Origin of the sequence: Embleya sp. NPDC050493, from assembly GCF_044458105.1 — a bacterium.
Classification (GTDB): Bacteria; Actinomycetota; Actinomycetes; order Streptomycetales; family Streptomycetaceae; genus Embleya.
The window spans coordinates 115,343-173,013 of sequence record NZ_JBITHP010000017.1 but is presented as its reverse complement, the minus strand read 5'-3'; the positions used below and the strand labels follow the sequence as shown (position 1 = coordinate 173,013).

Annotated in this window: 41 protein-coding genes (2 of these 41 running past the window's edge); 24 read left to right on the top strand and 17 right to left on the bottom strand. The window is 71.6% G+C overall.

The window, feature by feature from the left end; all coding sequences use genetic code 11:
• Window positions 1-977, bottom strand: partial view of an acyl-CoA dehydrogenase family protein gene (locus tag ACIBM5_RS29195; protein ID WP_396009500.1) — the 5' portion only. The gene continues 202 nt to the left of window position 1, outside the view; the window shows 977 of its 1,179 coding nt (coding positions 1-977); it begins with the start codon at window positions 975-977; its stop codon lies off the left edge, out of view.
• 698 nt (window positions 978-1,675) lie between these two features.
• Here ACIBM5_RS29195 and ACIBM5_RS29190 point away from each other — a divergent pair.
• Window positions 1,676-2,542, top strand: a complete 867-nt coding sequence (locus ACIBM5_RS29190) for a class I SAM-dependent methyltransferase (RefSeq protein ID WP_396009499.1) — start codon at window positions 1,676-1,678, stop codon at window positions 2,540-2,542.
• Window positions 2,543-2,755: 213 nt separating this feature from the next.
• Here the strand turns inward: ACIBM5_RS29190 and ACIBM5_RS29185 are convergent, their stop codons facing one another.
• Complete coding sequence (locus ACIBM5_RS29185; RefSeq protein ID WP_396009498.1) at window positions 2,756-3,823, bottom strand: EamA family transporter; 1,068 nt, start codon at window positions 3,821-3,823, stop codon at window positions 2,756-2,758.
• Window positions 3,824-4,045: 222 nt separating this feature from the next.
• On the opposite strand from ACIBM5_RS29185, the gene ACIBM5_RS29180 reads away from it, so the two are divergent.
• A complete protein-coding gene (locus tag ACIBM5_RS29180) occupies window positions 4,046-4,363 on the top strand; it encodes a hypothetical protein (RefSeq protein WP_391584699.1) in 318 nt (105 codons plus the stop codon).
• 158 nt (window positions 4,364-4,521) lie between these two features.
• On the opposite strand, the gene ACIBM5_RS29175 is transcribed toward ACIBM5_RS29180, so the two are convergent.
• The gene (locus ACIBM5_RS29175; RefSeq protein WP_396009497.1) at window positions 4,522-5,175 is read right to left on the bottom strand and encodes an endonuclease; all 654 of its coding nucleotides are present in this window, start codon (window positions 5,173-5,175) and stop codon (window positions 4,522-4,524) included.
• A gap of 270 nt (window positions 5,176-5,445) precedes the next feature.
• On the opposite strand from ACIBM5_RS29175, the gene ACIBM5_RS29170 reads away from it, so the two are divergent.
• Window positions 5,446-6,588 carry an RNA polymerase sigma-70 factor gene (locus tag ACIBM5_RS29170; RefSeq protein ID WP_396009496.1) on the top strand — a complete coding sequence of 381 codons (1,143 nt, stop codon included), beginning with the start codon at window positions 5,446-5,448 and terminating at the stop codon, window positions 6,586-6,588.
• Between the two features lie 171 nt (window positions 6,589-6,759).
• A complete protein-coding gene (locus ACIBM5_RS29165; protein ID WP_396009495.1) occupies window positions 6,760-7,629 on the top strand; it encodes a hypothetical protein in 870 nt (289 codons plus the stop codon).
• 115 nt (window positions 7,630-7,744) lie between these two features.
• Here the strand turns inward: ACIBM5_RS29165 and ACIBM5_RS29160 are convergent, their stop codons facing one another.
• The 3 genes from ACIBM5_RS29160 to ACIBM5_RS29150 form a co-directional block, all read right to left on the bottom strand.
• Window positions 7,745-8,041, bottom strand: a complete 297-nt coding sequence (locus tag ACIBM5_RS29160) for a hypothetical protein (protein ID WP_391584697.1) — start codon at window positions 8,039-8,041, stop codon at window positions 7,745-7,747.
• A 108-nt stretch (window positions 8,042-8,149) separates the two neighbouring features.
• Window positions 8,150-9,103 (bottom strand): slipin family protein, encoded by a 954-nt coding sequence (locus tag ACIBM5_RS29155; RefSeq protein WP_396009494.1) that lies wholly within the window; start codon window positions 9,101-9,103, stop codon window positions 8,150-8,152.
• 855 nt (window positions 9,104-9,958) lie between these two features.
• Window positions 9,959-10,390 carry a hypothetical protein gene (locus ACIBM5_RS29150; protein WP_396009493.1) on the bottom strand — a complete coding sequence of 144 codons (432 nt, stop codon included), beginning with the start codon at window positions 10,388-10,390 and terminating at the stop codon, window positions 9,959-9,961.
• A gap of 639 nt (window positions 10,391-11,029) precedes the next feature.
• Here ACIBM5_RS29150 and ACIBM5_RS29145 point away from each other — a divergent pair.
• The gene (locus ACIBM5_RS29145) at window positions 11,030-12,493 is read left to right on the top strand and encodes a hypothetical protein (protein ID WP_396009492.1); all 1,464 of its coding nucleotides are present in this window, start codon (window positions 11,030-11,032) and stop codon (window positions 12,491-12,493) included.
• A 132-nt stretch (window positions 12,494-12,625) separates the two neighbouring features.
• Here the strand turns inward: ACIBM5_RS29145 and ACIBM5_RS29140 are convergent, their stop codons facing one another.
• The 4 genes from ACIBM5_RS29140 to ACIBM5_RS29125 all read right to left on the bottom strand — a co-directional run bounded on the left by ACIBM5_RS29140 (window position 12,626) and on the right by ACIBM5_RS29125 (window position 17,619).
• Window positions 12,626-13,894, bottom strand: coding sequence for an alpha/beta fold hydrolase (locus ACIBM5_RS29140; RefSeq protein WP_396009490.1), 1,269 nt, complete (start codon window positions 13,892-13,894; stop codon window positions 12,626-12,628).
• Between the two features lie 275 nt (window positions 13,895-14,169).
• Window positions 14,170-14,961, bottom strand: coding sequence for a GntR family transcriptional regulator (locus ACIBM5_RS29135; RefSeq protein WP_396009489.1), 792 nt, complete (start codon window positions 14,959-14,961; stop codon window positions 14,170-14,172).
• 161 nt (window positions 14,962-15,122) lie between these two features.
• On the bottom strand, window positions 15,123-16,532 hold the full coding sequence (locus tag ACIBM5_RS29130) for an aldehyde dehydrogenase family protein (protein WP_396009488.1): 1,410 nt from the start codon (window positions 16,530-16,532) through the stop codon (window positions 15,123-15,125).
• Window positions 16,533-16,707: 175 nt separating this feature from the next.
• The gene (locus ACIBM5_RS29125; RefSeq protein WP_391584690.1) at window positions 16,708-17,619 is read right to left on the bottom strand and encodes a dihydrodipicolinate synthase family protein; all 912 of its coding nucleotides are present in this window, start codon (window positions 17,617-17,619) and stop codon (window positions 16,708-16,710) included.
• Between the two features lie 362 nt (window positions 17,620-17,981).
• Here ACIBM5_RS29125 and ACIBM5_RS29120 point away from each other — a divergent pair, with 362 nt between their 5' ends.
• From ACIBM5_RS29120 to ACIBM5_RS29095, 6 genes are all read left to right on the top strand, one after another.
• Entirely contained in the window at window positions 17,982-18,986 is a 1,005-nt protein-coding gene (locus ACIBM5_RS29120; protein WP_396009487.1) for an ABC transporter permease, read from the top strand.
• Window positions 18,987-19,045: 59 nt separating this feature from the next.
• Window positions 19,046-20,812 (top strand): ABC transporter substrate-binding protein, encoded by a 1,767-nt coding sequence (locus ACIBM5_RS29115; RefSeq protein WP_391584688.1) that lies wholly within the window; start codon window positions 19,046-19,048, stop codon window positions 20,810-20,812.
• Between the two features lie 119 nt (window positions 20,813-20,931).
• Window positions 20,932-21,906 carry an ABC transporter permease gene (locus ACIBM5_RS29110; protein WP_396009486.1) on the top strand — a complete coding sequence of 325 codons (975 nt, stop codon included), beginning with the start codon at window positions 20,932-20,934 and terminating at the stop codon, window positions 21,904-21,906.
• On the top strand, window positions 21,906-22,943 hold the full coding sequence (locus ACIBM5_RS29105; RefSeq protein WP_396009485.1) for an ABC transporter ATP-binding protein: 1,038 nt from the start codon (window positions 21,906-21,908) through the stop codon (window positions 22,941-22,943). The genes ACIBM5_RS29110 and ACIBM5_RS29105 overlap by 1 nt, the downstream gene beginning before the upstream one ends.
• Window positions 22,940-24,010 (top strand): ABC transporter ATP-binding protein, encoded by a 1,071-nt coding sequence (locus ACIBM5_RS29100; RefSeq protein WP_396009484.1) that lies wholly within the window; start codon window positions 22,940-22,942, stop codon window positions 24,008-24,010. Before ACIBM5_RS29105 ends, ACIBM5_RS29100 begins: the two co-directional genes overlap by 4 nt.
• Before the next feature lie 61 nt (window positions 24,011-24,071).
• Complete coding sequence (locus ACIBM5_RS29095; RefSeq protein WP_391584684.1) at window positions 24,072-25,514, top strand: aminopeptidase P family protein; 1,443 nt, start codon at window positions 24,072-24,074, stop codon at window positions 25,512-25,514.
• 100 nt (window positions 25,515-25,614) lie between these two features.
• Here the strand turns inward: ACIBM5_RS29095 and ACIBM5_RS29090 are convergent, their stop codons facing one another.
• On the bottom strand, window positions 25,615-27,045 hold the full coding sequence (locus ACIBM5_RS29090; RefSeq protein ID WP_396009483.1) for an APC family permease: 1,431 nt from the start codon (window positions 27,043-27,045) through the stop codon (window positions 25,615-25,617).
• A 101-nt stretch (window positions 27,046-27,146) separates the two neighbouring features.
• Between ACIBM5_RS29090 and ACIBM5_RS29085 the strand changes: the two genes are divergently transcribed.
• On the top strand, window positions 27,147-27,845 hold the full coding sequence (locus ACIBM5_RS29085) for a TetR/AcrR family transcriptional regulator (RefSeq protein WP_396009482.1): 699 nt from the start codon (window positions 27,147-27,149) through the stop codon (window positions 27,843-27,845).
• A complete protein-coding gene (locus ACIBM5_RS29080) occupies window positions 27,842-28,990 on the top strand; it encodes a P1 family peptidase (RefSeq protein WP_396009481.1) in 1,149 nt (382 codons plus the stop codon). The genes ACIBM5_RS29085 and ACIBM5_RS29080 overlap by 4 nt, the downstream gene beginning before the upstream one ends.
• A gap of 235 nt (window positions 28,991-29,225) precedes the next feature.
• On the opposite strand, the gene ACIBM5_RS29075 is transcribed toward ACIBM5_RS29080, so the two are convergent.
• From ACIBM5_RS29075 to ACIBM5_RS29055, 5 genes are all read right to left on the bottom strand, one after another.
• Entirely contained in the window at window positions 29,226-30,284 is a 1,059-nt protein-coding gene (locus ACIBM5_RS29075; protein WP_396009480.1) for a DUF917 domain-containing protein, read from the bottom strand.
• A complete protein-coding gene (locus tag ACIBM5_RS29070; RefSeq protein ID WP_396009479.1) occupies window positions 30,277-31,890 on the bottom strand; it encodes a hydantoinase/oxoprolinase N-terminal domain-containing protein in 1,614 nt (537 codons plus the stop codon). The genes ACIBM5_RS29075 and ACIBM5_RS29070 overlap by 8 nt, the downstream gene beginning before the upstream one ends.
• A gap of 47 nt (window positions 31,891-31,937) precedes the next feature.
• Window positions 31,938-33,425, bottom strand: coding sequence for a purine-cytosine permease family protein (locus ACIBM5_RS29065; RefSeq protein ID WP_396009478.1), 1,488 nt, complete (start codon window positions 33,423-33,425; stop codon window positions 31,938-31,940).
• 138 nt (window positions 33,426-33,563) lie between these two features.
• On the bottom strand, window positions 33,564-34,916 hold the full coding sequence (locus ACIBM5_RS29060; protein WP_396009477.1) for a hydantoinase/oxoprolinase N-terminal domain-containing protein: 1,353 nt from the start codon (window positions 34,914-34,916) through the stop codon (window positions 33,564-33,566).
• Window positions 34,913-35,950, bottom strand: a complete 1,038-nt coding sequence (locus ACIBM5_RS29055) for a DUF917 domain-containing protein (RefSeq protein ID WP_396009476.1) — start codon at window positions 35,948-35,950, stop codon at window positions 34,913-34,915. The genes ACIBM5_RS29060 and ACIBM5_RS29055 overlap by 4 nt, the downstream gene beginning before the upstream one ends.
• 88 nt (window positions 35,951-36,038) lie before the next feature.
• Here ACIBM5_RS29055 and ACIBM5_RS29050 point away from each other — a divergent pair, with 88 nt between their 5' ends.
• The 7 genes from ACIBM5_RS29050 (at window position 36,039) to ACIBM5_RS29020 (ending at window position 46,865) form a co-directional block, all read left to right on the top strand.
• The gene (locus ACIBM5_RS29050) at window positions 36,039-37,469 is read left to right on the top strand and encodes a PucR family transcriptional regulator (RefSeq protein ID WP_396009475.1); all 1,431 of its coding nucleotides are present in this window, start codon (window positions 36,039-36,041) and stop codon (window positions 37,467-37,469) included.
• Between the two features lie 278 nt (window positions 37,470-37,747).
• Entirely contained in the window at window positions 37,748-38,911 is a 1,164-nt protein-coding gene (locus ACIBM5_RS29045; RefSeq protein WP_396009474.1) for a cytochrome P450, read from the top strand.
• 447 nt (window positions 38,912-39,358) lie between these two features.
• Window positions 39,359-41,008, top strand: coding sequence for a M14 family metallopeptidase (locus ACIBM5_RS29040; protein WP_396009473.1), 1,650 nt, complete (start codon window positions 39,359-39,361; stop codon window positions 41,006-41,008).
• 305 nt (window positions 41,009-41,313) lie between these two features.
• On the top strand, window positions 41,314-42,651 hold the full coding sequence (locus ACIBM5_RS29035; protein ID WP_396009472.1) for a hypothetical protein: 1,338 nt from the start codon (window positions 41,314-41,316) through the stop codon (window positions 42,649-42,651).
• A gap of 88 nt (window positions 42,652-42,739) precedes the next feature.
• Entirely contained in the window at window positions 42,740-44,188 is a 1,449-nt protein-coding gene (locus ACIBM5_RS29030) for a hypothetical protein (RefSeq protein ID WP_396009471.1), read from the top strand.
• A complete protein-coding gene (locus ACIBM5_RS29025; protein ID WP_396009470.1) occupies window positions 44,188-45,465 on the top strand; it encodes a CHAT domain-containing protein in 1,278 nt (425 codons plus the stop codon). Before ACIBM5_RS29030 ends, ACIBM5_RS29025 begins: the two co-directional genes overlap by 1 nt.
• On the top strand, window positions 45,462-46,865 hold the full coding sequence (locus ACIBM5_RS29020; protein WP_396009469.1) for a hypothetical protein: 1,404 nt from the start codon (window positions 45,462-45,464) through the stop codon (window positions 46,863-46,865). Before ACIBM5_RS29025 ends, ACIBM5_RS29020 begins: the two co-directional genes overlap by 4 nt.
• A gap of 50 nt (window positions 46,866-46,915) precedes the next feature.
• Here ACIBM5_RS29020 and ACIBM5_RS29015 read toward each other — a convergent pair whose 3' ends face one another.
• Window positions 46,916-48,109: a hypothetical protein gene (locus ACIBM5_RS29015; RefSeq protein ID WP_396009468.1), complete on the bottom strand. Its 1,194-nt coding sequence runs from the start codon at window positions 48,107-48,109 to the stop codon at window positions 46,916-46,918.
• A 300-nt stretch (window positions 48,110-48,409) separates the two neighbouring features.
• On the opposite strand from ACIBM5_RS29015, the gene ACIBM5_RS29010 reads away from it, so the two are divergent.
• From ACIBM5_RS29010 to ACIBM5_RS28995, 4 genes are all read left to right on the top strand, one after another.
• Complete coding sequence (locus tag ACIBM5_RS29010) at window positions 48,410-49,414, top strand: DUF2278 family protein (protein ID WP_396009467.1); 1,005 nt, start codon at window positions 48,410-48,412, stop codon at window positions 49,412-49,414.
• Window positions 49,415-49,648: 234 nt separating this feature from the next.
• Window positions 49,649-52,462, top strand: coding sequence for a hypothetical protein (locus ACIBM5_RS29005; RefSeq protein ID WP_396009466.1), 2,814 nt, complete (start codon window positions 49,649-49,651; stop codon window positions 52,460-52,462).
• Window positions 52,463-52,545: 83 nt separating this feature from the next.
• On the top strand, window positions 52,546-56,460 hold the full coding sequence (locus ACIBM5_RS29000; RefSeq protein WP_396009465.1) for a hypothetical protein: 3,915 nt from the start codon (window positions 52,546-52,548) through the stop codon (window positions 56,458-56,460).
• 104 nt (window positions 56,461-56,564) lie between these two features.
• A protein-coding gene (locus ACIBM5_RS28995) for a S28 family serine protease (protein WP_396009464.1) crosses the window boundary here: on the top strand, window positions 56,565-57,671 show its 5' portion. The gene runs 327 nt beyond the window's last position; the window shows 1,107 of its 1,434 coding nt (coding positions 1-1,107); it begins with the start codon at window positions 56,565-56,567; the stop codon falls past the right edge of the window.

Genomic DNA, 57,671 nt, shown 5'->3' with positions numbered 1-57,671 from the left:
TGGGCCAGTTCGCTGGCCCACCACTTGGCCGCCGCGGCCGAGGACGCACCGGTTCGCCGCTCGGCCACGTCCTGCACGGCCCGCCATGCCAGCAGTCTGCACGCCTCGACTCGGGCGTCCAGGGCCCGCAGCGCGTGCCGTTCCTCGGCGGCCCCGAGTCGGCCCCCGGCGCGCAGAGCGGCGATCAGCCGGTCGAGCCAGCGCCGGGCCCGACCGGCGAAGCAGATGCCGGTGCGTTCCAGGCCCAGCGCCTGGGAGAGCAACGACCAGCCCTGTCCCGGCCGTCCCACCAACGCGTCGTGCGGCAGGGCGACATCGTCGAGCCGGACGTGGAAGAACACTTCGGGGTTGATCGTGGGGATCGCCGTGATGTGCACGCCCGGGGCGGACAGCGGGAGCACGAACAGGCTGATGTCCGCGTACTTGTTGCCGCCCCCGGGGGTCCGGGCCGCACAGATGGCGAACTCGGCGGACGAGGTACGGGCGTTCCACGCCTTGGCGCCGTTCAGTCGCCACCCGTTCCCGGTCGGCTCGGCCCGGGTGGCGAGGGCGCCGAGGTCGCTGCCGACCTCCGGTTCGGTGTAGAAGACGGCGAACGCGGTCGTGCCCGCGGCCATGCCCGGCAGATGTCGGGCCCGTTGTTCGGGGGTCCCGGCCGCGAGAAGGGTGGCTCCCGCGTTGTCGACGGTGTTCACCCGGACGCTGTCCGGGACGCCGTGCAGGGCGAGTTCCTCCGCGACCGTCGCCGCGGCGTACGGGTCGGCGTGCAGTCCGCCGTACGCGCGCGGCCAGTGCGGCGCGAGCAGGCCCGCGGCGCCCAGCGCGCGATAGGTCGCCTCGGCGTGCGGGAGGTCGCCTCCCCCGGCTGCGGCGGCCGTCCAGATCTCCTCCCGTTCCTCGCACAGTCGCGGCCGGTCGAGTATCCGCCGTACTCGGGCGCGCACATCCGCGTCGTCGGTGATCATTGCGGCCTGCATTCAACCTCCTGTGGATCCCGGCCGATCGCCGGCCCGGACGCGGTCGGGTCTCCGCCCGAAATACCGCGCGCAATTCCGGGTCGCCTTCGCCATCCCTGCACACCGGCGAACCGGCGAACCGGACGATCGAATTCCGGAAACAGTAATCGATACATCCAGTGTGCGAGGTCGATCCCGGCGGATGTCAAGTGCCGATATCGCATTCCCGAAAACCACCGGGAAACGGTGCAACCCGCGCTGCTGCCCGCTGCCCCGCCCGTCAAACAAGAAATGTCCACGGTCTTTCGCTTCGCCCTCGAATCCACCCGGGACGCCGCCGCACGGAAAGATATATAGGCAGGTCAGAGGCCATATCGAGATCAATACCGGGCGCTGACGTGCGCTGTTGACAATCGCCGATGCGCTTTCTACTTTGAGTTCGTACCGAAAGGCAGCGACTTCATATTCACCTTCGCTTCCGACGATCCGGCGAGAGCGTCGGTGACAATGTCGTGCATCGGTGACGCATAACCATTCGCGATCTTTATGCGCGAACCGATCCTGCCCGTGGAACGTATCGTCGCGTGCCGCTCATCGTCGATCCGCCGCACATTCGGCAATGATCCGACAATGCCCGCCCGCCCTTCGGGAACCGGGTCCGGCACGGCACGGCGACCTCCACACCCGAACCGACCGAACCCGATGTGGAAGGACGAGATGTGACGACCTACGAGCAGACACCCGCCCGTGCGAACGGCTCGGGAGTCGACCGCGACAGCGCGTCGGCCCAGAAGGAGACCGTCAAGTCGGTGTACCTGCGGGTCGCCGAGGAGTACGACGAGCGCATCCCCGGCAACGGCCCCTCCGACGACATGTTCACCCGGGCCGAACGCGACTTCCTCCTCGCCCGGGTCCACCCCGGCGACCGGGTGCTCGACATGGGGTGCGGTACCGGTCGCTTCACCGTGCCCCTGGCCGAACACGGGGCCCACGTCAGCGGATTGGACATCTCCCGCTCGATGCTCGACGTCGCCGAACGCAAGCTCGCCGCCCGAGGTCTGCACGCCGACCTGCGCGAAGGGGACATGGCATCGATTCCGTTCCCGGACGACTCGTTCGACACCGTCACCAGCATGCTCGCCCTGATGCACATCCCGATCGCGGACCGGCCGACCGTCTTCGCCGAGGTCCGACGGGTGCTGCGCCCCGGCGGCCGGATGTTGCTCGGGGTCAAGAACTCCGTGTTCGAGCAGATGTTCACCGGTGATCGATTCGCCTCCGTGGACGTCACCGACGTCGAGAACAAGCAACTCCTGTTCACCAACACGCGCAGCGGCGAAGAGTATGTCGCGCCCTGGTTCAGCTTCAGTCCCCAGGAACTCACCACACTGTTCGCCACCGTCGGCATGACGGTGACCCTGATGCGCGGCAATTCGCCGATCGCGGCCTGGCTGGCCGACGAAGTGCTCGCGGACAAGGGGATCGCCGACTTCGTGACGAGGATGGAAGGTTTCCTCGGCGACGTCGCGCCGTTCAACCACTTCGGCTACCACCTGCTGGTCGAGGCGGTCAAACCGATGATCTGACCCGTCGCCGTCGCACTCGGGTGGCCGACGGCACCGGTCGAGCGGTCACTCCGCACGAAAGGAGGCGGCGCGCCCCGATGCGGCGCGCCGCCTCCGCGCCTGGGCAGGGCCCACCGCCCATTCGGGCATGCCCGAACAAAGGGCTACGGGCCATAGCACGGGAAGCCGCGCGTTACACCCCCGAGCGCGCCGAAGCCGCGCCGAAGCCGGGCGTTACCCGCCGTGGGACCGGGAGTGGGGGTCTGCCTCCGCGTCGCGTTCCTTCGTCCCCCGGGCTTCCGCGCCTGCGCCCGTCGGCTCTCGCCCCTCCGCCTCTCCCCCTTCGGCGTCCCGCTCCTCCCCTCCCCCTTCCTCGTCCTGGGCCCGTACCTCCGCCCGGCGTTCGCCGATCAGCACCGCGACCACGCCGCCCACCACCACGACCGCGCCGACGATGACCCACACGGTGATCGACTCGTCCAGGACGAGCCATCCCAGGAACAACGCGACCGCCGGATTCACATAGGTGTACGTCGTCGCGATCGAGGTCCGGGTGTGCGACACCAGCCACACGAAGGACACGTAGGCCAGGATCGACCCCGGTCCGATCAGATACAGCAGGGACAACACGCTGCGGCCGGACCACTCGGCGACGTCCGGGCGTTCGCCGACGGCCACGCCGACCACCAGCAGAACGGGGCCCGCGACCAGCATCTGCACGGCCGAGGCGAGGATCGCGTCCTCGACCACGGAGAAGCGCGGCGCGTAGTACGAGCCGATCGCCTCGGACAGTGCCGCGGCGAGCAGGAACAGGATGCCGGACACGGCGGCGGTGCCACCGGTACCGCCGATCAGACTGAGCATGGCCACGCCCAGGAGGCCACAGGCCACCCCGCCCGCAGTGGCCCAGCCGATCCTTTCCCCGTGCGCCACCCGCAGCAGCACCACCCACACGGGCACCGCCGCGGCCAGCAGCGCGGCCAGTCCGGACGGTACGGAATGCTCCCCGAGGGTGAGCAGGCCCAGTCCGCCGCCGATCACCAGCAGGCCGATGAAGCCGGTTCCCACGAGCCGACGTCGATCCAGGCGCGGCGGCGACCGCCGGCGGATCGCACACCATCCGTAGAGCAGGGCGCCGGCGACGACGAAGCGCAGACCCGCCCCGAACAGCGGCGGGACGGTCTCGACCATGACCCGGATCGCCAGGTAGGTCGACCCGAAGACGACATAGACGACGGCCAGGTTCGCCGCGACGGCCCGACCCGAGGGCGGGGTCGGCGCACGATCGGTCACAGCACTCATGGCCCTGTCCCTGCCCGGGACACGCCATCCGATACTCCGCCGAAAGCGGACGCCCGCCTCGGGAGCCCGACTTTCCACGAATCGTCGGATCACCGAATCATCGGCTCGTCCGATCGCCCGAAGTCGACGCGGGCGAACACGGATGGTGGCCAAGGAGATTCGCAGCGCGACACGCCCCGTGTCCGCGTGCCGAACCACGGGCGAAGGGCCAGACTGGCACCCATGAAGGATCACGAGGGCTCGGCGACCGTGGTCCTGCCGAACGGACGTCGGATCGGCGTGCACGCGATCGTGGACGCCGACGAGGAGCGCCTCTACGACCCGGGGCCGGATGCGACACCGATCGGCTGGACGGGGACGCTACGCCCGAAGAGCCCGGCGGCCCGCTCGGACCTGCACGAGATCTACCGGGCCGGCCAGGGACGGTTGTGCCTCCCCAGTGGCACGCGCGGCCGATTCCTGGTGGTCGGCATCCGGATCGGGGCCGGACACCCCGACCACGTCGACATCATGGGCACCGGCGACCCCGCGAGCGAGTGACCTCCCCGCCCGCCGCCCACCACCGTCGCCGCACGCCCGGACATGCCGTCGGGCGACCGGGCGGGCGGTAGGAAGGCCGGGCGGCGGAAAGGGCCCACCGCCCCGCCCGGTTCACCGACGTCCGTCGCGGCTCGGCCCTTGCCCGGGCCGCACGCGAGTCACCCGGCGGCGGTCACCCGGTCCGCGAGCCCCTTGTCCAGCGCGACTCTCACCAGCGCCGCCGCGAAGCGCGCCAGATCGTCCCCGTCGACCAGTTCGGCCAGGGCGTCGGGAGATTTCGGCAGGCCGAGGCGGGCCGCGCCGTCGAGCGCCTTCCCGTCCAGGACCGGGCGCAGGAACGGCCAGACCCCCTGGGTCTCGCGGCAGAAGATACGGGCGCCGGACGGCCCGATGCCGGGGAACTCCCGGAGCAGTTCCTCGACGCGGTCGCGCTCCTTGTCCGCGTCGCGGGCGAGTCGACGCAGGTCGCCGCCGTGGCGTTCGCGGATCAGGTCGGCGCACTCGCCGAGCCGGGTCGCGGTGCCCTCGTCGTAGCGCACGTAGTGGGCCCGCCCGAGCGCGTCCACTCGCTGCTGCCAGGTCAGTTCGGCCATGCCCGCGGGTGTCCCGCCGCCCGCCTCGAACAGTTCGCGAGCGGCGTGGACGGCGATCGACGCCTTGATCCGCGTGGCCGTCAGGTTGCTCAGCACCAGCACCTGCCACAGCGGTGCGGGCGTGTCCGCGACCCGGATGCCCGCCTCCTCCGCGTGCGTGGTTCCCGCCTCGGACAACAGGGCGTGCACCCGTCGGTCCTTCGTCTGGGTCGTACTCATGATGCGCCTCCCCCATCCGGCTACCCGACGACACACGATCGAATCGGACGACGCGACCGCCGAGGGATTCCCGAGCGTCGGGAAGCGTCCCGGTCCCTGTCCGGTGGACCGCGCCGGTCGGCGGACTCGACCGCGCACCGCACACCGGCCCGAATCGTGATCTTCCCCGGCGCTCGCCCCCGCCGGCACGCCCCGGCCTGCGATGTCACACGCGGCGGGGCTGTCTCGTCTCGGGGTTCGAAGACGGGCTCCGAACGGGAAGGTGATGGCATGCGGGTGTTCGCGGCGGGCGGATCGGGGGTCCCGGGGCGGCAGGTGGGTGCCGCGGCCGACGAGGCGGGGTCGACGGGCGACGACCGCGACGAGGTGGGCGTGCGGGCGGAGGAGTTCGAGGATCTGCGACCGCTGCTGTTCTCGATCGCCTACCGAATCCTGGGCAGCGTGAGCGAGGCCGAGGACGCGGTCCAGGAGACCTGGCTGCGCTACGAGACCTCGCCGACCCGACCCACCTCGACCAAGGCGTTCCTGTCGGCCGTGGTGACCCGGATCTCGATCGACGTGCTGCGTTCGGCCCGCGTCCGGCGCGAGGAGTACGTCGGGCCGTGGTTCCCGGAACCGTTGCTGGCCGACCCGTACCAGGATCCGGAGCGCTCGGCGGAATTGGCCGACTCGTTGTCGATGGCGGCCCTGCTGCTGTTGGAGCGGCTCAGCCCGCTCGAACGCGCCGTCTTCGTGCTCCGCGAGGTGTTCGCCTTCGGCTTCGCGGAGATCGCCCCGGCCGTGGGGCGCTCGGAGGCGGCGTGCCGCCAACTCGCGGTGCGGGCGCGCCGCCACATGGACGCGGGCCGGCCACGGTTCGAGGCCGACCGGACCGAGCGCGACGAGCTCGCCGGGCGATTCCTCGACGCCTTCCGGGAGGGCGACCTCGACGGGCTGCGCGAACTCCTCGCCGCGGACGTGCACCTGGTCGGCGACGGCGGCGGCAAGGTCCCGCAATGGGCGGGCGGCATCTTCGGCGCCGAGAACGTGGCCCGACTGCTCGCCACCGTCGTCCCCTCGTTCGTCCGGATCGGTGGCGTCGTGGAACCGCACCAGGTGAACGGCCAGCCGGGGGCGATCCTCCGCGACCGGGACGGCAGAGTCCTCAACACCCTGGCGCTCGACATCCTCGACGGCCGGATCCTGGCGATCCGCACGGTGAACAACCCGGACAAGCTGGCGCACGTGGGTCCCGTGGCGGACGCCTGGGCGGTGCTGCGCGAAACCCGGCAGCTCGGCCGGGACCCGAACCGACCGATCCGTCCGCACTCGACCGACCCCGACGATCACTGGAACGGAAGTACCGCGGGGCAGCGGGCTTTCGGCGTCGAACGGGTGTCGTTCGGCGTCGGGCGAGATTCACCCGACGGGTGACGGCAACGCGGCGGCCCGACCCGGCGAAACCGGCACCGGGGCGGGTGTGGCGTCCTACTCTGGAATCGGGAGAGGTCGCATGCGACGCGCGGCGGCCTCGGGGGACGCACCGGTGTCCGCCGGCGTGTCGGTCGCGGTGTAACGGTGGGGGTATTCGGCATGTCCTCAGGTATGTCTTCAGGCATTGCACCGCGTCGGATGCCGGGCGTGGGCACGCTCGGCCGGACCGTATGCGCAGCAGCGACGGCGGGCTCCCTGGTCGCCTGTGGGGTGGTGGTCCAGCAGGCGGCTCCCGCCCTGACGGTCGAGGTCGCTCGGCTCATGATGGCGCAGGGCGGCACGATCACGATCAGGCAGGCGCTCAAGCTCACCGTGACCGTCCTCGCGCCCATCGCACTGGAGGCGTTGATCGGCGCCACCGGCACCGGCGGAGGCATCGTTCCCGTGCGAGGCGGCACCGTTGCCGCGCCGACCCGGTCCGTCGACAACGACTGGACGATCGTGGTGCGGCGCAAGGTCGGCGCAACGGTGCAGAACGCCGGGTACCGCGTCGCCTACGCGGGCAAGGTGCACGTGATCACCAACGGCCGCACGGTGCAGACGTTCGAGCCCGGCAAAAAGTTGATCACCATCGACGCCACGTCGGACACGCCGACCACCATCGCCGTCGTCGACAGCCTGGATCAACCGGTCCGCAGCTCCGGCAAGTTCCGGCTCCTGGTGGCGGGCGGCTACACCGACTACGACTTCGATACCGACAAGCGCTCCGGCTCGCGCGCGGGAACGGACCTGCACGCCGGTCTCGGCGGACCCTCGGCCGCGCACGGCGCGCGGTACGCGAAGTACTCGGGCGACAGGAAGCCGTCCCTGTCGGACTGCGTGACGGTGGCACCGGACGCCTGGAGCGCCGACTTCGGCAAGCTGGACAACCGCGGCCACTACTGCCTACAGACCAGCGAGGGCCGCTTCGGCACCGTCGGGATCAGCAACACCACCGAATACTCCTACACCATGTGGCAGACGGCCTCCACCGGCGCGTGACGCCCCGCCGTCGGGAGGCGGGCGGAGCCGGCGATCCTCGGCGCGTGGCCCGGCGGTTCGGCCACGTGCCGAGGATCGGTTGCGTCGTCGGGGTTTCCCGGAGTCACCGCAGGTGCTACGCGGTCACCATGGTGAACACCGGGTAGATCTTCGGCTGAATGTCCGGAGCGCCGAGACCGCTCAGGATCGGGATGATGATCTCGCTGAACCGTCGGAACGCCTCCTCGGATTCCCACACGTCGGCGACGAACCAGCCCTCGGGGGTGGAACAGGCGGTGTGCGAGAGCAGACCGGGTACGGGCCAGTCGGCGGGCGACTTGACCGGACCGCGACCGCCGGTCACCTGGTCGGCACTCGCCTCGTACATCGCCTGGGTCACGCCGGGCATTTCGAGAATCACGATGATCGCCATGTCGGTCGGCCTCCGGTGCGCAATTGATTGCCGTGTCGGCTCAGTCGACCAGTGCGATCGCCCCTCACGCACGCCGAGCTACGCCGAATGGACCGCGCCGGTCGCCCGTCAGCGGTTCGCGGAGGCGATCGAGTCGCCCGGCGTCATCGGCGGCGTCGCCGCCCGCCGGATGCCCCGGTTCTTCAGGTGATGCGGATGCGGACGAGCCCGGGAGGCCGTCGGCGGGCGCACGTGCGTCGGCGTCCGCCCGATCCCCGCCGCCGTGCGGTCGGTGACCGACGCGCTGCCCGGACCCGACGTGGCGGTGGCGTTCTCCAGGAAGCGCAGGAGTTCCACCGGGAAGGGCAGCACGACGGTCGAGTTCTTCTCGGCCGCCACCTCGACGATGGTCTGGAGCAGCCGCAGTTGCAGCGCCGCGGGGCTGCGCGTCATCACGTCCGCCGCGGAGGCGAGCTTGCGCGACGCCTGGAACTCGCCGTCGGCGGTGATGATCCGCGATCGCCGTTCCCGCTCGGCCTCGGCCTGCCTGGACATCGAGCGCTTCATCGACTCCGGCAGAGCCACGTCCTTGATCTCCACCCGGTCGATCTCCACGCCCCAGCCCACCGCGGGCGAGTCGATCATCAGGGCCAGGCCCTGATTGAGCGCCTCGCGGTTGGACAGCAGATCGTCCAGGTCGCTCTTGCCGATGATCGAGCGCAACGACGTCTGGGCGACCTGCGACACCGCGAACACGTAGTCCTGCACCTCGACGGTCGCCTTGACCGGGTCGTTCACCCGGAAGTACACGACGGCGTCGACGCGAACGGTGACGTTGTCGCGGGTAATGCCGTCCTGGGCGGGGACCGGCATCGTCACGATCTGGGTGTTCACCTTCCGCAGGCGGTCCACGATCGGCACGATCCGGGTCAGGCCGGCCTCCCGGATCGGTACCTGCACGCGGCCCAGGCGGAACACCACGCCGCGCTCGTACTGACGGACCACCCGCAATCCGGCCCCGGCGAGCAGTGCGGCAAGCGCGGCGAGGGCGCCGACAACGATGAATACGAACAGCAGGATCATGGCCCACTCCGGTGCCTAGTGCCGCGCCCGGCGACGTTTGCCCCGTCGCGGTGTTCGGTGCGGTGCATCGGCGTGCCGCCGGAACGTTCTCGTACCGGAGTACTCGGACGTTTCGGCGGGGCGGCGAGGTGCCGTGCCGGGCGCCGCGACGGGGTGAACGTCGCCGGGCGCGGCACCAGCGACTGCCCCGAGCAGGCGGGCGTCCCCGAGCGTCCCCTGAACCTCCACTGTAGCTCCGGCCGGCTGCGGTCGACCGTGATCGACTCGGCCCGAAGTCGGCGCGCCACGAGCCCGAACGGCTTTCGGGTCGCCGGGGGACGGCGATCCGGGTCGTGCATACGTTTCCCGCGGGCGGCCGGACGCTTCCGCTGTGCGGCGCGAATGGTACCCGGTCCGATATCCGCGGCCCGGTGCTGCGTGCTGCGTGCGCATAAGCCGTCGGGCCGATGGCGGATCATCGAATGCCGGGTGGGCCGCGGGCATCGCGAATGGAAAAAGAAGATCGAGATTTGTTACTGCTCCATAATTGTCGGAACCGGCTCGGATTCGCCGTCGATATTCGATCGTCGAATGTCCGTTCCGGGTGGATGCGCACACGGCCGAGCCGCTGCCTTCGGGCAGCGGCTCGGCGTGTGTTCTCGGGCTTGCGCAGGGCTCCGGGGGGTGTTGTACGTTCGTACTCCCATCCGCCCCGCCGTTCTCCCGGGCGGCGCTCGGGTGGCGGCGGTTGTGCCGGGGCCGAGGGTGCTCGTGGTTCTGTCCGTACTTTCACTACGGACAGCACCGTTCACGAGTACCCGAGGCCGGACCGACCCGAGGGGTTCGGATCGTTGCGAGGAAGCGCGTCCCGTTCGGTCAGATCGGGAAGCCGGTGGGAGGCGGCGACGCCTTGAGGGTGCAGGTGACGGTCAGCCCGGGCGGGGTGATCGTCATGACGATGCTGCTGGGCGCACTGGGGATGGCCACACTCCCCGCTTTCTGCAGGACGATGCTGGAGTGGAAGCCCGCACTGATTGCCGTGGGGTTGGCCAGGCCGCTCTGGTTGCCGGTCAGGGTTCCCGTGATGCCGCCCGCCGGGATGGCGGTCGGCACGAAGTAGCTCAGGTTGGCCGTCAGCGTGAGCAGGTTGCTCGCACTGCGGGTGAACGTGGCGCCGACCGAGCTGCCGTAGACGCCGCAGTCGTAGGTCGCCTTGCCCGTGCCCGCCGCGGAGGCCGGGGTGACCATGGCCGCGGTGGCGCCGATCGCGCACACCGCGGCGATGACCCCGCTTTTGATCTTCGACATGAGAACAGGTCCCTTCCGCATCGACACCCGAAGGGCGGGACTGCGCAGCGCACACGCGGCCCCGAGCGCCGAACGTGATGCAGTGATTGGCATTCGTGAGAACCGGGCCGGACAGCCCGGACGTGGCCGTGCGGTTGCGTATCTTGCCCGTGGTTCGGCAAATACGATAAAGCAAAGTTCCCCAAGGATCGCCCGCAGGTCAAGACCCTTCGTCGGGAAACCGTAACGTCGGTGAAACCCGGACACCGATAAAATGATCTTGGATATGTGATCGCCCTCGGACTCGACACGTGTCACCTGAATCGGCGGTACGCCGCTATTGATTTCCGAGCCCTTTGCGTACAGATTCCCCACCATCATTGGACCTCCGTATGCCGCCCCGGCATCCGACGGAAGTCGATCGTGTGTGGCTCGGAGCCGGGACGACCTGCGGAAGCGACATTCCACCCGCCCGCGGCGGGTGGGGTCGGTTCACGAAGGAGCACGGTTTTGGGGTTACGAAGATTGCTCCCCCGCAGGGCGACGGCCGCCGTGGTGGCGGGGGTTCTGGGGGTGGCGGGGGCCGCGGCACTGGCGCCGGCCGCACATGCCGCGCCCATCGAGTACACATCGCAGTGCACGAACCAGACACTGCCGAACATGCCGATCGATCCGTCACGGACCAAGGTCGACATCTCCGTGGATCCGGTCAAACCCACGTACCGGGTGGGTGACACCATCACGGTGAACTGGAAGTGGTTGTCCTACGGCATCGTGCCGCCGAACACTCCGATCGTGACCAAGGTGGAGAAGGACTCGACCCTTCCCAAGGGCAAGATCGGGTTGTCCGGTGCGCAGACCCGCGAGATGGACGTCGAGGGCGAACGCAAGAATCCCGAGACTCCGCTCGGCCAGGAATTGATCGTCACCGACATGAAGGGCACCGTCACCCTCACCGACGCCGGCGTCGTCAACCTGACTCCGCTCCAACACTCGACGTGGACGATGGCGTTCGGCTTCGACTCCGAGACCCGGTGTCTGCCCACGACCCCGGTCCCGGTGGGTGCCTCCATCACGGTGGAGCCGGGCGAGGTGCGGTTGCCGGTTCTCCAGGCGCCGGACGGCGACGTCTACACGGGTTCGACCATCGCCCTCACCGGCAGCAGGTTCGCACCGAACGGCACCCCGCAGGTCGCGCTGTGCGCGGCGGACGGCAGCGGCTGCGATGCGGCCAAGTTCTTGACGAACACGCTCGCCATCGACGCCCAGGGCAACCTGACCGGGTCCGCGACGCTGTATCCGTTCGGCATCGAGGACGGTCGGTACGTGGTGCGGGTCTCCGACGGCGCCAAGGAGGCGACGGACACCCTCTCCATCAAGGCGTTCGTGCCGGGGCAACGGGTCCTCACCGCCGACCGGGCATCCGGCCCGGTGGGCACCGCGGTCAAGCTCGAAGGCCACGACTGGGTTCCCAACTACGAACTCCAGATCAGCGGTGTGGACGCCGACGGCAACATCACCGACGTCCCGATCAGTGTCATGACCTCTCCCGACGGCAGGTTCTCCGTCGAGTACGTCATCGGCGCCGCCGAGGACGTCGCGATCCGCGCCGTCGCGGGCTTCGACGACAACGGCATGACGGTTCCCTTCCGGGTGACCGACGACGGCACCCTGGGGCAGTCGATCACCGGCACGATCACCCCCGGCGGCCTGACCATGACCCAGGCGGCGACCCGGATCGACTTCGGTACCACGACCCTCGACGGCCGGGAGCAGACCATGCACGCGGCGCTGAACCGGGTGACCGTCGTCGACGCGCGCGGCAGCGCACTGGGCTGGCAGTTGACCGGATCGGTGTCCGACCTGAAGTCGGACCGGGGCACCATCCCGGCCGCGAACGTGGCCTGGACGCCGTCCTGCGCGGCGGCCCCGGGCAGTCCGTCCACGGTGACCTCGGGGTCGACCGGCCCGATCGGGTCCGGCGCGACCCTGTGCTCCCAGGCGCCGGGCACCGCCGGACCGACCGGCGGCAGTTTCACCGCGGACGCCGCACTGGCCCTGACCGTACCGGCGTTCGCGACGCCGGGCACCTACGGAGGGACGATCACGCTGACCCTGTCGTGACCGAACCGGCCCGGCCCTCGCGCGAGTTCGGGTAGGCGGCCCCGGCGGATCGTCCGACCCCGTCCGAACGGACGCGGCAGACGATCCGCCGGGGCCTTCGCACGGCCGGACACCGGGAGGTGCGGCGCCCGGTCAGGCTCGGCCCGTGGCCATGTCCATCAGCCGGGACAGCACGGCGTCCCCGGAGGCGGCGACGCCGTCGTGCTCCCACTCGTTGGTGACCCACGTCCGCACCGCGCCGACCTCGCGGGCGGTCCGCAGGGAGAGCGGGGCGTCGACGTACATGTCGTCGTGGTAGACGACCGCGGCCACCGGGACCCGGTTGGCGGCCAGCCGCTCCCGGTCGTACAGCAGCGGCCAGTCGGTGCGCTCGGCGAGGATCCCGGCCGCGTCGGCGAACGGCCGAAGTCCCGCGATCTCGTCGAACATCCAGGGGTGGATCGTCTCGCCGGTGAGCAGCAACGGGTCCGCGTCCTCGGCGAATTCGGGGAGGGCGGCCATGGTGCGTTCGGCGGCCCAGCCGGTGGCACGGTCCCCTTGGGCGTAGATGGACTCGTGCAGGACCGCGAACAGCGGGTTGTCGACGAAGCCGGTCAGGTTCGTCACCTGCGCCAGGAAGGTGTCGGAGAGTTCGCCGGACCGCGCGTCGAGCGCCTCGTCGAGCAGCCAGTGCACCCGCTCGAAGCCGTCTCCCATGCCGAAGACCAGGCCGAGGGTGCGCAACCGGCGCACGGTCAGCGGGTCCCCGTCGGGCAGCCGCACCCGACCGCCGGCGACCGTGTCGGCAATCCGCCGCAGCCGGGCGACGTCGTCCGGATAGCGGTCGCGATACTCGGCGTTCTTGTCCCGGATCCGCGGGTAGGTCCGCGCGTACACGTCGTCGGCGGTGCTGGACAGGCCGGGCAGGCCGCCGGTGATGTAGCAGCGCCGCAACCCCTCCGGGGCGTGCGACAGGTAGGTGAGCGTGATGAAGCCGCCGTAGCTCTGGCCGAGCGTCTCCCACGGCTCGTCGCCGCACAGGCTCCGCCGGATCGCCTCGGCATCCGCCACGATCGCGTCGGCCCGGAAGTGCGCGAGGTGATCGGCCAGTTCGTCGGCCGACGGGAAGCGCTCCGCGGCGCGGGCGGTCAGAGGGGTGCTGCGCCCGGTGCCCCGCTGATCCAGGAGCAGCACCCGGTGGGTCTTCGTGGCGTGCCGCAGCCAGCCGGGCGTACTCGCGGTCGGGCGGGGGGACTTGCTCCCCGGCCCACCCTGGAGATACAGCAGCCAGGGCAACGGTTCGTCGGCGCGGGCCGGGTCGGCGACCTCGCGGGCGAAGACGTCGATGCGCGGGCCGCCCGGATCGTGGTGGTCCAGGGGGAGGTCGAACACGTGGTCGGTGACCGCGTATCGGTAGCTCATGGGTGCCTTCCTGGGATCGCCGGCGGTGTCGGCGCGGCCGGGGCCGGTGCGGAATGGGGGCATGCCGAGGAACCGCCGCCGGGCGCGGCGGTGGGCTTTCTCGTGGGTTGGTGGTCGGACGATCCGGGGTGGTCCGTTACGGGTTCGGGAGCCGGGGGCGGGGTTCGTCCGACGCGGGGCCCGGCCCAGGCGGAGCCGGCCGGCGCCGACTCGGGAATCCGCGCCGGGGCCGGGAGCCGCTGCACGCTCCCGGCCGCGACCGCGGCGACGCGACCTCACTCCGCCGCGGGTTCGCCCTCCGGGGCGGACTCGCCTGCCGGGTCGGACTCCTCTGCCGGATCGGACCAGAGCGAGCGGATGTGGCCGAGGTGTTCGGTCATCGCCCGACGAACGCCCTCCCCGTCCCCGGCGAGCAGCAGGTCGAGGATCTCCTCGTGTTCCCGCGCCGAGGCCACCAGCGCGCCGCGTTCGGCGAGGCGGGTGAGTCCGTACAGGCGCGAGCGCTTGCGCAGGTCGCCGACGACCTCGACCAGGCGCTGGTTGCCGCCCAGTTCGAGGAGTCCGAGGTGGAACTGTCGGTCGGATTCCAGGTAGCCGATCAGGTCGCGCCGCTCCGCGGCGGCCACGATGGCGGCGGCCACCGGACGCAGTGCCTGCAGCGCGGCGGGGTCGGCCGTCTCGGCCAGGCGCACGATGACGGGGACCTCGATCATCGATCGAATCTCGGTGTATTCGTCGAGGTCCCGGGCGGACAGCGCGGTCACCCGGAAGCCCTTGTTGCGAACAACCTCGACCAGTCCTTCCTTGACCAGATCCAGCATCGCCTCGCGCACCGGGGTGGCCGAGACACGGAACTGGGCGGCCAGGCTGGGTGCCGAATAGATGACGTCGGGACGCAGTTCGCCGGCGATGAGGGCGGCCCGCAGGGCGTGCGTCACCTGATCGCGCAGGCTGCGGCGCTCCTGCACGAACGGCAGGTCCAGCGGCCGCTCCCGCAGGTTCGTCACGGCGGCGGTCTCGCCGGTTCGGCCGGTGGGCACTTCGGCGTGCGCTCTCATCGGGTGCATCCTCCCTCGAGGCCGGCTTCGCCTCGAATAGCCATACAATGTGCAATGTTACAGTCTATCGGTCACCTGCCCTACCCTCCCATCGTTTCCCGGCACTCCGACACTCCGGTACGTCGACGCCTCGCTGTCTCGACGCCTCGCTGCCTCGGTGCTCGGACGTCTCACCCGCCGCCCGTCGGGTTCGCCGGCAGCAGACTCACCGTGCAGGTGGCGGTGTAGAAGTCCGCCGCGGCGCGGCCCTGTTCGCGTGGTCCGTGGCTGGATGCCTTCGTGCCGCCGAAGGGCAGGTGGAAGTCGACGCCGGTGGTGGGCGCGTTGACCTTCACCAGGCCGGTGTCGATCCGGTCGACCACGGCGAGCGCGGCGTCCAGGTCGCGGGTGTGCACCGAGGTCACCAGGCCGTGCGGCACGTCGCGGGCGAGCGCGATGGCCTGCTCCAGGTCGCCCGCGCGCTGAAGCACCGCGACGGGGCCGAAGACCTCCTCGCGGAGCGCGGCGTGCCCGGCCGGCACCTGTTCCAGGATCGTCGGGGTGGCGAACCACCCCGCACCGTCGTGGGCCGATCCCGAGGTCAACACCCGACCGCCGGCGGCCGTGGCGGAGTCGAGCGCGGCGCGGACCCGGTCGCGGGCCGCCTCGGTGACCACCGGCCCGCACACCGTCGCGGCGTCGGCGGGGTCGCCCACCGGCAGCGCCCGGGTGGCGGCGTCCAGTGCCTCGCGCAGCGGATCGGGGTCGCCCACCACGATGATCCGCCGGGTCGCGGTGCACTTCTGCCCGGCGTAGCCGAACGCCGCCGCGATCAGCTGGGCCGCGGTGGACCGCACGTCGGCGTCCGGCAGGACCAGCGCGGCATTGCAGCCGCCCATCTCGGCCTGGACCGGGACCCCGCGGGCGGTGCCGGCCCGGACCACGTCCAGCCCCACCGCGGTGGAGCCGGTGAAGGACACCACGTCCGCGGCCTCGACCACGGCCGCGCCCGTGCCGGCCTCGCCCGGCAGCACGGTGAACAGGTCGGCGGGCAGTACCGCGTCGAGCAGTTCGGCCAGTTGCTGCGCGCAGCCGAGCGCCTGCGGGGCGGGCTTGAGCAGGACCGCGTTGCCGGTGGCCAGCGCCGGCGCGGCCTTCCAGAGCGGGATGGCCAGCGGGAAGTTCCACGGCGTGATCAGCCCGGCCAGGCCGTACGGGCGACGACGGGTCAGCAACAGGCCGGGACCGGCGGCGGGTTCGTGCACGGAGCCCACCGGGTCGTACACCTGCTGCGCGTTGTAGCGCAGGATGGCGACCGCGCGGGCGACCTCGCCGCGTGCCTCGGTGATCGGTTTGCCGACCTCGCGCACGATCAGGTCGGCGAATGTGTCGGCCGAGGCGGCGAGCCGGTCGGCGGCGGCGCCGAGCGCGGCGCAGCGGGCCGAGGCACCGGCCGCCACCCAGCCCCGCCCGGCGGCGCGGGCGCGTTCGGCGGCGCGGTGCACGTCGGCGGGCGGCACCGCCGGGGCCTCGGCGACGAGTTCGGCGGGGTCGGCGGGGTTGTGGCTGCGGACGAGTGATGCGGCGGACGTGATGGTCACGGCGGGAAGCCCTTCGGGAAGGGGTCGGTGGGATCGGACGGGTACGACACGGTTCCGGGGGGCGAGTCGCGGGCACGCGGGACCGGGCGGCCGCGCATGGCATCGGCCTTTTTTTCGCGAACACGGTTGTGTCGTATAGGTGTTGACGGTGCGTCAGGCGGTACGGCCGGCCTGTTCAGCTCAGCCCGGCCGCGACGGCGCGCTCGGTCGCCAGGCGGATGGCCTGCTGCATCTCGGCGTTCAGCGGCCGGCGCGGCGGACGGCAGGGGCCGCCGGGCTTGCCGACCACGTCCATCGACAGCTTGATCGCCTGGACGAATTCGCTGCGGGTGTCCCAGCGCAGCAGCGGCTGGAGGATGTCGTACAGCTCCCGCGCCCGGGTCAGGTCGCCGGCCACGGAGGTGCGGTAGAGCTCGATGCAGGCGTCGGGCAGCACGTTGAGGAAGCCGCCGATCCAGCCCTTGGCGCCGGCCACGGCAAGCTCCAGGAGCACGTCGTCGGCGCCGGCCAACAGGTCCAGGCCGGGCGCGAGTTCGGCGATCCGATAGGCGCGTCGGGTGTCGCCGCTGAACTCCTTGACGCCGACGATGTGGCCGTCGGCGTGCAGCTTCGCCAGCAGCTCGGGGGCCAGGTCGACCCGGGTGTCGAAGGGGTTGTTGTAGGCGACGATCGGCACGCCGACCGAGGCCACGTCGGCGTAGTGCGCGTGCACCTCGGCGTCGTCGGCACGGTAGCCGTTCGGCGGCAGCAGCATGACCGCCTCGGCACCGGCCTCCGCGGCCTGTTCGGTCCACCGGCGGGCCTCGGTCGAGCCGTACGCGGCCACGCCGGGCATCACCCGGTCACCGCCCACGGCCTCGACCGCGACGCGGACCACCCGGGCCCGTTCCTGGTCGGTCAGGACCTGGTATTCGCCCAGGGAGCCGTTGGGCACCACACCGTCGCACCCGGCGTCGACGAGGCCGCGCACGTGCTCGGCGTAGGCGTCGTAGTCGATGCTCAGATCCGCGTGCAGCGGCAGCGGGGTGGCGACCATCAGGCCGCGCCAGGGGCGGAGGGTGCGGTCGATGGAGATCGCGTCGGACATGGGGACTCCTTGGCTTTCGGCTCGGTTGTGACTCGGCTGTCGACGTCGAGGCCGGAATCGGCATCGGGAATGCGGGACATGCGGGGCGTCGGATCGGTGGTGCCGCGCTCGGGGCCGTGATTCGGCGCATCCGCTTGGGTCACGTCAGTACAATGTCACATTGCTCTTGCGTTGCGCCAGACCCGTCCCCGATCAACGTAGCCGGCCGGACGGGAAGGAAAACCGCAGGTGAATGGTAAAGGAATTGCAAATACAATGTCGCACCTCAAATGTGACACGACTCAGACCTTGACCATTGAGTCGGCCCTGGGCAGAGTTCCCCACCATTACCCACCCCGCCGCCTCCCGAGAGGCCCGCCGTCATGACCACGCTCGCGCCCCCCACGGATCCGCCGGTGGACACGGATCCGCCCGTCGCCGACACCGCCCCCATGGGGCTGCGCCCTTCGCAACTCGCCTGGCGTCGTTTCCGCCGCGACCGCACCGGGATCGTCGCCGCGTGCGTCGTCGCCGTGTTCGTCGTCGCGGGCCTGGGCGCACCGCTGTTCGCCAAGTGGTACGGGCACGACCCCTACACCACGTACGGCCAGAACCGGCCCGGCCTGCTCAACGAGTTCGGCTTTCCCGTCGCACCCAACGGCGGCATGTCCGGCGAGTTCTGGCTCGGCCTGGAACCCGGTCTCGGCCGGGACGTGCTCACCCAACTGCTCTACGGCATCCGCACTTCGCTGCTCATCTCGCTGGCCGTGGTCGCGATCGTCACCGTGCTCGGCGTACTGGTCGGAGTGACCGCCGGCTACCTCGGCGGCGGCACCGACTACCTCGTGGGCCGATTCATCGACGTCATGCTCAGCTTCCCGTCGACGCTGTTCTTCATCGCCTTCACGCCGGTGGTCACCTCGCTGCTGACCCACCCGGGCGAGCAGATGTCCCCGCTGCTGCGCGGGGCGGTCATCGTCGCGGTGCTCTCCGCATTCGGCTGGGCCTCGGTGGCGCGCCTGTTGCGCGGTCAGGTGCTCTCCCTGCGCAGCCGCGAATACGTCGAGGCGGCGCGCGTGATCGGCGCCTCGCCCGGCCGGGTCGTGCTGCGCGAGCTGCTGCCCAACCTGGTCACCCCGATCCTGGTCAGCGCCTCGATGGCGGTGCCGACCTACGTGACCACCGAGGCCGCCCTGTCCTACCTGGGCGTGGGCATGGTCGAACCCACCCCCGACTGGGGGCGGATGTTGCTCAAGGGCGCCGAGGTCTACCGGACCGACATCACCTATATGTGCGTCCCCGGCATCTCGATGCTCGTCTTCGTGGTCGCCTTCAACCTCTTCGGCGACTCGGTCCGCGACGCGCTCGACCCCAAGAGCGACCGCTGAGCCCCGGGCACCGGCGCCCTCGCCACACCGCACTCGCACGGCAACCCTCGGAAGGAACCATGAACCCTCGCCGCAGACCCACTCGCCTCACCCGAACCGCGCTCGCCACGCTCGCCCTCGCCCTCGGCGCGGCCGCCTGTTCCGGCGGCGGCGGCACCCCCGCCGGCAAGGAGCCCGGCAAGGGCGCCCCCAAGGCCCAGGTCCGCGCCGTGTCGATCGGCGCCGCCGCCGAGTCGAAGGGCCCGGCCAAGGATCTGCCCGGCGCCAAGCCCGGCGGCACCGCCACGGTGCTGGAGCGCGCCGACTTCAACCACCTGGACCCGGCCCGCGTCTACGTCTCGCACGAGCAGACGGCCGAGTTGCTGATCTCCCGCCAGCTCACCACGTACAAGCAGGAGGGCGACCACACCACCCTGGTCGGCGACCTGGCCACCGACACCGGGACCAGCCCCGACGGCGGCAGGACCTGGACCTTCACCCTCAAGGAGGGGCTCAAGTACGAGGACGGCTCGCCGATCACCGCGCAGGACGTCAAGTACGGCGTCGAGCGCTCGTTCGCCAAGGAGATCACCGGCGGTCCGACCTGGATCCAGGAATGGCTCGTCGGCAACCCCGACTTCCGTTCGGTGTACGACGGCCCCTACGGCGGTCGTGAACTGGACGCGATCAAGACCCCCGACGCGCGCACCATCACCTTCGCGCTCCCCGCCCCGCGCGGCGACTTCCCGTTCGCGGTGGCGATGCACACCAGCACCCCGGTGCCGCGCGCCAAGGACACCAAACTGGAGTACGACAAGCACCCGTTCTCCAGCGGCCCCTACAAGATCTCCACCCGCGAGATCGACAAGTCCATGACGATGGTCCGCAACGAGCACTGGGACCCGAACACCGACGCGGTCCGGCATGCCTACCCCGACCAGTGGAAGTTCGAGTTCGGCGCGTCCAACCAGCAGATCAACGAGCGGCTGATCGCGGCCAACGGCGGCGACCGCTCGGCCATGACCTTCCGCGTCGCGGTCGGTCGCGAGGTCGCCCAACAGGTGCTCACCACACCGGACTTGAAGGCCCGCACGGCGGACGCGGCCACCCCGTACACCGAGTACTTCGAGATCAACAACCGCCGGCAGACCAACCCGAAGGTGCGCCAGGCGCTGATCGCGGCGTTCCCCAAGGAGCAGGTGCGGCAGATCATGGGCGGCCCCGCCTACGGCGAGTTCGCCACCACGCTGATGGGCCCGACGGTGCTCGGGTTCGAGCCCTACGACCTGGCCGGCGTGCCGAACACCGGTGACATCGCCAAGGCCAAGCAACTGCTCGCCGAGTCCGGCACCCCCAACCCCACCATCGTCTACGCCTACAACCAGACCCCGCTGTGGGAACAGGTCTCGGTGACCATCGTCCAGGCCCTCCAGCAGGCCGGTTTCAAGGTGGTCCCGCAGCCGATCAACGACAAGAGCTACTACACCGAGATCGGCCGCGTGGACAACAAGTACGACCTGTACTGGGCCGGCTGGGGCGCCGACTGGCCCAGCGCCGCGACCGTGCTCCCGGCCAAGTTCGACGGTCGCAAGATCATCGACGACGGCTCCGTGTACAGCCTCTACAACAACCCGGCGATGAGCACCGAGATGGACCGCATCACCGCGATGTCGGACGTCGTCGCGGCCGGCAAGGAGTGGTCGAACCTGGAGAAGAAGATCATGGCCGAGGCCCCGGTCGTGCCGTTCGTGTACAAGCGCCAACTGACCCTGTACGGGCCCGGCCTGGGCGGCGTACGGGTCGGCTTCATCGGCTCGACCTACCCGACCGACGTCTGGGTCAAGTAGCCCCCGGGCGGGGGGGGGCGCCCCGCCCCCCCCGGGGGGGGGGGGCCGCCCCCCCCCCCCCCCCCCCCCCCCGGCCGGGCCGGCGGCCGCTCCCCGGTCCGACCTCCAGTGAGGGCCCCATGTTCCGATTCCTGGTGCAGCGACTGCTCGGCGCGGCACTGATCCTGTTCGTCGTCTTCACCGTCACCTTCTTCCTGTTCTTCGCGATGCCGGACGACCCGGCCCGCCTGTCCTGCGGCAAGACCTGCACCCCCGAGACGCTCGCCCTGATCCGACGCGACCTGGGCCTGGACGAGTCGGTGCCGATGCAGTACTGGCACTACATCGTCGGCGTCTTCGCCGGCCGCGACTTCGGCGCCTCGCACTGCTCCGCGCCGTGCCTGGGCTACTCGTTCGTCAACCACGAACCGGTGCTCGACACCCTGCTCGACCGCTTCCCCGCCACCCTGTCGCTGGCCCTGGGCGCCTCGGTGATCTTCCTCGGCGTCGGCATCATGATCGGCATGCTCGCGGCGCTGCGCCGCGGCACCTGGCTGGACAAGTCCACCATGGCGTTGTCGCTGATCGGCGCGTCGGTGACGATCCAGTTCCTCGGGGTGATCGCCCGCTACGTCCTGGTCGACGAACTGCGCTGGTTGCCCAAACCCGAGTACATCCCGTTCACCGGCGACACCGGCGGATGGATGGGCGGGCTGCTGTTGCCCTGGTTGACCCTGGCCTGCGTACAGGCCGCGGTGTACGCGCGCCTGACCCGGGCGTCGATGATCGACGCGCTCGGTGAGGACCACATCCGCACCGTCCGGGCCAAGGGATTGACGTCCCGTCAGGTCTACGCCAAACACGCGTGGTGCGGCGCGATCACCCCGGTGGTGACCGTCTACGGCATCGAACTCGGCGTCCTGCTCGGCGGCGCGGTGGTCACCGAGACCACCTTCAACATCCCCGGCATCGGCAAACTCGCGGTGAACGCGGTCGCCAACTCCGACCTGCCGATGATCACCGGTGTGGTGCTGATCGCCGCCACCGCGATGGTGCTCGCCAACGTCGCGGTGGACGCCGTGTACGCCGTCATCGATCCCCGGGTGCGTGTGTGATGACCCCTCCCCTGCTCGCGGTCCGCGACCTGCGGGTCCGCTTCGCCACCGAGGGCGGCGTGGTCAAGGCCGTCGACGGCGTCTCCTTCGACGTCGAACGCGGCCGTACCCTCGGCATCGTCGGCGAGTCCGGTTCCGGCAAGAGCGTCACCAACCTCACCCTGCTCGGTCTGCACAACCCGGCCCGCACCACCATCGAGGGCAGTGCGGTCCTGGACGGGACGGAGCTGGTCGGCGCCCCCGAACGCACGCTGCGGGACCTGCGCGGGCAACGCGTGTCGATGGTCTTCCAGGACCCGCTCACCGCCCTGTCGCCCTACTTCACCGTCGGTGCGCAGATCGTCGAGACCTACCGTCGGCACACCGGCGCCGGCCGCCGCGAGGCGCGGGCGCGCGCCGTCGACATGCTCGACCGGGTCGGCATCCCGCAACCCGCGCGCCGGGCCCGCGAGTATCCGCACCAGTTCTCCGGCGGCATGCGCCAGCGCGCGATGATCGCGATGGCGCTGGTGTGCGAACCCGACCTGCTGATCGCCGACGAGCCCACCACCGCCCTCGACGTCACCGTGCAGGCCCAGATCCTGGACCTGCTCGCGGAGTTGCAGGAGCAGTTGGGCACCGCGATCATCCTGGTCACCCACGACCTGGGGGTGGTCGCGGACGTCGCCGACGACGTGCTGGTGATGTACGCGGGCCGCGCGGTCGAGTTCGGCTCGGTCGCCGAGGTCCTGGACACGCCCAGGCATCCCTACACCCGGGGTCTGCTCGCCTCGGTCCCGCGCCTGTCCGATGCCCTGGACCGGCCGCTGCAACCGGTGCCCGGCTCACCGCCCAGCCTGCTCGCCCCACCGCCCGGCTGCGCCTTCCACCCGCGTTGCACGCACGTGATCGACGGCCCCGAGACGCCGTGCCGCACGGTGCTCCCGCTGTTGACACGTGCGCCCGCGGGGGCCGCCGGCAGCGTGCACGCCGCCGCCTGCCATCTGGAGGCGGTGCCGAGCACCGCGCCGACGGATCTGCAAGGAGCCACCCCATGAACACCACGTCGCTCGACGCGTCCGAGCCGCCGCTGCTCCGGGTGAGCGGACTGACCAAACACTTCCCCACGGGCCGGAGCCTGCTGCGCCGAAGGGCCCGGGCGGTCCGCGCGGTCGACGGCATCGACCTCGCCGTCGGGGCCGGGCAGAGCATCGGCCTGGTCGGCGAATCCGGCTGCGGCAAGTCGACGACCGGACGGCTGATCACCCGCCTGCTCGAACCCAGCGCGGGCACCATCGAGTACCGCGGTCGCGACATCGCGCACGCCTCGCGCCGCGAACTGGCGCCGATCCGCGCGCAGATCCAGATGATCTTCCAGGATCCGTACTCCTCCCTGAACCCGCGGCAGACCATCGGCACGATCCTGCGTGCCCCGCTGGACGTCAACGACATCGACCCGCCCGGCGGACGCGACCGCCGGATCGAGGAGTTGCTGGAGACCGTCGGCCTCAACCCCGAGCACCGCAATCGTTTCCCGCACGAGTTCTCCGGCGGCCAGCGGCAACGCATCGGCATCGCCCGGGCCCTCGCCGCCGGGCCCAGCCTGATCGTCGCCGACGAGCCGGTGTCCGCGCTGGACGTGTCCATCCAGGCCCAGGTGATCAACCTGCTGGAGGAACTGCGCCGCGATCTGGGCATCGCGTTCGTGTTCATCGCGCACGACCTGGCCGTGGTCCGACACTTCTGCGACCGGGTGGTGGTGATGTATCTCGGGCGTGTGGTGGAGACCGCGGATCGCGAGTCGCTGTACGAGCGGGCCCATCACCCGTACACACAGGCCCTGTTGTCCGCCGTGCCCGGCGCGACCGGTCCGGACGGCACCCGGCTGGAGCGCATCCGACTCAGCGGGGACGTGCCCAGCCCGATCGACCCGCCCTCGGGCTGCCGCTTCCGCACCCGCTGCCACAAGGCACAGGACGTGTGCGCGGTGGCCGAACCCCCGCTCACCGCGGTGGACGGCCGGGCCGGCCACGAAGTGGCCTGTCACTTCCCCGAACCCGTCAAGATCTCGTCCGCGAAGGCCCCGGCGCCGGCGGCCCCCGCGCAGCCGAGCCGGACCACCTGAGGCCCGATCCACCCAGGCCGTGTCCACACCAGACCCGAACCCACCGGAAGGACAGGGAACCATGACCCGGCAAGACCCCGTCGCGGCACTCAACACCGGCACCCACGACATGCCCGTATCCCCCGCGCTCGACGCCTTCATGGCCACCGCCTGGGCGCCCAGTCCGCTGCCCGACCTCGGCGCCGAGCCGGTCGCCCCGTGGGCGGCGAAACGCCGCGAGCGGCTGTCCGCGCGCTACCCCGGCGAGCGACTGGTCGTCCCCGCCGGCACGCTCAAGGTGCGCAGCAACAGCGTCGACTACAAGTTCCGGCCGCACACCGCGTACACCTACCTGACCGGCGACCATACGCCCGACGGTGTGCTGCTCCTGGAACCGGTCGGCGACGGGCACGAGGCCGTCCTGTACCTGCGCCCGCGTTCGCCGCGCGACACCGGCGAGTTCTACCGCGACCGGCGCCACGGCGAGTTCTGGACCGGGCGTCGGCCGACCCTGGACGAGTCGCAGACCCTGCTCGGCGTCGCCTGCGCCCACCTGGACACCCTGCCCTCCCGGCTCACCGGCCCCGTCGTACCCACCCGCCTGCTCAGCGGAGTCGACCCGGACGTGGACCGACTCGCCGCCCCGGCCGATCCCGGACGCAGCGCCGAACTCGCCGCGTACCTGTCCGAGATGCGGCTGGTCAAGGACCCGTGGGAGGTCGAGCAGCTGCAACTGGCCGTCGACCACACCGCCACCGGGTTCGCCGACGTGGTCCGCGCCCTGCCGCAGGCGCTGCGGCACCCGCGCGGCGAGCGTTGGATCGAGGGCGTGTTCGACATGCGCGCCCGGATCGAGGGCAACGGCACCGGCTACGACACGATCGCCGCAGCCGGCGCGCACGCCTGCGTGCTGCACTGGATCCGCAACGACGGCCCGCTGGATCCGACCCGACTGCTGCTGTTCGACGCCGGCGTCGAAATGGACAGCCTGTACACCGCCGACATCACCCGCACCCTGCCGCTGTCCGGCCGCTTCACCCCCGCCCAGCGCGAGGCGTACGAACTCGTGCTGGCGGCGCAGCAGGCCGGCATCGACGCACTGCGTCCCGGCGCGCGCTTCCGCGACTTTCACAACGCCGCGATGCGGGTGATCGCCGAGGGCCTGCACGCGTGGGGCGTCCTGCGGGTCACCCCCGAGGAGGCGCTGCGTCCGGACAGCGGCCTGTACCGGCGCTACACGCTGTGCAGCAGCGGCCACATGCTCGGCATGGACCTGCACGACTGCGCCAAGGCACGGGCGGAGACCTACCTGGACGGCGTCCTGGAGGCCGGCCACGTGCTCACCGTCGAACCGGGTCTGTATCTCCAGCCCGACGACGAGACCCTGCCCGTGGAACTGCGCGGAATCGGCATCAGGGTGGAGGACGACCTGGTGATCACCGAGGACGGCGCCCGGCTCATGTCGGCGGCCCTGCCCCGCACGCCGGACGCCATCGAGGAGTGGATGGGCACCTTGGCGGGCTGAGCGACAGCCGTCGCGGTGCCGGGCCGCCCCCGCGCGGGGGGCGGGGGCGGCCCGGCATCGCGACGGTTGTCGGGTGCGCGGTGGCCCGGCGCCGGCTCGGCTACTCGGGCGCGTCGCGAACGGGGTCGGGGAGTGTCCATCGGTGCTCGCGCCTGGGGTGCAGGTAGGCGTAGTAGTAGAGGTAGCCCGCCGCGACCATGGCCACGGCGATGCCGATCGGGCGCCAGTCGGAGTCGATCGACTCGTACAGGACGTACGCCATCACGCCGATCACGCCGAGCGGGACCCACGGCCAGGCCGGCATCCGGTAGGTCGCGTGGGCGGTGGCCCCGGACATCCGTCCGTACAGCGCGGAGACGGCGACGAAGATGTAGAGCACCACCAGGTTCGCGCCGGTGGCCAGGATCAGGGTGTCGAGCGGGACGAGCCAGGCGACCACGATCGCGGCGGCGCCCATGGTCAGGGTGGCCAGGACGGGGGTGCGCAGGCGCGGGTGCACGGCGGCCAGCGGTCGGCCCACCGCATCGGGCCAGGCCCGGTCGCGGGCGGAGGAGTACAGCAGTCGGCCGATCTGCAACATGATCGCGATCACCGCGTTGACGATGGCGATCGCTATGCCGAGGCTGACCGCGGTGTTCACGGCGTCGCCGCCGCGTTCGAGCAGGAAATAGTTCATCGGGGACGGGGCCGCCATGAGTTCGCCGGTGCTCGGCGTACCCAGCAGGACGGCCACCAGCGGGAGGCACTCGGCGACCACGGTGATGCCCAGCGACCACATCACCACCTTGCCGATCGAGGCGACCTGCCGGGTCTCCTCGGCGAAGTACACGGCGGTGCCGTAGCCGTTGTAGGCAAACAGCGCCGTGGCGGCGAAGGACGCCACGAGCCCGGCCGAGGCACCCACGAGCACGTCGCCCTCGCCCAGTGCCTGCGCCGTCCACAGCGTGGAGACCGGCTGGTCGACGTGGACCAGGCCGAGCCAGGCCAGTACGGCGATCGCCGCGAGTTCGACCGCCAGGAAGACGCCGGTGACCCAGGCGTTGGTGCGGATTCCCAGCACGGCGACGAGCGAGGCCAGCGCGATGACGGCCATTCCGGCGCCCTTGCCGTCCAGTGAGCCCCACACCACGCCCAGGTAGTCACCGGTGCCCAGGGCGATCACCGCGACCGTCAGGACCCCGCCGAGCAGACCGAGCGCGAACAGCGCGAAGCCGGTGGACCGGCCGAGCGTGCGTGCGGCGAAGGCGTACTCGCCGCCGGTGATCGGGAAGGCGCTGGACAACTCGGCGTAGCACAGCGCCATCAGCATGCCCGCGACGGCGGCGAGCAGGAACGCCACGGCGGCGGCGCCGCCGAGGCCGCTGATCACCGACGGCATGATGATGAAGACGCTGGAGGCGGGCGTGACCGAGGACAGCGTGATGAACAGGTTCTCACGCAGGCCGAGCGAGCGGGACAGGTCCTGGGCATAGGCCGTCGGCTGCGGCAAAGGGGTGCCGGCGGGCGTCTGACTGCCATCGGTATCGGCCATGAGGCTCCCTTGTCAGTTCTTTGACGCCGGAGTCAACGATATGGAAGACTCCCACGTCAATAGGCATTCCATAATTTGGCACTGAAGATAAGGAACGGTGCATGGCACGACCGAGGAATCAGACGGCGAGACGTGAGCAACTGGTCCACGCGGCCACCGCCGCGGTCGGCCGGCACGGTCTGGCCCAGTTGCGGGTGGCCGACATCGCCGAGGTGGCGGGCGTGGCCCGCGGGTCGGTCAGCTACTACTTCAGCGACCTGGGCGACCTGCTGCGGCAGGTGTACCGACAGGCCGCGGACCGCTTCTACACGTCCCGCACCGACACCGCCTCCCGCCTCCCGGACGCCCGCGACAAGCTCGTGGCCTGCGCGCGGCGCGGGCTGCCGTCCGGGCCGGAGGACGAACTCGCGGTGGTCCTGTACGAGTTCAGCGCGGCGGCCCGCGACGAGAGCGAATACGCCACGCTGGCGCAGAGCCTGTACGACCGACAGGTGGCCATGTACGGCTCGATCCTGGAAATCGGGCAGGCCCAGGGCCACTTCCGGTTCACCGAGCCGATCCGCGACGTGGCCGCGAACCTGGTCACCCTCGAGGACGGCTACGGCCTGCACATCGTGAGCCGCAACTCCTCGCTGCCGCCCGAGCGCGCCCTGGCCCTGATCCTGGCGCACGCCCGCCAGGCCACCGGCTGCCCGGAGTTGCGCCCGGACCGGGTCGTCCCCGACCCCGACTCGCCCGACGAGGGCACCGGCGGCCCGGACGCCGCCGGCCACGACAACCCCCGGAAGGGCACCGCGTGAACACCCCCGCCACATCACCCCTCGCCGTCACCCCGTCGGGACGCCCGCGCGCCCGGGCCCTGGGCATCCGCCTCGACGGCACCCCCGGACCGGCCAACGCGCTCACCGACGTCCCGGGGGTACACATCGGCTACACCACCCTCGTCCAGGGCCCGTCGGTACGCACCGGCGTCACCGCCGTGTTGCCGCGCGGACGCGCCGGCGTCGGCCTGCCGTGCGCCGCGGGTCGCTACTCGCTCAACGGCAACGGCGAGATGACCGGCAGCAGTTGGCTCGACGAGACGGGCAGCCTGGCGGGCCCGGTGATGATCACCAACACGCACGCGGTGGGTCCCGTGCACCGGGGCGTCGTCGACTGGACGGTGACCAACCGGCCCGAACTCGCGCGGCAGTGGCTGCTGCCGGTGGTCGCCGAGACCTGGGACGGCTACCTCAACGACATCAACGGCCCGCACGTCCGCGCCGAGCACGCGATCGCCGCGATCGACTCGGCCGCCCCGGGCCCGGTCGAGGAAGGTTGCGTGGGTGGCGGAACCGGGATGAACTGCTATGGCTTCAAAGGTGGTTCGGGCACGTCCAGCCGGGTGGTCGAATACGGCTCGGACCGGTACACGGTCGGCGCCTTCGTCCAGGCCAACTTCGGCGAACGACGCGAACTGGTCGTCGCGGGCGTGCCCGTCGGAGAGCGGTTGACCCGGGACAACCCGATGGAGGACACCGACTGGTTCGCCCCCGGCGGGGCCGGCTCGGTGATCGTGGTCATCGGGACGGACGCTCCGCTGCTGCCCGGCCAGTGCACGGCGCTCGCCCGCCGGGTCCCGATGGGTCTGGCCCGTACCGGCACGACCGGCAGCCACTTCTCCGGTGACATCTTCCTGGCCTTCTCCACCGCCAACGCCGGTGCACTGACCAGCAACTTCCCGCAATCCCCGGCCACCGACGAGGACTACGACACGCTGCGGCACATCCCGTGGGGCCGGGTCGACCCGTTCTACCGGGCGACCGTGCAGGCCGTCGAGGAGGCCGTGCTCAACGCCCTGGTCACGGCCGAGGAGACCACCGGCCACAACGGCCGGCGCAGCCCGGCGATCCCGCACGACCACCTGCGCGCACTGCTGACGGGGGAGGATTTCACCGACGACTGACAGTGCGTATGCGTGGTGGCTCCTCCGCCGGGTCCGACTCGCCACGAGGCCGCCGTCAGTGCCCGCCCCGCCGACCCTCGCGCACGCGAGGACGCAGCCCACACCCGCCCGGGCGGCGCGTGCGGCGGCGCGACTCGTTCCCGTCGAGCACCGCGGTCGGGGGCGATCGGGGCAGGTGGGCCGGGCACCGGCTCGGGCGCCTCGCCGGCCACTGCCGGGAGGCGCCCGAGCCGGTTCAGCCGGTCATCGGATGGTGGTCCAGGTCGTAGCCGAAGTAGCGCGGGCCGGTCAGGGCCAGGCCGGCCGGGGTCAGCCAGCGGGGGTCGCACGGGGCGGCCAGGACGGTGACGCGCAGTCCGTAGCGCAACGATTCGGTGGTGACCGGCTCGCCCGTCTCGGTGTCCAGGACGCAGATCAGGTCCGGGGTCGTGGCGACCACCCGGCCGTCCCGGCGGGCGAGCAGGTGTTCGTTCTGGAAGTCCAGTTCCAGGACCGCGCCTTCGCCCTCCAGGCGGGCCCGGCCGCGGGCGAAGCCGCCCTCGGTGCGGCGTTCGACGTCGACCACCTTGCCGGCCGAGAGGTGTACGCCGCCCAGGAGTTCGCGGGCCGCCGCGACCGGGTCGCGGTGTTCGGCGCGGGCCTCGCGGACCGCCCGGCCGAGGTTCTCGGCCAGGGTCAGGGTGGCCGGGACCAGGCCGGCGCGCAGTTGGTCGCCGCGCAGGACGGTGTCCGCGCACGAGATCTGGCAGCCGCGCTCGACGCACACGGCACGGGCGATCCGCTCGGCCTCGGTGTTGTCCACCGCCCGGACCACGATCGTGTTGCCCTTGTCGTCGGCCAGTGCCATCGGCGAGTTGGCGACCCCGATCAGGCTGGGCAGCACCATCTGCGCCTCGGGGAAGGCTCGGCCCATCGCGTCGCCGTCCACGATCGGCAGCCCGGTGTGCGCCGCCGCGGCCAGCGGGATCATCGAGTTCACGCCGCCGATCTCGATCGGCACCAGGTGGGTGGCCCGGCGGCCGAGGACCGCCTCCAGCGCGCGCAAGGCGTTGATCTCCTCCCGGCCGGAGGGGAGTTTCTCCAGCAGGACCGTGGGCGCACCCATCGACGAGACGGGTACGACCGTCGCGTCGGCCGGCACCTCGTCGATGTCGACCACGGTGACCGGTCCGTGCCGGCGCACCGCCTCGCGGGCCAGCAGCATGCCGACGTACGGGTCGCCGCCGCCGCCGGTGCCCAGGATGCCCGCGCCGCGCGCGATGTCCGCCAACTGCTCGATGCCGATCTCACGCATGGGTGGGGATTCCGTTCTTCGCTTCGTGCACGGGGGTCGGCGAGCCGAGTCGGTCCAGATCGAGATCGCCGACGGCCTTGATCCGGATGCGGGTCGCACCGCCGGGCAGGTATGCCAGCGGCACCTCCTCGATGTCGACGATGCGGACCGTGCCCACCCGGGCGCCGGATTCCTCGGCGCGCCGCACCGCCTCGGCGCGGGCCGCGGCGAGCACGTGCTCGCGCTTGCCGTCGGGGACCCGGAAGACCCGGTCCACCTCGCCGCCGACCTGGGCGATGGCCGCGCCGACCGCGTTGGCCACGTCGAAGTGGGCCGGCCGGCGCACGTCGGGGAAGCCGGGCAGGCCGCCCGGGACCAGGATGCTGCCGCCGCCGACGGCCACCACCGGCAGCGGCGCGGCCGAGGTGCGCATGCGGTCCACCGTCTCGGCCAGCCGCTCGGCGATCCGGGCCAGGGCGCGCTCGGCGAAGGCGCGGTCCACCCCGGCCACCGCACCCGCGTCGCCGATGTCCGCCGCGCCGGCGGCCACGGCCAGATCGGTGGCGGTCAGCGTGTCGCCGCCGAAGACCAGGGCCTGTTCGGTGAGCCGGTAGCCCACGCTGCGCGGCCCGACCTCGCCGTCCGCCGCGACCAGCGAGCCGCCGCCGATGCCGAGCGAGAGCACGTCCGGGATGCGGAAGTTGGTGCGTACCCCGGCCGCCTCCGACTCGCCGGCCGCCTCGCGTGGGAAGCCGCCGACCAGGATGCCCACGTCGGCCGTGGTCCCGCCCACGTCCACCACCGCACAGTCGGTGAGCCCGGACAGGAAGGCCGCGCCGCGCATCGAGTTGGTCGGCCCGGAGGCGAACGTGGCGACCGGGTGGCGGCGCGCGTGGGCGATGTCCATCAGCGTGCCGTCGTTTTGCGATATGAAGAACGGCGCGGTGATCCCGGCGCCGGCCAGCGCCGCGCCGAACGCGTCCACGATGTGCTCGGCCAGGTCCCGCAGCGACGCGTTGACGATGGTGGCGTTCTCGCGCGCCAACAGGCCGACCCGGCCGATCTCGTGGGAGAGGGACACGTGAACGTCGCCGAGTTCGGCGGTCAGGATCTGCGCCGCGCGCACCTCGTCCTCGGCGGCGGCCGGCGAGAACACCGAGCTGATCGCGATCGAACGCAGCCCCCGGGACGCGATGTCGGCCGCGACCCGGCGCAGTTCCTCGGGGTCCAGCGGCGAGATCATCCGGCCGTCGAACTCGCGTCCGCCGTGGCACAGGTAGGTGCCACCGCCGACCACGGCGCGCAGGCGTTCGGGCCAGTCGACCATCGGCGGCAGCGCCGCGGTCGCGGGCAGTCCCAGTCGCACCGCCGCGACCTGCGCGAGCCGTTCGCCCTCGATGAGCGCGTTCAGGAAGTGTGTGGTGCCGATCATCACCGCGTCCACCGCGGCCGGATCGGTGGGCCGGCCGTCGGCGCCGGGTGCGGCGAGCAGTGCCGTGACGGCGGCGGCGACTCCCGAGGTGACGTCGGCGGTGGTGGGCGATTTGGTGCCGGCGAGGACGTGGTTGTCGTCGCCGAGCAGGGCGGCGTCGGTGTTGGTGCCCCCGACGTCGATTCCGATGCGCATGTGGTGGTTCCTCTTGCCGAGTTGCCGCTGCGGGCAGGGTGGGGTGTTCAGGCGGTGGTGGACGCGGCCTCGGCGGCTATCTCACGGGCCGCCGCCGGCCGGGCCGGTTGCTCGACCGGGAGTTCGCGGTGGCCGTGCACGAGGTTCAGCCGGCCCGCCACGACGTATCCGAGCCCGGCGAGCAGCAGCGAGTTCAGCGCCGGCACGCCGGCCCACTGGTAGTGGTCGCACAACCAGCCGAACACCGAGGCCGCGCTCCACGACACGATCGTGGCGGGCACCCACGAGGGTTCGGTCTCCGGGAGTCGGCCGATCGCGCGCGAGGCGTCCAGTTGCGGGCGCCAGCGCTTGGTCACGAAGTATTCGGCGACCATGATTCCGGCGATCGGCGGCGTCACCACACCGAGCAGGGTGAGGAAGTCGGTGAACCGGTCGAGGATGCCGACTGCCGCCGCGAGGCTGCCGAGCACACCGATCGCGATCGTCACGGCGGTGCGGTTGAGTCGTACGCCGATCGTCGACTCGACGGCGCCGATCAGGCCGAGCGCGGCCGAGTACAGGTTCCAGTTGTTGATCTTCACGGTGGCCGACACCAGGATCAGTACGCCCGCCACGCCGGAGGAGGCGGTGATGATGGCGATCACGTCGGACGACTTGACCGCGTACGCCAACAACACGCCGGCCAGGCCCAGTACGTACTCGCCGAGCGAGATGCCGACCAGGGTCTGCTTGACCACGTCCGCCGTGGAACGGTTGAACCGGGTCATGTCGGGTGTGGTGACCGCGCCGACGATGTACGAGCCCGCCACGATGGTCGCACCGGTCGCGATCGATATGTGCTCGCCGAAGGGCGGCGAGGCGACCAGGTCGCCCATGCTGTGCCGGGAGATCTCCACGGTCATCGCCCAGCCGGCCAACCCCAGGAACGCGGGCACGGTGACGAAGGCGGTCCAGCCCATCGCGCGGAACCCGCGCAGCACCAGCGCCGTGACACCCAGGCCGGTGATCAGACACCAGCCCCACAGCGGCACGTCCGGCGCCAATGAGTGCAATCCGGCGGCGAACACCGCGGTCTGCACGCCGAACCAGCCGAACAGACTGACCGCGATCACCAGGCCGATCAGGGTGGATCCGTAGCGGCCGAAGCCGGTCCAACGGGCGAGCACCGAGGTGGTCAGACCCTCGCGCATGCCGGCGATGCCGACGAAGACGCACACCACTTCCAGGATCACCGAGCCGAGCGTGAACGCCCAGAACGCACCCCAAAAGCTCAGTCCGGCACCCAGGGTCGCGCCGAGCAGGAACTGGGTCAGATCGGAGAGCTGGCCGAAGCGCTGGATCGCGACGTTGAACCACGAGTGGCGCGCGGACCGCGGCACCCGTTCGAGCGGGTAGTCCGCGTCGACGCCGGACGCGTCGGGTGCGGCGGATGCGGGTGCGGCCGATGCGCGTGCCGCCGGGTCCGCGCTCGCCGGGGCGGCGGCCGGCTCGACGGAGGGGGCGCCGGCGGCGGGCGTTCTGCTGTCTGTGGTCATGCGCTTTCCTCGGATTCCTGAAGGCCGAATTCCCGGCACCGGAAGGGGACGTCGGGCAGGGCGAAGCACGGTGGGATGAGGGAGGGGCCGCGGTTCACCGGGACGGGTGGTGCTCCGCGGATACGTTTCGAGCAGCGCTCACAGCGGCGAGGGCGGTCCCACCGCGCGGGCGCGCAGACTGAACGCGGGTCCGGGGAGGTAGGGCACGGGTACCCGCTCGACCGGCAGTACGACGACCCGGCGCGGATCGGCCCCCGCACGCACCGCGCTGCGCCGCGCGCCTTCGCGTACCTCGTCCACCGCGTCCGTCCCGGCCGCCTCGCCGGCCCGCATCAGTCGCTCGTGGGCACCGCCGACCGGGCTGAGCGCGGCGCCGAACGCCCCGGCCACCAGACCGTGTTCGGGCAGCAGCACGTGGGCGGCGGGCGCCCGCGTCGCGGCGAGCGCCGCCGAACCGCCGCCGACCACGACCAGCGGCAGGCGGGCCGCGCCGGGCTGCATCCGGTCCACCGCCTCCTCGAACGCGTCGGGGTCGTCGGCCGGGACCCGGATCAGGTCGGGCATCGGAAAGCTCACCGGCACGCCGCCGATGACCAGCCCGGGCCGGCTCTCCTGCGGGAAGCCGCCGGCCAACAGGCCCACCCTGATCCGCCGCGCCCCGACGTCGGCGACCACCGCGTCGGTCAGGCCGGTGAGCAGTCCGGCGCCGCGCAGCGTGCCCGCCGGGCCGCTGCCCAGGGCCAGGCCCGGATGCAGCCGCAGATACTCCAGCGAGGTCAGCGTGCCGTCGCCGCGGGCCACCAGGATCGTCGCGGACGACAGGCCCAGCGCGCCGAGCGCGGCGGTCAACGCGTCGGCGAGGGCCCGGGTGTGCCGGGACAGGGCGGCGTCCAGCACGGTGCTGTTCTCCCGCTCGATCAGGCCCAGCCCGCCCGACCCGGCGGACAGGCCCACGAAGGAATCGGCGCCCACCTCGCGGCGGATGATCTCGGCCGCCTGGTGTTCCTGGGTGTCATCGACCGGCGAGAAGACCCCGGTGACCGCGAACGCGTCGCAACGACCGGCGAGGCCGGCCGCGAAGCGGGCCACCGCGTCCCGGTCCAGCGCCGTGGCATCGGCGGGGGTCAGGCCCGCGCCGCCCTCGACCATCGCGCTGCCGGCGTGCACGGCCGTGCGCAGGTCGGCGGGCCAGTGCGCCAGCGGCGGCACCGCGTCCGAGACGGGTCCGCCGATCCGCAGCACCCCGACCCGGGTCAGCCCCTCGCGCCGGGTGACCGCGTGCGCGGCGCTGCGCAGGCCGATGGCCACGTGGGTCACCCGCGGTGCGCGCGGTGCGTCGCGCAGGAGGGCGGCCACCGCGGTTCGCACGCTGTCCACCGGATGCCCGGCCGAGGGCACCTTGACCGTGGCCGCCGGCGCGTCGCCGACCAGCAGGGCGCCGTCGGTGTTGGTGGGGCCCACGTCCACTCCGATCGTGCGCGGGCCGGTCATCGCCCGACCTGCGCACGGTCGGGCAGGTCCAGCCCGAAGGCCGCCGGGCCGGCGAGTCGAAGGCCCGCCTCGGTGCGCCAGATCGGGGCGCAGTCCAGCGCGAGGATCGAGATCCGGAGCCCGTAGCGCAGCACCTCGACCGGCAGTGCCTCACCGGTCCTGGTCTCCACCAGGGCGATGATGTCCGGCGTCAGCACGACGGGCCGGCCGTTCTCCAGGACGGCCAGATACTCCGACTGCGCCTCGACCCGCAGCAGCCGGCCCGCGTCCGGGCCCAGGCCCTCGACCAGGATTCCGGTGGTCGGATCCGAGACCCGCTCGATCGCGGCGATCTTGCCGGTGACGACGCGCCGGGCCACCGGGGAGGGGTCCTCGGGAACACCGGCGGCAAGTGCCGAACCCACCGCGAGGGCCCGGCGGATCGACCCGGGCACGGCGTGGCGGGCGACCTGTCCGGCCGTCACCGGATAGTCCGAGCAGGCGGCCTGGCCGCCGAAGGCGTCCAGGCCCGCCCGGACCACCCGCTCCAGCCAGGGCCCGTCCGCGTGGTCGACCACCACGGTGCGGCCGCGTTCGTCGGCGAGCACCGCGGGGGTGGCGCGGATGCCGGCGAGTTCGAGCACGTTCTGGTCCATCCGGGGGAAGGCCCGGCCCATGCTGTCCGCGTCCAGCAGCGGCAGGCCCAACCGCGCGGCCCAGGTGACCGCCACGCAGCCGTTGGATCCGCCGATCTCGCTGGACAGCAGGGCGACCGGTGGCCGACCCCGGACCTGCTCGACCCGGTCCCGCATCCGGCGCGCATCGGCGACGCCGCCGATGCGCTCGCCCATCACCGGGGACGAGCCGACGGTGCCGACGGTCATCACGGCCGCGTCCGGGGGCAGCTCGCGGGCGTGCAGGACCCGGACCGGCCCGTGTTCGAGGATGGCCTGTCGGGCGCCCGCGAGGGTAACCGACGTGGCTCCGCCGCCGCCCGAACCCAGGACGGCGCAGCCGCGTGCGAAGTCCGGAAGCAGTCCGGCGTCGAGTTCCATGGGTCAACGGTACGAACCGGCGGCGGATCGTACGTGTGCCACGCGCACCCGATCGAGTCGAACATGTGCGGCCGGCACACTGGGCGGCGTGATCCTACTCGCCGAACTGCTCACCGGCCCCGGCCTCGACGGGCTCGTCGTCGTGGCCGGCCCCACGGATGCCGTCCCGCTGACCGGCGTGCGACTGGAGACCCGCGCGGACCGCCTGGCCCATGCGCCCGCCGGGTGCCTGCTCGTGTTGGCGACCCCGCTGAGTGGTTATCGGCTCGACGTGGCGGTGCGCGATCTCGCGGCAGCCGGCGCGGCGGGCCTGGTGCTGACCGCGGTCCCGCCGGACGCCCCCGTCCCGGCCACCGCGCGGGAGCTGGCCGATCGGGGCGGGGTGGCGATCCTGCACACCGAGGGCGACCTCGCCGCGCTGATCCTGGCGGTCGACCGGGCGGTCCGCGGCGGTGCGGCCGACGCCCTCGCCCGGGTGGATGCCGCGGCCCGCGAGATGCCGTCCGTCGCGGGCGACCCCGAGCGGGTGGCCCGGGCCGCGTCCCGGGTCCTGGGCATCCCCGTCGAGCTGCGCGCGCCGGAGCCGGGCGAGGCGGGCGCGTCCGCGCGCGGGCCCGACGGCGACACCTGGCTCAGTGCTCCGGAGCGGCCGGGGCCGAGCGGGCAGGCCGTGCGGGCGGTGCTCGCCCTCGGCGCCCTGGCCGCGGCGGCGGGACCGGCCGACGACGTCCCGGTGCGCTCGCGCGGTCAGTTGCTGGCCGAGCTGCTGGCCGTGCCCGAGGCCCAGGCGCTGCGTCTGGGCAGCCGCGGCCGGGCCCTGGGGCTGCCCGTCGACGGCTGGCACCTGGTCCTGCGGGTGGAGCCGGTCGCGCTGGCCGGCACCGACCGCTACCGCCTGTTGGAGACCGCCGGGCCGCTCGCGCTGCGCCTGCTGCGCTCCGCCGGCGTGGTCGCCTGGAACGCCGCGCGCGTCGACGAGGCGCTGATCCTGGCCCGCTCGCAACCCACCGACCCGGGCCGGGACGGCATGCGCGCGACCCTGGCCGACGCCGCTCGGCTCCTGACCGCGCTGCGCGAGCGCAGCCCCGATGCGGATCTGCGCTGCGGCGTGGGCGCGGCCCATCGGGGCGTGCTCGGGCTGCGCACGTCCGCGCGCGAGGCGCACACCGCCCTGTCCCGCTCGGGCGGCGGTCTCGGCCCGGTCGCCGCCCACGACGCGGCGGGCCTGGACCGCATGCTCCTGGACTGGTACTCCTCCGATGCGGCCCGCGAGGCGGTACGCGAACTCCTGGCTCCGGTCCTGGCGTTGGGCCCGCAGCGCGCGGTCCCGCTGCTGCGCACACTGCAGGCCTACCTCGACCATCAGGGCTCGCCGGCCCGGGCGGCCGAGGAACTCCACCTGCACCGCAACGCGGTCACCAAGCGCGTGCGCAAGGTGGGCGAGCTGATCGGCGCGGACCTGGAGGACCCTCAACAACGCCTCGCGGTACAGCTGGCCTGCCGGGCCCACCTGATGTAGTGGGCGTCCCGGCCGCACCGCCCCGGGCACGCACCGCCTCGACCGCCGGGGCGACGAAGCGGTCCCGGAGCCTGGTCGGCGGGCCCCGGCGACACCCGGCCGGTCACCGGCCGGAAACCGACCGGCCCGCGAACTCACCTGCTCGGCGCGGGGATTGCCCGGGGTCGATGCCTTGCACGGGCATTGCGGTCACACGATACTGACCTGAGGTCGCTGTCCGTGTTCCGTGGGGGCGCGTGCTCCCGCACCCGACCGGTGTCGGAGGGGGAGACCACTCGATGGCCAGGGCAGATCTGCGTCGGTTCCACCGCGATCCGCTGGGGTTTCTCGACGATCTGTCCCGCCGTCGCACCACCGGCGTCTTCCGACTCCCCTGGGGCGGCTGGTGCGTGGGCGAGACGGACCTGGCGCTCACGGTGTTGCGCGATCCCGAGTTCAACGCCGGCCTGTCCACCTTCTACGGTGACCTGCTGCCCTCACGATCGGCTCAGCTCGCCGTCGGTCACGCCGTGCGGAACCTCGTCCGGGCACGATTACCCGAGTATCGCGAGAACCTCGCCGAAGCGGTGCCGCGACTGCCCGCGGCCACGAGCTGGCCCGAAGCCGGCACCGCATTGCTTTACGAGTGCACGGCCGACCTGCTGCTCCACCCCGCCGCGGCGCCCGATCTACGGCGCCTGCTCGCCCGCTCCGTGGGCGCAGGCCTGCTGATCCGCTCGCCCCTGATGCGGGAGCGGGCCCGCGCGGAGATCCTGCGCGCCAGGCTCTTCGCCGCGCTGATCCGGCACATCGGGCAACGCCGGGCACAGGGTGGCGACCCCGGCGGGCCGCGCGATCTGCTCGACGCCGTCCTCGACGCCTGCCCCTCGGAGACGAGCGAGGACGACGTGGCCGAACTGTACGTACTGCTGTTCCGGTCGATCGTGGGAAACGTCGGCTACGCCGTGGCCTGGACCGTACTGCTGGCCGGGCTGCATCACCCGCCGGGCGCGCCGTGGCCCTGGCCCACGGACCGGATCGTGCGCGAGGCCGCACGCCATCGCCCGTTCGTCTGGATGGTCGGCCGCCCCGTCCCGCACCCGGTCGAGATCGGTGGTGTGGCACTGCGTCCCGGCGCGATCCTGTCGGTCAGCCCCTACCTGCTGCATCACGACGAACGACACTGGAACCGGCCGCACGCGTTCGACCCGGACCGCTGGGCCCATCCCGACCCACGTCGCCCCTATCTGCCGTTCGGCGCAGGCCCGTTCGTCTGCGCCGGCGCCGCCCTCGCCCGGACCATGGCCGGCGACGCCGTGGCCGCCCTGGCCGGCGACGCCCGGCTGACCGTTCTCGGCGGGCACACCCGTCCGGTCGTCACCAACGCGGCCGCGCCGCATGCGTTCACCCTGAGCCGCACCACCGAGCCCGTCACCCGATCGCACGCACCCGAAAGGAGGTGACCACATGATGGCAATCCTCCGGCGCATCCTCACCAATACGCCGCCGCTGATCTGGAACCCGAAGGATCCCTGGTGATCCGCCCCCGCACCGGACGGCCCGCACGACCGAAGGAATCACGCCGTGCGGGTCGTTCGCCGCTGCCGGCCCGGCGGGCGGGTGAGCCGCGTGGTGTCGGGTTCGCCCCCGTGGGACCGCACTCCGGTCCGGCGGAACGCCAAGGGTTTCCCCGATTCGCGGTCACGGTCCGATGGTTACCTTGGTAGCGGTCCACTCGGCGTCTCGGGTGGGTCACGTCCCCCTTGTCGGATCGCCGGCGTGCGCGAGCGCATGTCGTGCGATCCACCCGTGCGGCATGTCGTCGGCCTCCCACCGACGGTGTCCGTCGACACACGACGCAATCCCTCCGGCATCGGGGAAGCCCGATGCCGCCACGAGGAGGTACACGTGTGAAACACAAGCGCCTGTCCGTCCTGACCGCCGCCTTCACCGTCGCCCTCGCGATGGTCGCGGTCAACCCCGCCCCCGCCGTCGGAGAGAAGTCGTCTCCGTCCGCGGATGCCACGACGTCGGCCGAGTACAGCGTCGTCGGCGTGCGAACCACCCAGCAGCGCAGCGCCATCGCGTCCACCGGCGCCTCGGTCGACGGCGTCGAGGACGGCCGCCTGCTGATCACCGCGACCCCGGAGGAGGTCCGGCGGATCAGGGCACTGGGCTTCACGGTGAACCCGGAGGCCCCGCCCCTCCCCGGGAGCCGGATCAACCGGGACTTCCCACCCTCGGACTCCGGCTACCACAACTATGCGGAGATGGTCACCGAGATCGACAAGGCCGTCGCCAACCACCCGACGCTGATCAGCAAGCAGGTGATCGGGCGCTCCTACGAGGGCCGCGACCTGTACGTGCTGAAGATCTCGGACAACGTGGCGGCCGACGAGAACGAGCCCGAGGTGTTGTTCTCCCACCATCAACACGCCCGGGAACACCTCACCGTCGAAATGGCGCTCTACCTGGTCAAGTTGCTCGGCGACGGCTATGCCACCGACCCGCGGATCAAGGCGCTGGTGGACACTCGCGAGATCTGGATCATGCCCGATGTCAACCCGGACGGCGGCGAGTTCGACATCGCCACCGGTTCGTATCGCAGCTGGCGCAAGAATCGGCAGCCCAACTCCGGTTCGAGCAATGTCGGTACCGACCTGAACCGCAACTGGAACTACAAGTGGGGCTGTTGCGGCGGTTCCTCGGGCAGCACCGGCAGTGAGACCTACCGCGGCCCGCGGGCCGAGTCCGCGCCCGAGGTCAAGGCCGTGACCGACTGGGTGCACGGCCGCATCGTCGGCGGAAAGCAGCAACTGACCGCGGCGATCGACTTCCACACCTACAGCGAACTGGTCCTGTGGCCGTTCGGGTGGACGTACAGCGATGTCGTACCCGGCATGACCGCCGACGAGTACAACACGTTCGCCACGATCGGCCGGGCCATGGCGGCGACCAACGGTTACACCCCCGAGCAGTCGTCCGATCTCTACATCACGGACGGCTCGATCGACGACTGGCTGTGGGGCGACCAGCGGATCTACGCCTACACGTTCGAGATGTACCCCGCGTCGGGCAACGGTGGGTTCTATCCGCCCGACGAGGTCATCGATCGGGAAACGTCCCGGAACAAGGCCGCCGTCCTGCACCTGCTCGACTATGCGGACTGTCCCCCGCGTGCGATCGGCAAGACCTGCGGCGGGGATCCGGGCGGCACGACGTTCGAGAACACGAACGATGTGGCCATCCCCGACAACGGCGCGGCCGTCTTCAGCGACATCGTCGTCACCGGGGTCCCGGGCAACGCGCCCGCCGGCCTCAAGGTCGGCGTCGACATCAAGCACACCTGGCGCGGCGACCTGACCGTCGACCTCGTCGCCCCGGACAACTCCGTCTACCGACTCAAGAACTCCAGTACCAACGACTCCGCGGACAACGTCGTCGCCACCTACACGGTCGACGTCTCCGGCGAAGTCGCGAACGGAACCTGGCGGTTGAAGGTGCAGGACGTGGCCGCCTCCGACACGGGCAAGATCGACTCCTGGAAGGTCACCTTCTGAGCGAGGAACGTCGCCTTCCGGGCAGGCGTCCCGACCGAGCGAGCGTCCGCGCCGGGTAGGCGACCCGGCCGGGCAGGCGTCCCGGACGGTTTCGCGTGCGCGTCCGCCTCGGCCCGACCCGATTCCGCATCGGGTCGGGCCGTGCCGTTCCGATCGCGGCAATCACCGGCCGGCCCTTCCGCGCCACCGCCCGGCGGGCGCGCGGCCCTCGGGCGCCGGATCCTGCCCCGTTTGCCCCCGTCCGCGTGGAGGTGAACCATGGAGTCAGGACTGCCGCACCACCCGCACGGACATGGAGCCGGACGATGTCTGGTCCTTTTCGACAGTTTCCGCTCGACGGGGGCTCGACCGCGGATCTGTACCTGCTCCGCTACGACGAGGACGGTCGGCTGCGCAGCCCGGTCGCCGAGCAGGAGATCAAGGAGCGGCTCGCCGGGGTCGGCGATGTCTTCCTGTTCTCGCACGGCTGGAACAACATCTTCGCGCAGGCCCTCGACCGCTATCGCAGTTTCATCGGCGGGTTCATAGCTCAGCGGCGGCAATTCGCGATTCCCGTTCCCCCGGACTACCGGCCCCTGCTGATCGGCGTCATCTGGCCGTCGACCAGTTTCGTCATGCCGTGGGAGGCGGGCCCCGGGATCGCGGCCGATCCGGAACCCGACGGGGCCGAGGCGCGCCAGGTCGAGGAGATGCTCGACCTGGTCACCCGGTCCCTGGGTCCGGAATCGGATCCGGAGTTCGTCGAGTTGGTGGACGGTCGCGCGGTGATCGACGCCGACGCGGCGCTGCGTGCGGCCGAGATCGTGCTCGGCGCGCTGCGGGCCGAACCCGACCCGGACGACGGCTCGGTGCCGCCCACCGCCAAGGAATTCCTCACCGTCTGGGAGGCACTGGACAGTGGCGGGGGCGCGACCCCGCCGGCCGATCCGAACGACTTCGGCGTCGCGGGCGACGCGTCGTCGGGTCTGCGCGCCGCGGGTGGCGGAGGCTTCGATCCGCGCAGCCTGTTGCGTGCGGCCACGGTGTGGAGGATGAAGGCACGCGCGGGCGAGGTGGGTGCTCGCGGGGTGGGTCCGCTCGTGGCGCACATCCTGCGCGAGAGCGGAGTCCGGCTGCATCTGGTCGGCCATTCCTTCGGTGCGAAGGTGGTGCTGTCCGCGCTCGCGTCCGCGGCTCCGAGCCGGCCCGCCCGATCGATGCTGCTGCTGCAGGCCGCGATCAACCGCTGGTGCTTCGCGGCGGACGTGGCCGGCACCGGACGCCCCGGCGTCCACCACTCGATCCCGGACCTGGTGGAACGACCTTTGTTGACCACGTTCTCCGCGTTCGACGAGCCGTTGACCAAGGCCTTCCATCTCGCGATGCGCGCGAGTCGGCAGGGCCAACCGGGCTTCGCCGCGCTCGGCGATCCCGAACTGTACGGTGCCCTGGGCGGATTCGGCCCCGCCGGGGTGGAGGGGATCTCCGCCGTTCGACCCGCGGCCGTCCCCGGGCAGGAACGCTACGACCTCGACGGGGGGTTGCGGGTGATCGCCGTGGACGGCGGAGTCGAGATCGACGGAAGGCCGGCCATCGCCGGGCACGGCGAGGTCAGCAACCCGACGACGTGGTGGGCGATGCACGCCCTCACCCGGCCGGACTGAGGGGTGATCCGCGCGCCCGCGCGACACGGTAGGCCGGCGGCGCACGCTCCCCGCCGGAATTCGGAAGCCGAATCGAAGGAGAGTCGCCATGTCCGAGGCCCGCACCGAGCGTTGGCGCCTGGCCGTGCTCCGGGTGCGACTCGACCTGGCGGGCTCCTCGCCGGTGGCGGCGGTCGAACTGGTCGGGGATCCGGCGAACGACGCGCGGACGTACTGGCGGGCCGAATTCGACTACGGCAGATTCGGCCTCGCCGAAGGCTCGGAGCCCCCGACCGCACTGGAGGTGCCCCGCGACCTGGTCGAGGCCGTCCGGGATCGCCTGATCGCGGACTTCCCGGCGGACACGGCGCTCTGGCTGCGGCTGATCCCGCCGTACGGCAACCTCGGTGGGGTGCCGTGGGAGCGGGCCCTCATCCCGGCCATCGGTCGCCCGCTCGTGCGGGTTCCCGATCGGCTTCCGCCGGGGTCCGACCCGGGGCGGGTGTGGACCGTGGCCGTCGCCGTGTCCGTGACCCCGAACGCGGCCTGGGTCGCCGGATACCTCTCCTCGTTCATCTCCGCTCTGCGCACCTCCGTCACGGGCGAGGTGGACGTGCACGTGTTCACCGACCGGGGGGCCGAACAGGCACTGCGGGCGCTGTTGCACGAAAGTCCGAACGAAACGCGCGTACATCTGCACGATCCCGGCGACGCCGCGCTACTCGACCGGTCGGGGCCGCGGCGCCGACCCGTCGGCGCCGATTCGCGGCCCGCGCCGGGTCCGCTGCTGTGGGGGGATTGGATCACCGCGGGGCTGGACGGCCGCGCGGTGCGGGCGCTGCACATCGTTGCGGACGGCGCGTTCGAGGGCAGTCGCCCGGTGTTGTCGGTGAACCCCGATCCCGCGCAGCCGAGCGGGCGTTCCGAGCGCGCGTACGTGACTGCGGACCGCGTGCGGCGCCTCGCCGACCGCGTGGGTGCGTCCGTGCTGTCCTTCGGCTCGCCCCCGGAGAATCCGTACGACACGGCCACCCGGATCATGACCGACCACATCGGTCTGCGGCGCGCCGGGCCGACGTTCTACAGCGCGTTGCCGCTGGATCCCGCCGGGTACACCTTGGCACAGGCACACGCGTTCATCGCCGGCGCCCCGGGGGCGGTGCCGATCCCGCGTGACCCCTCGCTGTTCGCGTACCTCCAGCCCGAGTTCGTGCGCGGCGCACTGCGGAACCCCTGGCCCGACCCGGACCTGCCCGGACAGAGCTGGCTCAGCGGGCGGGCACCCATCGGGGATTCGGCGACCAGCGGTGAGATCCTGCCGAGCGCGCTGGGCGTGGCCGGCGGCGAAGAGATCACCGCGCGCTACGCGACGGCCGAATCGGTGCCGATGTGGGTTGCCGCGTCCACGCGTTACATCGAGAACCAGGTGGCCTCGCTGGTACGAACCGCAGGCGTTCCGGGCGAAACCCCGGCCGCGAAGCAGGCGTACGACCGCGGGGTCGGGCAGGCCATCGCCGAGCTGCGGGCCCTGGTCGATCGGCGGATGCGGGAGTCGTGATGCGTACCGTCCTGGGGTTCGAACCGTTCGGGGACCGCACGGTGCTCAAGTTGCGCGAGGCGCCCGCCAACATCCCGGGGCTGGGTACCAACGAACTCACCGACGTCACCGACCCCGGCGGCACCGTCACCGCCCGGGGCGAGGCCCTGCTGGAGCGGCTGTGCCGACATCCTGTGGTGAGCCTGGGGCTGAGCGCCGCGCTGACCAAGCCGCCGGCCGCCGGGCCGGGACCGCTGTACCTGCACATGGTCTCGAACCAGGCCGATCAACTGCCCTGGGAACAACTCCACTCGTCACCCCAGGGGTTCATCGCCCTGGACGCCCGCTGGCCGATCGCCCGGATCGCCGCCATCCGCAGCCCGGTCGATCGCCGCACGTTCACCCCGCCGTTGACCATCGTCGCCGTCCTGTCCGCGGCGCAGCGCAGCGGCGTGCCGCAGCTCCGAGCGCTGCTGGCCGCCACCGCGCTGCCCGATGCCCGGGCGGTCGGCACGCGATTGCACGTGATCAGCGCGGAACAGGCCGTACTGGATGCCGTCGCGGCGTCCGGGCGGGCCGACGTCAGCGCCGAAACGATCCCCGCGAACGCGCCCGACCTGGCCAAGCGGATCACCGCGGCCCGGCCGCACATCGTGCACCTGCTGTGTCACGGCGGGGCGGCCGGCGGTGTCCGTACGCTGGCCTTCGCGCACACCGCCGACGTCGACGCCCGCGAGCCGGTCGGTTCCGTACAGCTGAAACTGCCCGATCTGGTGGTCGCGTTGAACCCGTGCGCGCCGTGGCTGGTGGTCCTCGGTGCCTGTCGAAGCGCGCAGACCTCGGACACTCTCTCCCTCGCGCACGAACTCGTCTCGCAGGGGTTGCCCGCCGTCGCGGGCATGCGCAGGATGATCGACCTGGGCGATGCGGACAGGTTCTGCGCCGCGCTGTATCCGGAGGTGCTCGCCACGGTGCGCATCGCGGTGAAGGACGCCGGCGAGCACGAGATCGACTGGGCCACGACGTTCACCGCGCCGCGCCAGGCGATGGCGCAGGCCGATCCGACGCAGACGGACGCGTGGTCGGACCCGGTGCTCTACGTGCAGGACGAGCCGCTGCGGATCACGTCGAGCTCCGTCGTGGGTCTGCCCGACACGGCGAACCTGCAGGGGCAACTCGACACCTACGAGCGCTTCCGCGCCACGCTCGATCCGATCACCGTCGATCCGGCCCTGACGGCGCGGGTCGATGCCCTGATCGCCGACCTGCGGGCTCGATTGGCGGGTGGCAGCCCATGACCATACCTGCGGAGATCCGGCTCAACGCCTGGACCGGGGACGAGGCGGCGCAGGCCACGACGGACGAGGAGGCGGCGCGCTGGGGCGCCGGGAAGCGCGGCATCCCACGCTCCCAGGCCGTGCTCCCCTTCGGGCCGCCGACCGATCCGCGCGACTGGCGCTCGGCCGACGTCGGCTACGGGATCCTGCTCCCGGACAGCACCGATCCGAATCTGTCCGACGCCGCGAAGGCCGCCGGCGAGGACGCGGACGCCCCGATCCGCGAACTGTTGACGGCGCGACCGGGCACCGTGGTGTTGCGCTGGAGTCCGGACCTGCCCGACCACCTCCTGCGCAGATACTTCGCCCAGGGCCGACCCCAGGAACCGGCCATCGGGTTGTCCGAGTTCGGGACCGACCGGGGTCGGCTCCCGCGATACGTGGTGATCGTCGGCGGCCCCGAGGTGATCCCCTGGTCCGTGCAATATGCCCTGGGCACCCGGCACCTGGTCGGGCGCATCCCCCTGTCCGGGGAGCCGCTCGCCCGCTACGTGCGCGCGCTGCTCGCGAACTGGAGCGACGCACCGGCGCGCACGGACCGGGCCCTGAGTTGGACGGTCGACCACGGTCCCACGGACATCACCGCGTTGATGCGCGCGGTCATCGCCGCACCGCTGGCCGGGTGCCTGACACCGCCCCCGCTCGCGCAGTTCCGCGACCTGGTGGCGGCCGAGGCCACCGGCGCCGCGCTGCTGAGTGCGCTGACCGAGATCCGCCCCGGCCTGCTCGCCACCTCCAGCCACGGCCGCACCGGACCGCTGGGAAACCCGACCGAGATGCGCGCCGTACTCGGGCTCCCGGTCGACGGCACGCACACCACCCTGCCGTTGGACGCGCTGTGCGGAGCCGTGCCCGGTGGCTGCGTGTGGTACGCCCAGGCGTGCTGCTCCGCCGGTGCCGCCGGCGAGAGCTTCTACGCCGGGCTGCTTCCGGTCGGCAGCTCCGCCTTCGGCACGGTCGAGGCCGTCGCGAGCCTGGGCACGATGGTGGCGCCCGCGGCGCTGGAACTGCTCGGCCGGGAGAACCCGGTGCGGGCCGTCCTCGGACACGTCGAGCCGACCTTCAGCTGGACCCTACAGGTCGAGAACACCGGCCAGGGTCTGGGCGGGCGCCTCGTCTCCGCCCTGTCCACGCATCTGTACGCGGGCGAACCGCTGGGCCTGGCGCTGGCCGAATACCGGGCCGACGTCGGCGAGTTGCATACCCAGTGGGCCCGGCTGAGGGAGATGTTGGCAGCCGGGGACACGTCGGTTCGCGAGACGTTGACCAGGCTGCGGGTGTCGGCGCTCGACCGGCAGAGCCTGGTGCTGCTGGGCGACCCCACCGTGGCCCTGCCCGCGTTGGGCGGTGCGGGACCGTGACCCGAGTGCCCGCGTCGTCCTCGGCGGGCGCCGGCGCGTCCGTGGCCGGTTCAGCCCGGTTGGGCCGGTGAGTTGCGTGTCGTCTTGCCGGGGTTGGTCACCGGGCCGCCGACCGAATTGAGGACCAACTGGGCCTGGTTGTCCACGAAGCGGGTGAACAGCTGTTGTGCGTAGCCGAAGATGACCGCCCAGGCGATGATCTGCGCGGACGAGTCGAGCGCACTCAGACCGGGAATGAACTCGCCGCGCATGAGCAACAGGCCCAGGAGGGCGGTGAGCGCACCGGTGGGGAGCTTGAGCAGGGCCAGTGCCACGGGCACGTTGTACGGCGTCGAGGTGCCGTGGATCCGGCGCAGCGATGCGGCGGCGGCCACGGCGGCGGCGACCAGGCCGACCAGCTCCACCACCGGGTAGTCCCACTGGGAGGCGACGTCGGCGTACATCTGGTCCAGGCTGCGCCCGGCGAACCGGTCGCCGTTTCCTGCGGTGCCGGCAGTGGAGGTGGCGGTGGCGCAGACGATGCCGACCCCCGGGTTGAAGCACAACGGCACCGTCCCGGGCGAGGCGGCACCGGCGAGGGCGATCAGGGTGGCGATGACGGCGAGCGCCGCGGTGACGCCGAAGACGATGTACGCGAAGCTGCGGACCCTGAGCTTCTCCTTCAGGTGCACCTGATGGGCCACGGTCGAGGCGTCGACCAGGACTTCCCGCTGATTCTCGGTCAGTGTGTCGCCCGCGCGTACGGACAGTGCGATTTCGTCCACATGGGCGCGGCGTTCGTCGCCGAGCGGCAGGTGCTCCTTGACGAAGGCCACGATGCCGGGCAGGTGTGCGGTGACGTCCTGCAACGTCAGGAGCCGCAGCAGGATGATGTAGGCGACGTCCAGTTTCGTCTGGGCGACCGCGATGTGTGCGGCCGGTCGGCCGTGTTCGTGCCCCAGGGCTCGTTTCGCCTCGTCGAGCGATTCGAAGGCCTGGTCCGCCAGGACCTGGTCGCACGGGGCGAGCGGTCCTGGCGCGGTCTTGCTCTTGAGGAGTGCCTCGAGTTCGATGACGCGCGAGCGCAGTGCTTCGCGCAGTTCCCACTGCCCGCGTTCGTACCGTCGGAGGTTGCGTGCCTGCGCGCGCCCGTATCGACGGGAATCGGTGGGGGGCTGTGCGGAAAGAGGCGAGTTCGAGGGCGTCGCACCCGAGGGTGGCGAGGTGGAGGATGTCGAGTCCGAGGGTGTCGAGTTTGACTCCATGTATTCGACTATGAACGACGGGTCGGCCGAATTCGCGCGCGATCAGCTCCTGCGGGTCCGGCGTCACCCCGATGGACGCGAGCGCAACCCCGCGTTCCCCCCGGGTCGGGGCGCCGCTCCGCCGGCCTGGGACAGGGGGCGATCGTGGTCGCGTCGAATCGGGTCGAGCGTTTTCGGGCCGGGGCGGCGATCGGGTGCGGGTCGTCGGCGGCCGGTGTGTCGCGCCCGATTCCGGTGTGCCCGGCCGCCACGATGGTCGGGCCGCCCGGCGCGGGCCGGGCCCGGTGGGAAGGGATGCCCATGCCGCTGAGGGACTACGGAGTTCTGGCCGCGCGGGCGGTGGCGCGCGTACGTGAAGGTGCTGCCGGCACGCCGCACTACCAGATCCATCTGACCGACGACGCCGGCACCGCGTACCGTGCGGCGATCAACGTACTCTCCAAGGAAGCACCGTCCGAGCTGCTGTTCGTGGTGGTGGAGGACTTCCGCCATCCGTTGACCGACTCGCTGCCGGCAGCGGGCAGTGGGTGGACCGCGCTCGCGTCGCAGCCCGGCGGCGCCGCGCTCGACTACATCCGCGCCAACCTCTTCGACCCGGCGACGGCCCGGCCGCTGCCCCCGGACGTGCCCGGCGAGGACAACGACCTGGCGGATCTGCTCGACCACTACGTACAGCGCGCCATCGGCGACCCGGCGGCCGCGGTCTACGTGTTCGGCCAGCGCTTCGGCCCGGAACCCGACAAGCCGGACAAGGTGTTCGGCTTTCTGCCCGGCAACGGCGTGCACGACGTGCACATGAACCAGGGCAACAGCGAGGAGTTCCGCGGGGACGACGGGGTCTGGCAGGACGGCGGCCTGCTGATCCGCCTGCCGGACGGGCGCTGGGTGGCCGTCTTCCTGGCCTTCCAGTCCCAGGCGTGGCACACCGACGACACCACCGGCCACGCCCTCGACACCGCGCCGCCCCTCCCGGGCTCGGGCGAGGAACCGCTGCGGATCGTCGCGGCGCTGGTCAACCCGCCGGGACCGGCGCCCGAGGCGGAGACCGTCACCCTGCTCAACGCCTCCCCCGAACCGATCGTGCTCGACGGATGGCGGCTCGTGGACCGCGACAAGACCGCGCTCCCCCTCCCCGCGACCACGGTGGCACCCGGTGCCGTTCTGGTGGTGTCCGGTAACCCGGCGTTCCAACTCGGGAACCGCGGCGGCGCGATCACCCTGCTCGACCCGGCCGGACTCAAGGTGCACGGTGTCACGTACACCGCGGATCGGGCACGACGCGAGGGTTGGACGATCGTGTTCTGATCGGGGCGTCCGAATCCGATCGGTACGTGTGGATCCGATCGGTGCGTGGTGGAGGGGCGGCGCGGCGTGCGTCGCCCCTCCACGGCGCTCCCGGCGACCGGCGGTGGCACATCGAGCCCAAAAGGTGCGTGCGGGGGCGGCGTTTGTCACGCTGGAGACAGGTCGCGTGCCCCGCCGTGGCCGGACGGTCGGCGAGGTGCGTACCCCGGCCAGTCGATCGGAAGGCGGGCAGCCATGACTGCCGACCCGTTCCGCGTCCTCCGCATCGAGGACATGCTTCTCCTGCACGTGGAGGTCGTCAACCTCCGGCGCGAGGGGGCGCGCCTGGTCCGGGAGGACCCCACCGCGCCGGCGCTGGTGCTGCTCCACTCGCCGTCCCAGCACATGAGCGAAGGTGTGCTGTCCGGCGGGCAGTTCCCGGAGACCGTGCCCGCCTTCGCGTCGGGGCGGAGCACGCTGGTGTTCCTGCTTCCGGACGGAGAGGACGGCATCGACCTGACCGTCGGTGCGCTGCTGGACTGGAACCGGCTGATCCCGACGATCGTCCCGGCCGACCAGCCGCGGGACGACCCGAACGAACCGGCTCTGTTCGGCGGAATCCCGCGCACCGCCATCGAGTTCCCCACCCGCGTGCTGCTGGGCCACGACCACGACGGTTCGGGGTTTGCCTGGTCGGATCCGCTGATCGATCCGGTCACACTCGACGGGCGCACCGAACTGTGGCACGTCGAATTGTCCGGCGCCGCCGGCGGGCCGGTACACCTGAAGGCGTTCGCCGAGGCATCCGGGCGCCCGCCACGCACCGGCATGCCGCTGGATCCGACGGTGCCCGGCGACCTGGTCGCCCTCACCAGCCTGGACGAGTTCGTCGGCCCGGACGGGGCTCTGCTGCGCCGGCCCCTGCTGGCCGACCGGTTCATGCTCACGCCGCTGGGCGCGACGGTGCGCATGAGCGGCTCCTGGCCCATCGCGCCGGGCTTTTCCTCGGTGAGTCTGACCGGCTACGAGCACATCGCCTCGCTCGGGCGCGATCAGTTCGTGCACACCGTGCGCCACGGCTTCCTCAGCAGCGGACACCCGGCCTCCCTCTTCAAGGTCACCAAGCGGGTCTACGACGACCCCGGCGACGGCACGTCCGTCGCCTACCTGCGCAAGGAAGCGCACATCGTGGTGGATCAGGCCGAGGTCACCTACGGTGCGGGTGCGGGTTACGACCAACACCAGGGTCGGCAAATGCCGTTCCGGTCCCTGCGCCTCACCGACACGGTCACTCCCGTGGATGATCTCGGTACGGGCGCGTTCTGGGTGACCGTCGGCGGCGTGCCGTTGCCGTTCCACGCCATCGCAACCGATGCCGAGGGCCGGCACATCAGCATGGACATGCCGCTCGTGTTCGCCTCCTCCGACGCCCTCGACCGAATGGCGGGGGTCTACAACAACCCGGCCACCGCCGACCGCACGAACCTGGGGCTGGGCGGACAGACGGTCGCCATGGCCGGGAGTCCGAGCGCCGACGGCAGCACGAGCATGCCGGTGACCTCGGCGCGCTTCACCCTGACCTCGGCCTCCGGGCACCCGGCGGGCGTACTTCCCGCCATGGTCGACGCGGTGGCGCGGGTACCCGCGGTCGAACAACTCACCGGCCTGGCCACCGACACCGCCGTGCGACTGCACGACGCCTACCTCGAAAAGGGCCTGGACGACCAGCCCACCGGCGCGTTCCTGCACCTGGTCGACGAACTGCCGATGAGCCTTTCCGCCGAGAAGGCGGGCGGCCTGGCCAAACCCAGCACGGCGGTCCAGGTCGTCACCACCCAAGCCGGGTTGCTCGCACCGAAGTTCCTCGGCGCGGCGGGCGAAGCGGCGGGAGTCGACTCCGCCACGTTGGCGCAGATCTTCGGCGGCACGAAACTGCTGGGCCCCGTCGACCTGGCCGACCTGCTCGCGGACGTCCCGGCGACATCCGTCGCGGAGTTGAAGGATCTCGGCGAGGACGAGATCCGCCGCCGGCTCGACGGTGTCTCCCAGGAACTGCTGCCGGTGCCGCTCATGCGCGTCGCCAACCTGCTCGACGGCTCCGGCTCCGAACTGCGGTACGTGTGGAAGCCCCGGCTGAGGAACGACCTGCCGCTGCTGGATCTTGGCGCCGCCGCGCTCGTCCTCGAAGCGACCACCGTGCGCTCGCCGGACGCCCTGAGCAAGTCCGGCGTGCGCGGCGAACTCAGGCGCTTCGCGTTCGTGTTCGCCGACATCGTGCGGGTCGACTTCGAACGACTGACCTTCACCGCGCGTCCCGGCAGCAAACCTGACGTCACCGCCGCGGGCGTGGCGGTCACGTTCGAGAAGGCCCTCGAGTTCGTCAACCAGCTCCGCGAGGCGCTGCCCGCGGACGGATTCGGCAGTGGCGCGTTCGTCGACGTGAGCACCTCCGGCATCACCGCCGGCTACGCGCTGACCCTGCCGACGCTTTCCCTGGGCATGTTCAACCTGAGCAACGTCGCCCTGTCCGCACGCCTGACCATCCCCTTCGACGATGCGCCGGCACGGTTCCGGTTCGCCGTCTCCGAACGGCAGAACCCGTTCAACATCAGCGTGTCGATGTTCGGCGGCGGCGGCTTCTTCGCCCTCGAAGTGAGCACCCGCGGCATCGAACAGATCGAGGGATCATTGGAGTTCGGCGGCAACGCGTCGCTCGACCTGGGCGTGGCCAGCGGCGGCGTGCACCTGATGGCGGGGATCGCGTTCCGGATGACCGGCGACTCGGTCACGCTCACCGGATACCTGCGCTGCGGCGGCTACCTGTCCGTGCTGGGCATCGTGAGCATCACCGTCGAGTTCTACCTGGCCCTCACCTACCACAAGGACAACGGCATCTGCGAGGTGGTCGGCCAGGGCAGCGTCACCGTCAGCGTCCGCGTCGCGTTCTTCAGCAAATCCGTGAGCCTCTCGCTGGAGCGCCGCTTCGCCGGTTCCGCGGGCGACCCGTCGTTCACGGACAGCATGGATCCCGACGACTGGCACGAGCTCTGCGCGGCCTACGCCGAGTGAACCCGCGCCGCGGCGACCCCGATCCGCCGTGCCCACCCGATTCGAGCCGCACCCCCGGGTGACCCCGCCAGGAAGGCAGGCCCATGACGACCGCACAGCACATCCAGTGGATCGCCCTGCCGGCCGGTCTGTCCCCCGACGGGACGCAGGCGCGCCTGTCCGTGTTCGTGGCCCCTCGGCTGGAGAGCGACGGGCCCGGCACGCTCGCGGCGTTCCCGGACTTCCTGGACTGGCCGGCGCGGCTGGCCGACGCGGAGTTCGCCCTCCTCCTCGCGGACGCATCCGGCATCCCCGACGGTGAGACTCCGCTCGTACCGCTCACGCGCACCGGACCGCCGCCCGATTCCGCGCTGTGGCAACTGTTCTTCCCCGCCGGCACCCCGGTGGACCGGTTCGAGTTCGACGACCACCGGCAGAACACCATGGTGAGCTACCCGGCTCGCGAACTCGCGGACACCACACGGCAGTCGTTCGCGGACACGGCGGCCGAGTCGCCCGACAGCATGCCTCCGAGTCGGCAGATGAGCACCCTCGCCGGGTTCGCCGCCGCCGCCGACATGCCGAGCACCATGCAGAACATGCGCGAGAACATCGTCACGCAACTCGCCGCCGCCGACCGGCTGGTCGCCGAACAACCGGGCGAACTCGTACGGCCCGACCTGAGCCCCCAGGAGGCGTTCCTCGCCTTCCACGAGCCGCAACCGCAGATTGCCGGCCTGGTCGCGGACGACGGCCCGCACATCGCGCCGCCACCGGAGGTGCCGCACATCGACTTCCACCAGTTGTTGTCCTCGCTCGGCGACCACCCCACGCTGCTGCGACGCCTGGGCCTGGTGCTGGACTTCGTCACGCCGGTCGCGCAACTACCGCCCACGAGCGGCGAACTGACCATCTGTCTCGTACCCGGCTGGGAACCGCTGCTCGGGCCGGACGCATCGCACGACGACGCCGCCGCGACGCGCTACGCGCTGGCCCCGGGCCAGGGCTTCTGCGCCGCCGCGGAGGGCAGCGACGCGTTCGGGCCGCCGGCGCGCGGACTCCTTGCCCTGCCGGAGGACGAATACGCCATCGAGCAGGCCGACATCGACGGCGTCACCCTCAAGCTGCTGGCCGCCGCCGTCGCGGCCGACACCGACGGGAACGCCGAGGCCGCGCCGCCGACGGTGCGTACCAAGGGGCTCTCGCTCGTGCTGGGCGACCGCACCCGGCACCTGCACGACAACTTCGCACGGGCCGCCGAGCGGCAGGACACGCTGGTCGGGGAGACGACCGTGGTCCTCACCGCCGAGGACCTCGTCCGCGGACACCGCCTGGACGTCTTCGACGAGCGTCGGCAGAAGTGGTTCTCGCTGCACGAGCGCGAAGTCACCTACGATCGGGCGGGCAGTCCGGGTGACCACCTGGCCACCGCGTCCGACGAAGGATTCTTCCAGCTCAGCCTGGCCACGCCCACCGCCGCACCGGGCGCCGGGCAGCGCGTTCACGTGCACGAACACCTGGTCACCTGGGACGGGTGGGCGTTGTCCGCACCGCACCCGGGCAAGGCCCTGGCGAACGGGGAGGGCCCCGAGCGCATCCCCAACGCCGCCGCCACGACACTGCCGTTGGAGATCGAAACCCACGTCCGGCCCGGCTCGCTGCCGCGCCTGAGGTTCGGGAGTTCCTACCGGATCCGGATCCGCACCGTGGACCTGGCGGGCAACGGGCCGACCCTGGAGGAGGCCGACGGGCTCCTCGACCAGGACGTCCTGGTGTTGCCGGCCTCGGGCGCACCGGTCTTCCGCAGGTTCGAGGCGATCCCTCCGCCGCTGCTGCTGCCGCGCGTCGAGTTCACCGAAGGGACCTCGGCACACCGGCTGGTGATCCGCAGCACCGCCGAACTCTCCCCGGCGCAGTACGCCGAGACGTTCAACGCTTCTCCCCCGGTCGCCGACGGCACACACCCGCCGTATCACGAGGTCGACGAGCGACACGTGGTCGCGCCCAAGACGTCGCTGGAATGCGTCGAGCGGCACGGCAGGCTCGACGAGGCCATCGGCTCGGGCGACGCCGACGCACACCGGCGGATGTACACGATCGCGTCGCGGGAGAGCGGGTCGCTCGACGACCCGTCGCTTCCCGGCATGGCGTCCGTAACCTATCCGTCGGCGACCCCCGACGGGTCGGAGGGCCATTACGTGCTGTACACGGGCGAGACGGTCGAGCTGCCGTACCTGCCCGACCCGCTCGCCGAGGGGGTGGTCTTCCACGAACTCCCGGGCATGCCGGAGCGTCAGTCGTTCGAGGTGCCGTGGAACGCGGCCGACTGGCATGCGCCGCAATCGCTCCGCCTGTGCATCCGGGAAGGCGACGGAGCGCCCGTCTTCGAGCCGTCGACCCGGGTGCTGACCGTATCGCTGCCGAAGGCGACGGTGGCGACCGTGCGGGTGTGCTCGCGCGTCAAGGTCAACGAGAAGACGATGGGCATGCTCAAGTGGTGCCGGGACGCGCTGGATCCCGAGCAATTCGAGAACGTGATGGCCGCCGCCCGGGCGAACCGGCACTGGATGTTGACCCCGTGGTACGACGTGACGCTCGTTCACGCCGTGCAACGCCCCTTGACCGCACCGCTGTTGACGCTGAACGACGCACCCGACCGGATGCCCGGGGCGACCGGCGAACACCTCGTCGGTTCGCTGGAGTTGAGCGCCGCGAGCACCGAGCGCGTGGACATGATCGCTTCGTGGAGCGAGAACGTGGACGACCTCGCCATGCCGGGCCCGAGCGTCCTCGACGTGACCGCCCCGGTGTTCCGACTGCCGCTCGCCGCCGCCGTCCCGCGCGACCCGGTCGCGAGCGAGGACTCGCCCAGCACCATCGACGGCGACACTTTGACGTTCAACACCTTCGTGGCCGAGGAACTCGCCTTCGCGGTGGAGCCGGGCCGGGCGCCGACGACGCCGGTGCCGGCCAAGTGCGAGTTCGGCGACAGCAAGCACCGCGACGTGACCTTCACCCCCGTGGCGACCACCCGGTTCGCCGACTACTTCCCGCCGGAGTTCGCCCGGGACACCGACCGGGAACTGCTCAGCGTGCACGGCGAACCCGTCGAGCACAGCGTGCTCAGCAGCGCCAAACCCGCCGCACCGCACGTTTTGGGCACCTTCCTCACCCTGGGGATCGAGACCTTCGGGAGCCTGCCGGACGGCCTGGAACGACGGCGCCGCGGCGGGGGCTTCCGGGTCTATCTGTCGCGGCCCTGGTATTCGTCCGGCAACGGCGAGCTGTTGGCCGTGGTGCTGGGTCTGGAGGGGGACGAACAGCCGCTCCAGGCACACCCGTTCATCACCCTGATGGGACGCGACCCGATCCGCGGCGCGGCACCGGTGTTCCTGCCCTCCGCGAGCGACTTCCCCGGCGCACAGACCACACTGGACGTGGCCCTGCCCGAGGTCTTCGACGGATTCGCCGTCACCGCGGCCGGGTTCGAGCCCACCTTCGACGGGCCGTCCGGCCGGTGGTACGTCGACATCGACGTCGACACCGGCGACGCCTACTTCCCGTTCCTGCGGCCGGCGCTCGCCCGCCTGCAACAACGCTCCCTGGAGGGCTTCCAGCTGTCCGGGATCGTCCTCGCCGACACCCTGCGGCTGCTGCCCGAACGCACCCTCACCGTCTCCGGCACCGACCCGCTGAGCGTGCGGCTCACCGGCCCCGCCTACCACGACGACAACAGTCCGCCCACGGTGTCGGCCGGCTTCCAGGTGCGCGACCCGGACGTCCCCGACCCCGTTCTCGGTTGGATCGACCTCGACGAGACCATCACCGAACTCTCCGCCGACGACGACACCAGCCTCTTCCCCACCTACTCCGCGGAAATCCCCCTCCCCACCCCCCGCCCCGACCGACCCCTGCGCCTCCTGGTCAGCGAGATGGCGTCCATGCGCTTCGACTTCGCCACCGACGAGTTCGGCCCGGCCACGGAAAGCCTGGTCTACGCGGACGCCGTGGAACTGTGACCGGACGCGGCGGCGGTGCCGGTGTGCGGCATCCCCCGGCCGGGGGAGACGGTTCCCCCGGTTCGGGGATCCGCCGGGATGGGGGCCCCGGCTTTTCTTGAGACATGACAAACGCGATCAGCAACCAGGACCGAAGCGATATCCCCGGGGCGGCACCGCCCGGCCGGCGCGGTCGCGTCCGGCGGCGCGGCGGACGCAGACTTGCGGTGTTCTCGGTGTTCTCCGTCGTGCTCGGGCTCGTCGCCGGCGGCGCGGCGATCCCTGCCGGGGCACAACCGGCGCCGGCCGGCGCGGTGGCCGAGGCCGACGAGGCCGACATCCGGGCGCGGCTCGAGGCGATACCGGGCATGCGGGTGCTGGCCGAGAAGCCGGTCTCGCCGGGCGTCCGATACTTCGACCTGACCTACCGTCAACCCAACGACCACCTGCACCCCGAGCGGGGATCCTTCGCACAGCGGTTCAGCCTGCGGCACGTGTCCACGCGACGGCCGATGGTCCTGTACACCAGCGGCTACGACCTCGGCGCCGGCCCGGACTTCCGCTCCGAGCCGACGGTCATGCTCGACGGCAATCAGATCTACACCGAGCAGCGCTACTTCGGCACGTCCCGCCCCGATCCCGCCGACCTGAGCAACCTGAACATCCGCCAGGCTGCCGACGACCACCATCGGCTGATCCAAGCGCTGAAGCCGATCTACCGCGGTTCGTGGATATCCACCGGCGGCAGCAAGGGCGGCATGGCCACCGTCTACCACCGGCGGTTCCATCCGAACGACGTCGACGGCAGCGTGGTCTACTCCGCGCCCAACAACACCGACGACCGCGACGACACCGCCTACGACGCATTCCTGGCCCGCGTGGGCACGCCCGAGTGCCGCGCCGCTCTGCAAACGGTGCAGCGCGAAGCGCTCGTGCGACGAGAGGAGATGGTGGCCCGCTACCGGCAGTGGGCCCAGGCGAACGGGCAGACCTTCGACACCCTGGGCGGTGTGGACCAGGCGTTCGAACTCGCCGTGCTCCGCCTGCCGACGATGTTCTGGATGTACGCGGGCGAGTCGAAGTGCGCCGACGCGCCCACGCCGGCCGCGTCCTCGGACGAGTTGTACGCGTGGGTCGACGGGATCTCCCGGCTCGGGGTCTACACGGACGGCAGCGTCGGGTTCTTCCTGCCCTATTTCTACCAACTCGGCACCCAGCTCGGATACATCCAG

What these genes read in the sequence shown, in the direction of transcription:
- ACIBM5_RS29185 (WP_396009498.1), bottom strand. Translation starts at nt 3,823, where the DNA reads ATGAGTGCTGTGACCGATCGTGCGCCGACCCCGCCCTCGGGTCGGGCC.
- ACIBM5_RS29180 (WP_391584699.1), top strand. Translation starts at nt 4,046, where the DNA reads ATGAAGGATCACGAGGGCTCGGCGACCGTGGTCCTGCCGAACGGACGT.
- ACIBM5_RS29175 (WP_396009497.1), bottom strand. Translation starts at nt 5,175, where the DNA reads ATGAGTACGACCCAGACGAAGGACCGACGGGTGCACGCCCTGTTGTCC.
- ACIBM5_RS29170 (WP_396009496.1), top strand. Translation starts at nt 5,446, where the DNA reads ATGCGGGTGTTCGCGGCGGGCGGATCGGGGGTCCCGGGGCGGCAGGTG.
- ACIBM5_RS29165 (WP_396009495.1), top strand. Translation starts at nt 6,760, where the DNA reads ATGTCTTCAGGCATTGCACCGCGTCGGATGCCGGGCGTGGGCACGCTC.
- ACIBM5_RS29160 (WP_391584697.1), bottom strand. Translation starts at nt 8,041, where the DNA reads ATGGCGATCATCGTGATTCTCGAAATGCCCGGCGTGACCCAGGCGATG.
- ACIBM5_RS29155 (WP_396009494.1), bottom strand. Translation starts at nt 9,103, where the DNA reads ATGATCCTGCTGTTCGTATTCATCGTTGTCGGCGCCCTCGCCGCGCTT.
- ACIBM5_RS29150 (WP_396009493.1), bottom strand. Translation starts at nt 10,390, where the DNA reads ATGTCGAAGATCAAAAGCGGGGTCATCGCCGCGGTGTGCGCGATCGGC.
- ACIBM5_RS29145 (WP_396009492.1), top strand. Translation starts at nt 11,030, where the DNA reads ATGCCGATCGATCCGTCACGGACCAAGGTCGACATCTCCGTGGATCCG.
- ACIBM5_RS29140 (WP_396009490.1), bottom strand. Translation starts at nt 13,894, where the DNA reads ATGAGCTACCGATACGCGGTCACCGACCACGTGTTCGACCTCCCCCTG.
- ACIBM5_RS29135 (WP_396009489.1), bottom strand. Translation starts at nt 14,961, where the DNA reads ATGCACCCGATGAGAGCGCACGCCGAAGTGCCCACCGGCCGAACCGGC.
- ACIBM5_RS29125 (WP_391584690.1), bottom strand. Translation starts at nt 17,619, where the DNA reads ATGTCCGACGCGATCTCCATCGACCGCACCCTCCGCCCCTGGCGCGGC.
- ACIBM5_RS29120 (WP_396009487.1), top strand. Translation starts at nt 17,982, where the DNA reads ATGACCACGCTCGCGCCCCCCACGGATCCGCCGGTGGACACGGATCCG.
- ACIBM5_RS29115 (WP_391584688.1), top strand. Translation starts at nt 19,046, where the DNA reads ATGAACCCTCGCCGCAGACCCACTCGCCTCACCCGAACCGCGCTCGCC.
- ACIBM5_RS29110 (WP_396009486.1), top strand. Translation starts at nt 20,932, where the DNA reads ATGTTCCGATTCCTGGTGCAGCGACTGCTCGGCGCGGCACTGATCCTG.
- ACIBM5_RS29105 (WP_396009485.1), top strand. Translation starts at nt 21,906, where the DNA reads ATGACCCCTCCCCTGCTCGCGGTCCGCGACCTGCGGGTCCGCTTCGCC.
- ACIBM5_RS29100 (WP_396009484.1), top strand. Translation starts at nt 22,940, where the DNA reads ATGAACACCACGTCGCTCGACGCGTCCGAGCCGCCGCTGCTCCGGGTG.
- ACIBM5_RS29095 (WP_391584684.1), top strand. Translation starts at nt 24,072, where the DNA reads ATGACCCGGCAAGACCCCGTCGCGGCACTCAACACCGGCACCCACGAC.
- ACIBM5_RS29090 (WP_396009483.1), bottom strand. Translation starts at nt 27,045, where the DNA reads ATGGCCGATACCGATGGCAGTCAGACGCCCGCCGGCACCCCTTTGCCG.
- ACIBM5_RS29085 (WP_396009482.1), top strand. Translation starts at nt 27,147, where the DNA reads ATGGCACGACCGAGGAATCAGACGGCGAGACGTGAGCAACTGGTCCAC.
- ACIBM5_RS29075 (WP_396009480.1), bottom strand. Translation starts at nt 30,284, where the DNA reads ATGCGTGAGATCGGCATCGAGCAGTTGGCGGACATCGCGCGCGGCGCG.
- ACIBM5_RS29070 (WP_396009479.1), bottom strand. Translation starts at nt 31,890, where the DNA reads ATGCGCATCGGAATCGACGTCGGGGGCACCAACACCGACGCCGCCCTG.
- ACIBM5_RS29065 (WP_396009478.1), bottom strand. Translation starts at nt 33,425, where the DNA reads ATGACCACAGACAGCAGAACGCCCGCCGCCGGCGCCCCCTCCGTCGAG.
- ACIBM5_RS29060 (WP_396009477.1), bottom strand. Translation starts at nt 34,916, where the DNA reads ATGACCGGCCCGCGCACGATCGGAGTGGACGTGGGCCCCACCAACACC.
- ACIBM5_RS29055 (WP_396009476.1), bottom strand. Translation starts at nt 35,950, where the DNA reads ATGGAACTCGACGCCGGACTGCTTCCGGACTTCGCACGCGGCTGCGCC.
- ACIBM5_RS29045 (WP_396009474.1), top strand. Translation starts at nt 37,748, where the DNA reads ATGGCCAGGGCAGATCTGCGTCGGTTCCACCGCGATCCGCTGGGGTTT.
- ACIBM5_RS29035 (WP_396009472.1), top strand. Translation starts at nt 41,314, where the DNA reads ATGTCTGGTCCTTTTCGACAGTTTCCGCTCGACGGGGGCTCGACCGCG.
- ACIBM5_RS29030 (WP_396009471.1), top strand. Translation starts at nt 42,740, where the DNA reads ATGTCCGAGGCCCGCACCGAGCGTTGGCGCCTGGCCGTGCTCCGGGTG.
- ACIBM5_RS29025 (WP_396009470.1), top strand. Translation starts at nt 44,188, where the DNA reads ATGCGTACCGTCCTGGGGTTCGAACCGTTCGGGGACCGCACGGTGCTC.
- ACIBM5_RS29020 (WP_396009469.1), top strand. Translation starts at nt 45,462, where the DNA reads ATGACCATACCTGCGGAGATCCGGCTCAACGCCTGGACCGGGGACGAG.
- ACIBM5_RS29015 (WP_396009468.1), bottom strand. Translation starts at nt 48,109, where the DNA reads ATGGAGTCAAACTCGACACCCTCGGACTCGACATCCTCCACCTCGCCA.
- ACIBM5_RS29010 (WP_396009467.1), top strand. Translation starts at nt 48,410, where the DNA reads ATGCCGCTGAGGGACTACGGAGTTCTGGCCGCGCGGGCGGTGGCGCGC.
- ACIBM5_RS29005 (WP_396009466.1), top strand. Translation starts at nt 49,649, where the DNA reads ATGACTGCCGACCCGTTCCGCGTCCTCCGCATCGAGGACATGCTTCTC.
- ACIBM5_RS29000 (WP_396009465.1), top strand. Translation starts at nt 52,546, where the DNA reads ATGACGACCGCACAGCACATCCAGTGGATCGCCCTGCCGGCCGGTCTG.